This window comes from Amycolatopsis sp. cmx-11-12, assembly GCF_046269425.1.
GTDB lineage: Bacteria > Actinomycetota > Actinomycetes > Mycobacteriales > Pseudonocardiaceae > Amycolatopsis.
Window position 1 is genome coordinate 281,819 of the sequence record NZ_JADNQM010000004.1, and the last position, 56,580, is coordinate 338,398.

55 protein-coding genes, 1 tRNA gene and 1 riboswitch (2 of these 57 only partly in view) are annotated in these 56,580 nt (G+C 66.8%); of the genes, 27 read left to right on the forward strand and 29 right to left on the reverse strand.

Annotated elements, in window-relative coordinates; translation table 11 throughout:
- From ACLARN_RS07890 to rsmA, 5 genes are all read right to left on the reverse strand, one after another.
- On the reverse strand, positions 1 to 910 hold the 5' portion of the coding sequence (locus ACLARN_RS07890; protein WP_409490623.1) for a fatty acyl-AMP ligase. It extends 782 nt beyond the left edge of the window; 910 of the gene's 1,692 nt are visible here — the first part of the coding sequence; it begins with the start codon at positions 908 to 910; its stop codon lies off the left edge, out of view.
- 51 nt (positions 911 to 961) lie between these two features.
- Positions 962 to 2,734 (reverse strand): ATP-binding cassette domain-containing protein, encoded by a 1,773-nt coding sequence (locus ACLARN_RS07895; RefSeq protein WP_409490624.1) that lies wholly within the window; start codon positions 2,732 to 2,734, stop codon positions 962 to 964.
- A gap of 68 nt (positions 2,735 to 2,802) precedes the next feature.
- A complete protein-coding gene (locus tag ACLARN_RS07900) occupies positions 2,803 to 3,768 on the reverse strand; it encodes a 4-(cytidine 5'-diphospho)-2-C-methyl-D-erythritol kinase (protein ID WP_409490625.1) in 966 nt (321 codons plus the stop codon).
- 121 nt (positions 3,769 to 3,889) lie between these two features.
- Complete coding sequence (locus ACLARN_RS07905) at positions 3,890 to 4,900, reverse strand: methionine ABC transporter ATP-binding protein (RefSeq protein WP_409490626.1); 1,011 nt, start codon at positions 4,898 to 4,900, stop codon at positions 3,890 to 3,892.
- A 210-nt stretch (positions 4,901 to 5,110) separates the two neighbouring features.
- Positions 5,111 to 5,201, reverse strand: a riboswitch (SAM riboswitch).
- A gap of 243 nt (positions 5,202 to 5,444) precedes the next feature.
- Entirely contained in the window at positions 5,445 to 6,281 is an 837-nt protein-coding gene (rsmA, locus tag ACLARN_RS07910) for a 16S rRNA (adenine(1518)-N(6)/adenine(1519)-N(6))-dimethyltransferase RsmA (protein WP_409490627.1), read from the reverse strand.
- Positions 6,282 to 6,519: 238 nt separating this feature from the next.
- On the opposite strand from rsmA, the gene ACLARN_RS07915 reads away from it, so the two are divergent.
- Positions 6,520 to 7,539, forward strand: coding sequence for a DUF222 domain-containing protein (locus ACLARN_RS07915; protein WP_409490628.1), 1,020 nt, complete (start codon positions 6,520 to 6,522; stop codon positions 7,537 to 7,539).
- Between the two features lie 61 nt (positions 7,540 to 7,600).
- On the opposite strand, the gene ACLARN_RS07920 is transcribed toward ACLARN_RS07915, so the two are convergent.
- The 3 genes from ACLARN_RS07920 to metG form a co-directional block, all read right to left on the reverse strand.
- Positions 7,601 to 8,977: a transglycosylase family protein gene (locus ACLARN_RS07920; protein ID WP_409490734.1), complete on the reverse strand. Its 1,377-nt coding sequence runs from the start codon at positions 8,975 to 8,977 to the stop codon at positions 7,601 to 7,603.
- A 413-nt stretch (positions 8,978 to 9,390) separates the two neighbouring features.
- Complete coding sequence (locus ACLARN_RS07925) at positions 9,391 to 10,227, reverse strand: TatD family hydrolase (RefSeq protein WP_409490629.1); 837 nt, start codon at positions 10,225 to 10,227, stop codon at positions 9,391 to 9,393.
- Positions 10,228 to 10,234: 7 nt separating this feature from the next.
- Positions 10,235 to 12,028 (reverse strand): methionine--tRNA ligase, encoded by a 1,794-nt coding sequence (gene metG, locus ACLARN_RS07930; RefSeq protein ID WP_409490630.1) that lies wholly within the window; start codon positions 12,026 to 12,028, stop codon positions 10,235 to 10,237.
- 62 nt (positions 12,029 to 12,090) lie between these two features.
- Between metG and ACLARN_RS07935 the strand changes: the two genes are divergently transcribed.
- The 5 genes from ACLARN_RS07935 (at position 12,091) to ACLARN_RS07955 (ending at position 16,644) form a co-directional block, all read left to right on the forward strand.
- The gene (locus tag ACLARN_RS07935) at positions 12,091 to 12,684 is read left to right on the forward strand and encodes a PadR family transcriptional regulator (protein ID WP_409490631.1); all 594 of its coding nucleotides are present in this window, start codon (positions 12,091 to 12,093) and stop codon (positions 12,682 to 12,684) included.
- An 88-nt stretch (positions 12,685 to 12,772) separates the two neighbouring features.
- Entirely contained in the window at positions 12,773 to 13,783 is a 1,011-nt protein-coding gene (locus ACLARN_RS07940; protein WP_409490632.1) for an ATP-binding cassette domain-containing protein, read from the forward strand.
- Positions 13,773 to 14,537 carry an ABC transporter permease gene (locus ACLARN_RS07945; protein WP_409490633.1) on the forward strand — a complete coding sequence of 255 codons (765 nt, stop codon included), beginning with the start codon at positions 13,773 to 13,775 and terminating at the stop codon, positions 14,535 to 14,537. The genes ACLARN_RS07940 and ACLARN_RS07945 overlap by 11 nt, the downstream gene beginning before the upstream one ends.
- A gap of 94 nt (positions 14,538 to 14,631) precedes the next feature.
- On the forward strand, positions 14,632 to 15,246 hold the full coding sequence (locus ACLARN_RS07950) for a glycoside hydrolase family 25 protein (RefSeq protein ID WP_409490735.1): 615 nt from the start codon (positions 14,632 to 14,634) through the stop codon (positions 15,244 to 15,246).
- Positions 15,247 to 15,366: 120 nt separating this feature from the next.
- Positions 15,367 to 16,644, forward strand: a complete 1,278-nt coding sequence (locus ACLARN_RS07955; RefSeq protein WP_409490634.1) for an aminodeoxychorismate synthase component I — start codon at positions 15,367 to 15,369, stop codon at positions 16,642 to 16,644.
- Position 16,645: 1 nt separating this feature from the next.
- Here the strand turns inward: ACLARN_RS07955 and ACLARN_RS07960 are convergent, their stop codons facing one another.
- Positions 16,646 to 17,605, reverse strand: a complete 960-nt coding sequence (locus ACLARN_RS07960) for a zinc-binding alcohol dehydrogenase family protein (protein WP_409490635.1) — start codon at positions 17,603 to 17,605, stop codon at positions 16,646 to 16,648.
- A 99-nt stretch (positions 17,606 to 17,704) separates the two neighbouring features.
- On the opposite strand from ACLARN_RS07960, the gene ACLARN_RS07965 reads away from it, so the two are divergent.
- Complete coding sequence (locus ACLARN_RS07965) at positions 17,705 to 18,259, forward strand: QsdR family transcriptional regulator (RefSeq protein ID WP_409490636.1); 555 nt, start codon at positions 17,705 to 17,707, stop codon at positions 18,257 to 18,259.
- Here the strand turns inward: ACLARN_RS07965 and rsmI are convergent.
- A complete protein-coding gene (gene rsmI, locus ACLARN_RS07970; protein WP_409490637.1) occupies positions 18,256 to 19,095 on the reverse strand; it encodes a 16S rRNA (cytidine(1402)-2'-O)-methyltransferase in 840 nt (279 codons plus the stop codon). The two genes, ACLARN_RS07965 and rsmI, sit on opposite strands and share 4 nt — an antisense overlap.
- 68 nt (positions 19,096 to 19,163) lie before the next feature.
- Between rsmI and ACLARN_RS07975 the strand changes: the two genes are divergently transcribed.
- Positions 19,164 to 20,735: a dolichyl-phosphate-mannose--protein mannosyltransferase gene (locus tag ACLARN_RS07975; protein WP_409490638.1), complete on the forward strand. Its 1,572-nt coding sequence runs from the start codon at positions 19,164 to 19,166 to the stop codon at positions 20,733 to 20,735.
- A 27-nt stretch (positions 20,736 to 20,762) separates the two neighbouring features.
- Here ACLARN_RS07975 and ACLARN_RS07980 read toward each other — a convergent pair whose 3' ends face one another.
- Both ACLARN_RS07980 and ACLARN_RS07985 read right to left on the reverse strand, forming a co-directional pair.
- A complete protein-coding gene (locus tag ACLARN_RS07980) occupies positions 20,763 to 21,701 on the reverse strand; it encodes an EamA family transporter (RefSeq protein ID WP_409490639.1) in 939 nt (312 codons plus the stop codon).
- A 119-nt stretch (positions 21,702 to 21,820) separates the two neighbouring features.
- A complete protein-coding gene (locus tag ACLARN_RS07985; protein WP_409490640.1) occupies positions 21,821 to 22,078 on the reverse strand; it encodes a hypothetical protein in 258 nt (85 codons plus the stop codon).
- Between the two features lie 10 nt (positions 22,079 to 22,088).
- On the opposite strand from ACLARN_RS07985, the gene ACLARN_RS07990 reads away from it, so the two are divergent.
- On the forward strand, positions 22,089 to 22,430 hold the full coding sequence (locus ACLARN_RS07990; protein ID WP_409490641.1) for a hypothetical protein: 342 nt from the start codon (positions 22,089 to 22,091) through the stop codon (positions 22,428 to 22,430).
- 89 nt (positions 22,431 to 22,519) lie between these two features.
- On the opposite strand, the gene ACLARN_RS07995 is transcribed toward ACLARN_RS07990, so the two are convergent.
- Positions 22,520 to 24,298, reverse strand: coding sequence for a serine/threonine-protein kinase (locus ACLARN_RS07995; protein WP_409490642.1), 1,779 nt, complete (start codon positions 24,296 to 24,298; stop codon positions 22,520 to 22,522).
- 183 nt (positions 24,299 to 24,481) lie between these two features.
- On the opposite strand from ACLARN_RS07995, the gene ACLARN_RS08000 reads away from it, so the two are divergent.
- On the forward strand, positions 24,482 to 26,353 hold the full coding sequence (locus tag ACLARN_RS08000; protein ID WP_409490643.1) for a propionyl-CoA synthetase: 1,872 nt from the start codon (positions 24,482 to 24,484) through the stop codon (positions 26,351 to 26,353).
- Positions 26,354 to 26,461: 108 nt separating this feature from the next.
- A complete protein-coding gene (locus ACLARN_RS08005) occupies positions 26,462 to 28,042 on the forward strand; it encodes a family 20 glycosylhydrolase (RefSeq protein WP_409490644.1) in 1,581 nt (526 codons plus the stop codon).
- Positions 28,043 to 28,048: 6 nt separating this feature from the next.
- On the opposite strand, the gene ACLARN_RS08010 is transcribed toward ACLARN_RS08005, so the two are convergent.
- On the reverse strand, positions 28,049 to 28,657 hold the full coding sequence (locus ACLARN_RS08010; protein ID WP_409490645.1) for a TetR/AcrR family transcriptional regulator: 609 nt from the start codon (positions 28,655 to 28,657) through the stop codon (positions 28,049 to 28,051).
- Complete coding sequence (locus ACLARN_RS08015) at positions 28,647 to 29,342, reverse strand: MOSC domain-containing protein (protein WP_409490646.1); 696 nt, start codon at positions 29,340 to 29,342, stop codon at positions 28,647 to 28,649. The genes ACLARN_RS08010 and ACLARN_RS08015 overlap by 11 nt, the downstream gene beginning before the upstream one ends.
- Positions 29,343 to 29,445: 103 nt before the next feature.
- Here ACLARN_RS08015 and ACLARN_RS08020 point away from each other — a divergent pair, with 103 nt between their 5' ends.
- From ACLARN_RS08020 to ACLARN_RS08035, 4 genes are all read left to right on the forward strand, one after another.
- Positions 29,446 to 30,246, forward strand: coding sequence for an SGNH/GDSL hydrolase family protein (locus ACLARN_RS08020; protein WP_409490647.1), 801 nt, complete (start codon positions 29,446 to 29,448; stop codon positions 30,244 to 30,246).
- Positions 30,225 to 30,782, forward strand: a complete 558-nt coding sequence (locus ACLARN_RS08025; RefSeq protein ID WP_409490648.1) for a TetR/AcrR family transcriptional regulator — start codon at positions 30,225 to 30,227, stop codon at positions 30,780 to 30,782. The genes ACLARN_RS08020 and ACLARN_RS08025 overlap by 22 nt, the downstream gene beginning before the upstream one ends.
- A gap of 249 nt (positions 30,783 to 31,031) precedes the next feature.
- A complete protein-coding gene (locus tag ACLARN_RS08030) occupies positions 31,032 to 32,204 on the forward strand; it encodes a sensor histidine kinase (RefSeq protein WP_409490649.1) in 1,173 nt (390 codons plus the stop codon).
- Positions 32,201 to 32,866, forward strand: a complete 666-nt coding sequence (locus tag ACLARN_RS08035) for a response regulator (RefSeq protein ID WP_409490650.1) — start codon at positions 32,201 to 32,203, stop codon at positions 32,864 to 32,866. The genes ACLARN_RS08030 and ACLARN_RS08035 overlap by 4 nt, the downstream gene beginning before the upstream one ends.
- Here ACLARN_RS08035 and ACLARN_RS08040 read toward each other — a convergent pair.
- A complete protein-coding gene (locus ACLARN_RS08040; protein WP_409490651.1) occupies positions 32,830 to 34,293 on the reverse strand; it encodes a phytoene desaturase family protein in 1,464 nt (487 codons plus the stop codon). The two genes, ACLARN_RS08035 and ACLARN_RS08040, sit on opposite strands and share 37 nt — an antisense overlap.
- Positions 34,294 to 34,387: 94 nt before the next feature.
- Here ACLARN_RS08040 and ACLARN_RS08045 point away from each other — a divergent pair, with 94 nt between their 5' ends.
- From ACLARN_RS08045 to ACLARN_RS08070, 6 genes are all read left to right on the forward strand, one after another.
- A complete protein-coding gene (locus ACLARN_RS08045) occupies positions 34,388 to 35,122 on the forward strand; it encodes a DUF2786 domain-containing protein (protein ID WP_409490652.1) in 735 nt (244 codons plus the stop codon).
- 55 nt (positions 35,123 to 35,177) lie between these two features.
- A complete protein-coding gene (locus ACLARN_RS08050) occupies positions 35,178 to 35,663 on the forward strand; it encodes a GNAT family N-acetyltransferase (protein WP_409490653.1) in 486 nt (161 codons plus the stop codon).
- A 48-nt stretch (positions 35,664 to 35,711) separates the two neighbouring features.
- Positions 35,712 to 36,053 (forward strand): ArsR/SmtB family transcription factor, encoded by a 342-nt coding sequence (locus tag ACLARN_RS08055; RefSeq protein ID WP_409490654.1) that lies wholly within the window; start codon positions 35,712 to 35,714, stop codon positions 36,051 to 36,053.
- Positions 36,050 to 36,319 (forward strand): hypothetical protein, encoded by a 270-nt coding sequence (locus ACLARN_RS08060; protein ID WP_364021820.1) that lies wholly within the window; start codon positions 36,050 to 36,052, stop codon positions 36,317 to 36,319. The genes ACLARN_RS08055 and ACLARN_RS08060 overlap by 4 nt, the downstream gene beginning before the upstream one ends.
- Positions 36,320 to 36,432: 113 nt before the next feature.
- On the forward strand, positions 36,433 to 38,604 hold the full coding sequence (locus ACLARN_RS08065) for an MMPL family transporter (RefSeq protein ID WP_409490655.1): 2,172 nt from the start codon (positions 36,433 to 36,435) through the stop codon (positions 38,602 to 38,604).
- Positions 38,597 to 39,319, forward strand: coding sequence for a class I SAM-dependent methyltransferase (locus ACLARN_RS08070; RefSeq protein ID WP_409490656.1), 723 nt, complete (start codon positions 38,597 to 38,599; stop codon positions 39,317 to 39,319). The genes ACLARN_RS08065 and ACLARN_RS08070 overlap by 8 nt, the downstream gene beginning before the upstream one ends.
- Here ACLARN_RS08070 and ACLARN_RS08075 read toward each other — a convergent pair.
- Together ACLARN_RS08075 and ACLARN_RS08080 are read right to left on the reverse strand one after the other, a co-directional pair.
- Positions 39,316 to 40,698, reverse strand: coding sequence for a UTP--glucose-1-phosphate uridylyltransferase (locus ACLARN_RS08075; protein WP_409490657.1), 1,383 nt, complete (start codon positions 40,696 to 40,698; stop codon positions 39,316 to 39,318). The two genes, ACLARN_RS08070 and ACLARN_RS08075, sit on opposite strands and share 4 nt — an antisense overlap.
- 84 nt (positions 40,699 to 40,782) lie before the next feature.
- Positions 40,783 to 41,358 (reverse strand): 5-formyltetrahydrofolate cyclo-ligase, encoded by a 576-nt coding sequence (locus tag ACLARN_RS08080; protein ID WP_409490736.1) that lies wholly within the window; start codon positions 41,356 to 41,358, stop codon positions 40,783 to 40,785.
- A gap of 218 nt (positions 41,359 to 41,576) precedes the next feature.
- Here ACLARN_RS08080 and glp point away from each other — a divergent pair, with 218 nt between their 5' ends.
- From glp to ACLARN_RS08100, 4 genes are all read left to right on the forward strand, one after another.
- Complete coding sequence (gene glp, locus ACLARN_RS08085; RefSeq protein ID WP_101610663.1) at positions 41,577 to 42,848, forward strand: gephyrin-like molybdotransferase Glp; 1,272 nt, start codon at positions 41,577 to 41,579, stop codon at positions 42,846 to 42,848.
- The gene (locus tag ACLARN_RS08090; RefSeq protein ID WP_409490658.1) at positions 42,848 to 43,519 is read left to right on the forward strand and encodes a GNAT family N-acetyltransferase; all 672 of its coding nucleotides are present in this window, start codon (positions 42,848 to 42,850) and stop codon (positions 43,517 to 43,519) included. Before glp ends, ACLARN_RS08090 begins: the two co-directional genes overlap by 1 nt.
- 161 nt (positions 43,520 to 43,680) lie before the next feature.
- Complete coding sequence (gene glpR, locus ACLARN_RS08095; RefSeq protein WP_409490659.1) at positions 43,681 to 44,499, forward strand: gephyrin-like molybdotransferase receptor GlpR; 819 nt, start codon at positions 43,681 to 43,683, stop codon at positions 44,497 to 44,499.
- Positions 44,500 to 44,570: 71 nt separating this feature from the next.
- A tRNA-Ala gene (locus tag ACLARN_RS08100) sits at positions 44,571 to 44,643 on the forward strand.
- Between the two features lie 78 nt (positions 44,644 to 44,721).
- Here ACLARN_RS08100 and xerC read toward each other — a convergent pair.
- The 10 genes from xerC to ACLARN_RS08150 form a co-directional block, all read right to left on the reverse strand.
- Positions 44,722 to 45,936 (reverse strand): tyrosine recombinase XerC, encoded by a 1,215-nt coding sequence (gene xerC, locus ACLARN_RS08105; RefSeq protein ID WP_409490660.1) that lies wholly within the window; start codon positions 45,934 to 45,936, stop codon positions 44,722 to 44,724.
- Positions 45,936 to 46,118: an excisionase family DNA-binding protein gene (locus ACLARN_RS08110; RefSeq protein WP_409490661.1), complete on the reverse strand. Its 183-nt coding sequence runs from the start codon at positions 46,116 to 46,118 to the stop codon at positions 45,936 to 45,938. The genes xerC and ACLARN_RS08110 overlap by 1 nt, the downstream gene beginning before the upstream one ends.
- A 10-nt stretch (positions 46,119 to 46,128) precedes the next feature.
- Positions 46,129 to 47,799 carry a replication initiator gene (locus tag ACLARN_RS08115; RefSeq protein ID WP_409490662.1) on the reverse strand — a complete coding sequence of 557 codons (1,671 nt, stop codon included), beginning with the start codon at positions 47,797 to 47,799 and terminating at the stop codon, positions 46,129 to 46,131.
- A complete protein-coding gene (locus ACLARN_RS08120) occupies positions 47,799 to 48,182 on the reverse strand; it encodes a hypothetical protein (RefSeq protein WP_409490663.1) in 384 nt (127 codons plus the stop codon). The genes ACLARN_RS08115 and ACLARN_RS08120 overlap by 1 nt, the downstream gene beginning before the upstream one ends.
- Positions 48,179 to 49,762, reverse strand: a complete 1,584-nt coding sequence (locus ACLARN_RS08125) for an FtsK/SpoIIIE domain-containing protein (protein WP_409490664.1) — start codon at positions 49,760 to 49,762, stop codon at positions 48,179 to 48,181. Before ACLARN_RS08125 ends, ACLARN_RS08120 begins: the two co-directional genes overlap by 4 nt.
- A 333-nt stretch (positions 49,763 to 50,095) precedes the next feature.
- Positions 50,096 to 50,398 carry a helix-turn-helix domain-containing protein gene (locus tag ACLARN_RS08130; protein WP_409490665.1) on the reverse strand — a complete coding sequence of 101 codons (303 nt, stop codon included), beginning with the start codon at positions 50,396 to 50,398 and terminating at the stop codon, positions 50,096 to 50,098.
- Positions 50,395 to 50,691 (reverse strand): helix-turn-helix domain-containing protein, encoded by a 297-nt coding sequence (locus ACLARN_RS08135; RefSeq protein ID WP_409490737.1) that lies wholly within the window; start codon positions 50,689 to 50,691, stop codon positions 50,395 to 50,397. The genes ACLARN_RS08130 and ACLARN_RS08135 overlap by 4 nt, the downstream gene beginning before the upstream one ends.
- Before the next feature lie 25 nt (positions 50,692 to 50,716).
- On the reverse strand, positions 50,717 to 51,010 hold the full coding sequence (locus ACLARN_RS08140) for a helix-turn-helix domain-containing protein (protein WP_409490666.1): 294 nt from the start codon (positions 51,008 to 51,010) through the stop codon (positions 50,717 to 50,719).
- Positions 51,010 to 51,294: an AMED_5909 family protein gene (locus tag ACLARN_RS08145; RefSeq protein ID WP_409490667.1), complete on the reverse strand. Its 285-nt coding sequence runs from the start codon at positions 51,292 to 51,294 to the stop codon at positions 51,010 to 51,012. Before ACLARN_RS08145 ends, ACLARN_RS08140 begins: the two co-directional genes overlap by 1 nt.
- A 566-nt stretch (positions 51,295 to 51,860) precedes the next feature.
- Entirely contained in the window at positions 51,861 to 52,340 is a 480-nt protein-coding gene (locus tag ACLARN_RS08150) for a hypothetical protein (RefSeq protein ID WP_076159193.1), read from the reverse strand.
- A 160-nt stretch (positions 52,341 to 52,500) separates the two neighbouring features.
- On the opposite strand from ACLARN_RS08150, the gene ACLARN_RS08155 reads away from it, so the two are divergent.
- Positions 52,501 to 53,493, forward strand: a complete 993-nt coding sequence (locus ACLARN_RS08155; protein WP_409490668.1) for a hypothetical protein — start codon at positions 52,501 to 52,503, stop codon at positions 53,491 to 53,493.
- Positions 53,494 to 53,512: 19 nt separating this feature from the next.
- Entirely contained in the window at positions 53,513 to 54,442 is a 930-nt protein-coding gene (locus ACLARN_RS08160) for an inositol monophosphatase family protein (RefSeq protein WP_409490669.1), read from the forward strand.
- A 561-nt stretch (positions 54,443 to 55,003) separates the two neighbouring features.
- On the opposite strand, the gene ACLARN_RS08165 is transcribed toward ACLARN_RS08160, so the two are convergent.
- A protein-coding gene (locus ACLARN_RS08165; RefSeq protein ID WP_409490670.1) for a recombinase family protein crosses the window boundary here: on the reverse strand, positions 55,004 to 56,580 show its 3' portion. The gene runs 241 nt beyond the window's last position; the window shows 1,577 of its 1,818 coding nt (coding positions 242–1,818); the start codon falls outside the window, past its right edge; the stop codon is at positions 55,004 to 55,006.

Sequence of the window (56,580 nt, forward strand, 5' to 3'; positions counted from 1 at the left end):
CCCCGGCCTCGACGAACGTCTGCACTGCCGTTTCGTCGATCGGCTCAGCGCCGTTCAGCGCGATCCGAAGCTTCGAGAGGTCGTACGCGTTGTCGTCCTCTTCACGGGCCATCCGCCTGCCCACGATCGCGTAGGCGAAGTTCGGCGCGGCCGTGGTCGTGCCGTTGTACTTGCTGATCAGCCGCGGCCAGATCAACGGGCCCGACAGGAACTCGAGCGGCGTGATCTTGACGAGTTCGACGCCGAACGTCATCGGGACCGTCAGGAAACCGACCATCCCCATGTCGTGGAAGGTGGGCAGCCACGAAACCATCACGTCGACGTCGAAGTCGAACTCGGCGCGATCGACCATCGCCTTGACGTTCGAATACAGGTTTCCATAGGTGATCTGAACGGCCTTCGGATCGGCCGTCGACCCACTGGTCAGCTGCAGAAGCGCCGTGTCGGATTCGGCCGTCGGCACGGGCTCCGCCAGCGGTTCGGCCTCGAGCAGTTCGGTGATCACCTGGAAGGCGATGCCATGCTCGGTGAGCACCGGCCCCAGCTGGTCGAACGGCTCACCGAGCAGAACCAGATCGGACCCGATCATCCGCAGCACGCGAACGGTGTCCTCGGCCCACTCGGCGAGGTCGGTGCGCTGAGTGGGCTGGTGCAGCATCGTCACGCTGCCACCGGCGAGCCACACCGCCTGCACCGTCGGCGCGATCAGCGACGGCGCCGCCGCCAGGACCGCCACCGCCTTGCCGGGCTCAAGCCCGGCAGTGACCAGGCCTCCGGCGACTCGCTTTGCCTGCTCGTGAATCTCGGCCCAGGTACGCCGAACCGGCTCCTTGGGCTCCCCCGTGACCATTCCTCGCTGCTGACCTCGCCCCGCCGCAGTGGCGACGAGCGTGTCCACGAACCGACTCATGCGCGTCACAGTACTGTCCGCCCTGGAACACCCGCTCGCTGTCGAGTGAACTCACTCGATCGCTTCGGAGGTCTCGAGCCACTGGGCCTCGACCTCCTCCTTCTCCGTTTCGACGGCCTTCAGTTCAGTGTTGAGCTCGATGAGCTTCGTGGGGTCGGTCGCCGCCGCGAGCAGCGCCGCGTGCAGCTTCTCTTCCTTGGTGTGTAGCTGGTCGAGCTTGCGCTCCAGACGGGACAGTTCCTTCTGTGCCGCCCGCTGTTCCGCGGCGCTCTTCTTGGGCTCGGAGGGCTGCCCGCTGCCCGACTTCCGGTCGGCACCGGCCTTTTCCAGGCTCTTGACCCGCCGGTCGAGGTACTCCTCGATACCGCCAGGGAGGTGGGTCACGTGTCCGTCCCCGAACAAGGCGACGATCGTGTCGCAAACGCGTTCCACCAGGTACCGGTCGTGTGAAACGACGACGAGGCTGCCCGGCCACGAATCGAGCAGATCTTCCAGCTGCTGCAAAGTGTCGATATCGAGATCGTTCGTCGGTTCGTCGAGCAGCAGCACGTTGGGCTCTGCCATGAGAAGCCGGCACAGCTGGAGGCGGCGCCGTTCACCACCGGAAAGGTCTTCGACCGGGGTCCACTGCCGCGACGCGGGGAACCCCAGCTTTTCGGCCAGCTGCGACGCGGAGAGTTCCTGCTTGCCGAATACGACCCTGCCGGAGATCTCTTCGATCGCCTGCAGGACGCGGAGATCACCCGGCAGGTCGTCGAGTTCCTGCCGCAGGTGGGCGAGGCTGACCGTCTTTCCCTGGATACGGCGCCCTGTCTCGGGCTCCTTGTCGCCGCCGAGCAACTTGAGCAGCGTCGTCTTGCCGGACCCGTTGACCCCGACCAGGCCGATGCGCTCGCCGGGCCCGATCCGCCAGGTGACGTGATCAAGCAGGGTGCGGTCGCCGACGGTCAACGTGGCGTCCTCGACCTCCAGCACGGTCTTGCCCAGCCGCCGACGGGCGAACGCTTGCAGCTCGACCGAATCACGCGGCTCCGGCACATCGGAGATCAGCGCCTCTGCCGCCTCGACGCGATAACGCGGCTTCGAAGTCCTGGCCTGCGGACCGCGACGCAGCCACGCGAGTTCCTTGCGTGCCAGGTTCTGCCGCTTCTCCTCGGCCGTCGCCGCGAGCCTCGCCCGCTCCGCCCGCGCGAAGATCCAGTCCGCGTACCCGCCTTCGTACTGCTCGACGCGACCGTTGGCGACCTCCCAGGTCACGCTCGCGACCGTGTCGAGGAACCACCGGTCGTGAGTGACGACCACGACCGCGATCCTGCGGTTGAGCAGGTGATCCGCGAGCCAGCGCACACCTTCGACGTCGAGATGGTTGGTCGGTTCGTCGAGGACCACGAGGTCGAGTTCACCGGTGAGGGCCGCCGCCAGTGCGACACGGCGGCGTTCGCCACCGGATAGGTTCGTCGTCGACGTTTCGACGCCGAGAGCGGTGATCCCCAGACCATCCATAATAGACCTGACCCGCGCGTCAGCGGCCCACTCGTGCTCGGCGCCGTAGCGCTCCAGCACGACGTCGCCGACCGTGCTGCCGATCGGGAGCTCGGTCCGCTGGGTGACCACGGCCATCCGCAAGCCGCGGACTTGACTCACCCGTCCCGTATCCGGCTCACTGATCCCCGCGAGGACCTCCAGCAGCGTCGTCTTCCCGCCCCCGTTGAGACCGACGACGCCGATGCGCTGCCCCTCCGCGACACCGAGCGAAACACCGTCGAGCAGCGGGCGCACCCCGAAGGACTTGCTCACCGACTCCAGGTTGACCAAGTTGGCCATGCCTCAGCCGATCCTTTCCAAAAAGCTTGCACCACAATGAAATTAGTCGATGTCCATTTCGGACATCCTCAGGCGTGCACTCGAGGCGGCGCCGGCCGCGGCGCGTCATCCCCGCCGACCAGCCGGGCACCGGGAACCGGCCCGTGTGCGACACGCACCGTGCGACAGACCCCCGCACCGGACAGCTCCGCGGCGACCTCGACGGCCGACTGGGCATCCGCGCACAGAAAAGCGCAGGTCGGCCCAGACCCGGACACAGTGCCGGCGAGCGCACCCGCGTTGACTCCCGCCCGCAACGTGCGACGCAGCCCAGGACGCAGCGAGACGGCGGCCGCCTGCAGGTCGTTGCCGAGAAGCAGCGCCAGCTGCCGCGGATCACCGGACGCCAGCGCTTCGACCACCGGAGTGTGCGGACCGATCCGCGGCGGGCTGCCCTCGCCCCGCAATTTGTCCAGTTCGCCGAACACCCGCGGGGTCGAAAGACCACGCTGATCGAACGCCAGAACCCAATGGAACGTGTGCCTCGACAACACCGGCACCAGTTGCTCGCCTCGGCCGGTACCCAACGCGGTCCCGCCGTAGAGCGCGAAAGGAACATCGCTGCCGAGCTTGGCGGCGATACCCGCCAGTTCGTCTCGGGAGATGTCGAGCTTCCAAAGCGACGCGAGCCCCACCAGGGTCGCGGCCGCGTCAGCGCTGCCACCGGCCATCCCGCCGGCTACGGGAATGCCTTTGCGTAGCACCACCCGGACCTTGGACTCGCCGTCCGCCTTGCCGACGTGAGCCGCCAGCGCCTGCGCCGCCTTCCACGCGAGGTTGTTGGCCCCGGTCGGTACGGAACCTTCCCCTTCGCCGTAGACCTCGACGCCCGGGTCCTCGGTGACCGCGACGGTCACCTCGTCAGTGAGAGAAAGCGCCTGGAACACGGTCACCAGCTCGTGGTATCCGTCCGGGCGTACGTCACCGACCGACAGGTGCAGGTTGACCTTGGCGGGAACCCTGACGGTTACTGGGGGCGGTACGACGGCGAGCACGAGTCAAGCCTACGTGGCCGCTCCACTTGTGCTGCCACCAGGAGAAAAGAGAACAGGACGAGTCCGACACGAAAGGGCCGCCCTGGACGGATTTCGTCCCGGGCGGCCCGGTCGTGGAGGATCAGGCAGCGACGCCCTGCGGGCCGCGGACCGGGTGGGTCACGTGGCCGCCGCGTTCGGCGATCCAGGCGAGCGCGGCATCCGCACGCTCACCGCGCACACCGAGTCGGAACCTGCCGACCGGCGTGTCGCCGATCCGGGTCAGACCGCCTCCGATGGTGGCGAGTTCGACGTCGAAGCGACCTGCGGCCTCGGGCAGCAGCGCACCGACCGATGCGAAACCGACAAGCACGACGTCCACCGCGCGGTCGTACTTCGACGCCTGCGCCCGGCCGGTCTCGATCGAGGGCAGCAGCGCCTGCGCGGTCCGGCTGGTCGGGTCAGAGACCAAGTCGAGCACGGTGCCACGTTCGATGATCACCCCGGCCTCGAGAACCGCGACGTCATCGCAGACACGGCGAACCACACCGGCGTCAGGAGTGGTGAGCAGCACAGTGACTCCGAGCTCGGCGCGCGCACGGTCGAGCACGGTCAGGACCGCACCGGATTCCTCGGGCTGGACACCCGCGGTCGGATCGTCGGCCAAGAGCACGGACGGCCCGGCCGCCAGAGCCTTGGCGATGGCCACTCGGCGCAGCTGCCCCTCGGTCAGGTCACCCGGCCGCTGCCCCGCTCGCGGAGTGAGTCCGACCAGGTCGAGCAGGTTGCCGACCCGGTTACGGCGCTGCGGTCCGTCGAGGCCGAGCTGTTCGAGCGGCGACGCGATGTTGCCGGCGATGGTGCGTTCGGCGAGCAACTCCGGCTTGGTACTCACGACACCGACCTGCCGGCGGACTTCCCGCAGGCGGCGGCCGTCAAGGGTCCCGGTGTTGAGGCCGTCGAGGCGGACGACGCCCCGGTCCGGGCGCTCCTGAAGTCCGATGCAACGAGCGAGGGTCGACTTGCCGGAGCCGGCCGGACCGACGACTCCGAACAGCGAGCCGGCTTGGATGTCCACGCTGACATCGCGCAGGGCGACGACGGGATTTCCGTTGAGGGGAAAGGACTTGGACAGGTTTTCGACAGTGATCACGAAAGGCTCCATGCAAATGGGGCGCTGCTTCTTTCGAGCGCGCCAACCGTCACCGAGTGACCGTCCAGAACGGACGGGCTTCAGAGGTAAGGGAAAGACTCAGGCAGTAACGGTGGAGCGTCGACACGCACTTACCGTGCGGCGACCTTCGTCGACTACACGTCGCCTGGTCAGCAGGAGCGGGTGGGTGACCCTGTTCATTAGGCACAGCCTCCATCGGTCCTGGCGGTAGCACCTGCCCTGTTGAGGGTGGTTGCTGCGACTTCGGCGAGCCAGGTCTCTCAGTCGCTCGGGATGGCTCACTGAGTAAAACCGATCCCACTAGATGAAAGCAAGCGCGTAGGCGCAGATCACACGTCTGGTCGCGTCCACGATACAGGATCGGCTGCCCACATTATGAGAATGCAGCTGAGATCCTAGGCCTCATCAGTGCCACTGCCTGCTAATACAGGTTTGACCAGGTAGATCGAGAAGAGGTTTACGCTGTCGTGCTGACCTCGGCCGGCACTCGACCGCGCGGTGCCGATCACACCCGCGACGTCGGTCAGTCGGTTGCCGCCGCGATACGGGCGAACTGGTGGACATCCAACTGCTCACCGCGGGTCTTGGGGTCGACACCCGCCTTTTCGAGCAACTCTCCCGCGCGTTCGGCGGAACCGGCCCATGACGCCAACGCCGCCCGCAGCGTCTTTCGCCGCTGCGAGAAGGCCGCATCGACCACGGAGAACAGCCGCTCTCTGTTCACTGACGACACCACTTCGCCTCGCTCGAAAGCGACCAGGGCCGAATCCACGTTGGGAACAGGCCAGAACACCGAGCGAGGTACCGCGGCGACCTTGCGTGTCTTTCCGTACCACGCGAGCTTGACGCTGGGCACTCCGTAAGTCCGGCTACCCGGGCCGGCCGCCATCCGGTCGGCGACTTCAGTCTGGACCATTACAAGACCGCTGGTCAGCGACGGCAGCTCGGCGAGCAGATGAAGCACGACGGGAACGGCGACGTTGTACGGCAGATTCGCGACGAGTGCCGTCGGCCGTTGAGGCAGGTCGTCCACCGTGATCCGCAGAGCGTCCGCCCCGACGACCGTCAGCCTTTCGCCCCCACCGCGTTCGGCCACGGTGTTCGGGAGCCGCCCGGCCAGCACAGGATCGATTTCGACCGCGACGACCTCGGCACCGGTCGCGAGCAGTCCGAGTGTCAGCGAGCCAAGCCCCGGCCCGACTTCCAGTACGACGTCACCTTCGCCGACGCCCGAAAGGTCGACGATCCGGCGCACCGTGTTGGGATCGTGCACGAAATTCTGGCCGAGCTTCTTGGTCGGCCGTACATCCAGCTCGGCCGCCAGCGCCCTGATCTCCGCAGGCCCGAGCAATTCAGTCACTCGACGATCGTAACCAGCCTTCATAAGCCGCGATTGGCCGGTGGACGACCAGCCCGACCCCGAGGACCGAGCCGGGCTCCGATGGACCGCGACCCGCCCGCGCCATCCTTACGGATTCTCCGAGCTGACCCGTGTCATACGCCAGAGTGATCGGAGCAAGTTCGCACCGCCGGAGCGTGATCATGATCCACCCGATCGATACCGTGCATTAGTTCGAATCTGCCTCGACAATCGAGGGATGACCAGCACAAACATTCCCAAGGCCTTCCCGCTCAACCTGCCGGAAGGTGACGCCGAACTGCTTCTCGACGAGTTGCAGACACGGCTACACGAAGGGCGACGCCTTGTCGCCGAAGTCGGCCAGATCCTGGCCGAGATCGAGTCACGCGGTGTCCGAGAGCTCTTCGGGTACAACTCGATCGCCGTCTTCTACGAGCACGTGGCCCGGGTTCCCCGAGCCGAAGCGAAGAAGGTGGCTGCTCGAGCACTCGCACTGAACTCGAGACGGGCGCGCGACGGGACCTTGACTCCACCCGTCGCGCCTTTGACCGGAGCCGCGGCCGCCGCCGGCGTATTGGCCGAGGGCAGCATCGACCGAATCGTCACGGTCATGCGGAGGCTGCCAGAGCACATCGCCGCGAACGTCCGACTCGATGAAGAGAAGGACCTGGTCGATCTCGCCAGCGTCGCGAGACCGCGCGACGTCACGATGGCCGGAACAGACGTGCTCGCGCGTCTCAACCCCGACGGGAACGACACCGAGGACCCCGGCCCGAAGACTCGGCGAAGCGAATTCTGGTTGCGCCAGAAACGCACCGGCCGCTGGGACATGCGCGGCAACCTCGATCCCGAGACCGGCGCCCGCTTGAACGCGCTTCTGGTGCCGCTCGCGCATCCGGCCCCGAACGGAGAAGCCGATCCTCGGACTCCTGCGGAGAGACGCGGCGACGCTTTCGCAGAAATCGTCGACCTTGCGGAAAGCAGCCCGGATATCCCTTTGCCTCGACAGGGGCCGCAGCGGGTCGCTGAGCCGCCTCAGCCCTCGGAACCCGACGAGGTCCCGGCAGACCGTTCTGGGGTCGGCCAAGCCCGGAATGAGGGCCACCAAAGCCAGCACCGCGACGACAGCGGCGTCCCAGCGAACAAGGGCGCTGAACGATCTCGGGCAGTGACCCACCTAAGGCCTCAGCGTTGGTGGTCACGGCTGTCGAGACCGAGATCCGGTGCTACGGAACCACAGCTGCCCAAAACGGCCTGAAGGCCACCTTGCGGGCAGAAACCCACACGATGGCCTTCAGGAAAGGAGAATGATCTGGCGGTCAGGCCTTCTTGCCGCAGTGCGGCCAGGCGCCGTAGCCACCACGGTCGTCGCGAAGCTTCTCGGCGACAGCGATCTGCTGGGCCTTGCTGGCCTGGTGCGGGTAAGCGGCGTACTGCGAGCCACCGTAGGCGTCCCAGGTGCTCTTGTTGAACTGCAAGCCACCGTAGTAGCCGTTGCCGGTGTTGGCGGCCCAGTTACCGGTCGACTCGCACTGAGCGATGCGGTCCCAGGCGCCGGCATCACCGATGACCGGATCGGCGGGCTTCTTCGTACCGACCTTGACGATCTTGGGCTTGGCCTCGGTGATGACCTCTTCCGAGACCTTCTCGCGGCCGACCTCTTTGCCATTGCGCTTGGTGACCTTGTAGGTCACGGTCTTCTGGCCCGGAGTGCCAGGGTCTTCGACCTTGGTCTTGCCCTTTTCGAGCTCCGGGTCGTCGACCTTCTGCTCGGGCGGCGCGATTTCCTCGTTCTGCTTGACCATGGTGACGCCGGTCCGGCTGACGTGGACCTCGGCGCCGTCGACCAGCTTGACGTCGAGGCCACCGACGGCCTCGTCGTCCGGGCCGAGGGTCATCCGCAGCTCACCGAGGAATTCCTTGGTGGTGACGGAGTTGGTCTGGACCTTGCGGGGTTCGTTCGCGCCGTCGTAGACCGTGACGTTCTTGAGGGTCTTGACCTCGACGGTGGCGCCCTCGAGCGGGAGTTCACCGTTCTGCGGCATCGAAGTCCAGGTACCGGACTTCGCGAGATCGGAACGGCCGAGCTGGTTCAGGGCCTCGCTGAGGTTGGTCGCGCGAACCCAGGATTCCTGCGATACGCCATCGACGACCAGGTTGAGCTTGCGGCCACGCTCCAGCTTGATGACACCGCCGTCGCCCACCGCGGCCTGAGGCGAGGGAGAAAGGGAGTCGTGCGCGCCGACCGAAAGTCCGGCGTCTTCGAGGACTTCGCCGACCGTGTCGCCGAAGCTGTGAACGGTCTGCTGCTGACCGTCGATGTCGAGCGTGACGCTCTTGTTCATCGCCATCGCGGCCGCACCGCCACCGCCGAGGGTGAGCAGCACCGCCATGACGGTTCCCTTGAGGAACCGCTTCTTCCAGACGCGGGTCGCGCTCGAGATGACCTCGTCCTTGGTCGCGGCCTTCATCGGCGCGCCCGCGGTGCGGTCCTCGGCCAGCTCGTCCGGAATGACGATCGGCGGAAGCATGGTGGTCTCGGCGCTGATGAGGCGGATCAGCTCGTCGACGTCGACGTCGATCTCGGCCATCAGGGTCTCGGCGTCGGGACCGAGCGCGGCCAGGACGTCCTGGTGCGTGATGCGCGGGTCGTCGGAGTAGTCCAGCTCGCCGTACTGAGTGTCGCGGTCGAGCACGGCAACCGAACCGGCGGAAGCGAAGGTGTTCGTCTCTGCGCCGAGGCGCGAGCCATCCTGCCTACTGCTACCAGTCACTGGGTCGTTCCCTTTCCCAAGACGTTAAGAAGCTCGACTACCGCTCCACAACGTCCTTCGTCTCGATGCGCACTTCGGCACACCTCTAGAAGTCCGACACCCGCAGCCAGCGCCATCGTCACGGTTCCAGGCCGTACCGCTCCCGGTTCCGCTTCCCCGACGTGCACTGACGTGACTGTGGGCGTAACAGCCGGAAACCGCATGAGCGGGTACCGACCGGCACGATCACGGGACAGTAACGAACCTCGCCGGGTTGCGCAAACACCCCCCGGAGTGTCGTGACGTTGGTCACTCATCAGAGTGGACCATTGCTGATCACTAATGTCGCAGTCCGTTCAACTGGGGGTGACTGTCGGCAAGCGGAAAACCCGCTCAGCGGTCACTCGCACTGATTCGGCCACCTCGTGCACCGCCTCGCCCCTGAGTGAGGCGAGGTGACGAACGGTGTAGGCGGCGCAGTAGGGCTCGTTCGGTCGCCCACGGAATGGGTGGGGGGTCAGGAACGGGGCGTCCGTTTCGACGAGGTATTGGTCCGCCGGAACGATCCGCGCCGCCTCGTGGAGGCCGCGGGCGTTGCGGAAACTGACCGTGCCGGCGAACGAAAGCACGTAGCCGGCGTCGATGCAGCGGCGAGCGACCTTTTCGTCTCCTGAGAAACAGTGGAAGACGACCTGCTCGGGCGCTCCCTCTTCCTCGAGGATCCGGAGGACGTCGTCGTGAGCGTCTCGATCATGGATCATCAGCGGCTTACCGATCCGCTTGGCGAGATCGATGTGCCAGCGAAAGGCGTCCTGCTGAGCGTCGTGGGGCGAGTAGTCCCAGTAGTAGTCGAGGCCGGTCTCGCCGACCGCGACCACTCTGGACTCTTTCGCAAGACTCTCCACTTCGGATTTCTCGGCCTCACCGAAATCCTTGGTACGCGTGGGATGGATCGCGACGGCGGCCCAAACCCGAGGGTCCCAAGTGGACGCCTGCGTGGCCCAGCGGGCGGACGCGAGATCGTCCGCGACGGTGATCACCCGCGAAACACCGGCGCGATCGGCGCGATCGACCGTGGCTGTCACATCAGCCGCGGTGACCGCGCCGCACGCGTCGAGGTGGGTATGCGCGTCCACCACCGAGACCGGCAACCTGTCCGGGATCGGCGGCAGTTCCTTCTTCTCCGCACCCATCAGCTGATCACTTCGAGATCGGTGCCCATTCGGGACCGGTCTCGCCGAGCTCCGGGTCCAGTTTGGCGAACAACGGGGTCGGCTTCTCCAGCGGCTTGCCGACCTCGATCGGCATGGACTTCCAGCGCGCCTGCTCGGCCTTGTAGTCCCCGGTGATGATGGGGTTGATCCGGCCGGGGATGTCGAGGTCCTCGACTTCCTGCAGTTCGGGCTGGGCCGCCCAGACACCGGAGCCGCCGAGCGCCTCGTGCACCTTCTGAGCCGAGTGGGGCAGGAAAGGGGTCAGCAGCGTGTTGGCGTCCGAGACGACCTGCAGCGCGGTGTGCAGGACGCTGTCACGCCGAGCGGGGTCGTCCTTCAGCTTCCAGGGCTCCTGATCCGAGAGGTACCGGTTCGCGGCGGTCACGACGCGCATGGCCTCGCTCGCCGCCGCCTTGAACCGCGACCGCTGGAGGTGGGCACCGGCGGTGTCGAAGGCCTTGCGGGAGAGCTCCTTGAGTTCCTCGTCGGCCGCGGTGGGAGCGTCCGGGCGAGGAATGGCGCCGACGTTCTTGTAGGCCATGGAGATGGACCGGTTGACGAGGTTGCCCCACTCGTTGGCCAGCTCGAAGTTGGTCCGGCGGACGAATTCGTCCCAGGTGAAGTCGGTGTCCTGGGTCTCGGGTCCCGCGACCGAGATGAAGTACCGCAGGGTGTCCGGGCCGAAGTCACGCAGGAAGTCGTGGACGTAGATGACCGTGCCACGCGAGGTCGAGAACTTCGAGCCGCTCATCGTGAGGAACTCGCTGGAGACGATCTCGTCGGGCAGGTGCAGCTTGCCGTACTTGCCGGGCACGCCGCCTCGGTCGCCTTCGCCGTTGTGACCGAAGAGCAGGGCGGGCCAGATCTGGGCGTGGAAGGTGATGTTGTCCTTGCCCATGAAGTAGTAGGAGCGGGCCTCCGGGTTGCTCCACCACTCCTGCCAGGCATCCGGGTTGCCGGAACGGCGCGCCCATTCGACGCTCGCGGAGAAATAGCCGATGACAGCGTCGAACCAGACGTAGAAGCGCTTCATCGGCTGGTCGCGCCAGCCGTCGAGCGGGATCTTCACGCCCCAGTCGAGGTCGCGGGTGATCGGCCGCGGGCGCATGTCGTCGATCAGGTTCTTGGTGAAGTTGAGGACGTTCGGGCGCCAGTCGGTCTTGCTGGACAGCCATTTGCCCAGGGTTTCGACGAACGCGGACAGGTCGAGGAAGTAGTGCTCGGTCTCGACGAACTTCGGCGTTTCACCGTTGATCCGGGACTTCGGGTTGATCAGCTCCGCGGCGTCGAGCTGGTTGCCGCAGTTGTCGCACTGGTCACCGCGCGCACCGTCGTAACCGCAGATCGGGCAGGTGCCCTCGATGTAGCGGTCGGGCAGGGTGCGGCCGGTCGAAGGGCTGATCGCGCCCCGCGTGGTCTTGGGGACCACATAGCCGTTGCGGTGCAGCGCGAGGAAGATCTGCTGCGTGACGTCGGCGTGGTTGCCCGTGGTGGTGCGGGTGAAGAGGTCGTAGGTGAGGCCGAGTCCCTGCAGGTCCTGACCGATCTGACGGGTGTACTTGTCCGCTGTCTGCTGGGGGGTCAGGCCTTCGTTGTCCGCCTGGACGGTGATCGGGGTGCCGTGTTCGTCGGTCCCGGACACCATGAGCACCCGGTTGCCGGCCATTCGCTGGTAGCGGGAGAAGACGTCGGACGGGACGCCGAATCCGGACACGTGGCCGATGTGGCGGGGGCCGTTGGCGTAGGGCCAGGCCACCGCAGTCAACACTGGGGTGCTCATGCTTGTTTAGCCTACGGACGTCGTCTAAGGCATTGTTGTCCGGGAGAGGATCGGAGGCCTCGGTGTCCGCCACGCGTCTGCTGGTGCTGGGTGTCGTGCGCATGTACGGGAAGGCACACGGCTACCAGGTCCGGCGCGAGCTTCTCTCGTGGGCTGCCGACAAGTGGGGCAATGTCCAGCCGGGGTCGATCTATCACGCGTTGAAGAAGATGACCGCCGAAGGTCTCCTGGAACAAGTCGAGGACATCGAAGCGGGCGGCGGGCCTGATCGGATCGGGTACAAACTGACCGAAGACGGGGAGACCGAGTTCCTCGTGCACCTCGGCCGGGCGTTGTCGAGCGACGACGCGACCGGGTACACGCTGTCGGCGGCGGTCACGTTCATGCCGACGCTGCCTCGCGCGCAGGTGCTGGCCCTGCTGAAACAGCAGTTGGCGAATATGGAAGCGCACGCCCAGTCGACCCACTACGCCCGTGAGCACGCGATCGATTTGGGGAAACCACCGCACGTCAGCGAGCTGTATCGCCTCTGGAGCGTGCACGCGGAAGCGAACGTGACGTGGATGAGGGATCTGATCGGCCGTCTCGAAGCGGGCGAGTACGTGATGGCGGGCGAGGGTGACGACGACGCTGTGTTCGGCGCGCCACCCCAGTAATCAAATTTGACTACAGAACGACACCTGGGGCACAGTGCGTCCGTCAGCTAGTCAAATTTGACTAGCTGGGCGTCGGAAAGGAGTTCACATGATCAAGGCACGCGGCCTTGAGCGGCGTTTCCGCCGCAAGGGCCGCAATGGGGGCGAGGTCCACGCGGTCAAAGGCGTCGATCTCGATGTTTCGGCCGGAGAACTGGTCGGCTTCCTCGGACCGAACGGCGCGGGCAAGACCACGACCCTGCGCATGCTGACGACGCTCCTCAAGCCCACCGCCGGTGAGGCGACGGTCGGCGGCTGCGACCTGCTCGCCGACCCACTGGGGGTGCGCCGGCGAATCGGTTATGTCGCCCAGGGCGGTGGAACCGCGCAGGAAAGCAAGGTCATCGAGGAGATCGAGTTCCAAGGACGGCTGTACCGGATGAGCAAGGCGGACGCCCTCGAGCGCGGGGCCACCCTCGCCGAGCAGCTGGACCTCGCCGGACTCGACCAGCGGGCGACCAAGACACTGTCGGGCGGGCAGCGCCGTCGTCTCGACATCGCGCTCGGGCTGATCCACTCACCCGGTCTCGTCTTCCTCGACGAGCCGTCGACGGGGCTCGACCCGCAGAGCCGCGCGAACCTGTGGGACCACATCCGCAGGCTGCGCGACGAGCAGGGCGTCACGGTCTTCCTGACCACGCACTACCTCGATGAGGCCGACGCGCTCTCCGACCGGTTGATCGTCATCGACGACGGGAAGATCGTCGCCGAAGGCACGCCGGATTCGCTGAAGGCGAGGGTTTCCGGCGACGGCGTCGTCATCGGGGTCTCACCGGAATCGGCGGCGGAGACCGCGGAGATCGCGGGCAGGCTCGAAGGAGCGCACGAAATGACCGTCACCGACGGCACGGTGCGGTTCCGGGTGCCGCGCGGGGACACCGCGATGCCCGAGTTGCTGCGCGCGCTGGACGGACGGGGCATCACGATGACGTCGATGCAGGTACACCGGCCGACGCTCGACGACGTCTTCCTGACCCTGACCGGCCGAAGCCTGCGCGACGCCGAAGAAGACGCGCCGGTCGACGACGCTCCCGAAAAGGAGGTCACGCATGTTGCATGACACCTGGTTGATCTTCCGCCGGGACATGCTCGCGGCGTTGCGCAACCCGACTTGGCTCGCTATCGGCGTCATGCAGCCGTTGCTGTACTTGTTCTTTTTCGGGCCGCTGCTGGTGAAGGCACTCAACGCACAGGGCGTGTCCGATGTGGACGGCTGGATGATCTTCACCCCGGCGATCATCGCTCAGCTCGCGTTGTTCGGCAGTTCCTTCGTCGGGTTCGGCCTGCTCGCGGAATACCGCTCTGGCGTGGTCGAGAGGATGCGGGTCACGCCGGTCAGCCGGGTGGCGTTGTTGCTGGGCAAGGTGCTCGCGAACGCGTTGCAGACCGTGGTCCAGGCTTTGCTCATCATCGCGCTGGCGTATCTGGTCTTCGATCTGAACGCGCCGTTCGGCGGTGTCGTGCTGAGCCTGGTGATCGTCTTTCTCCTGTCGATCACGCTGGCGTCGTGCTCGTACGCACTGGCGCTGACTCTCAAGAGCGAAGACACCTTCCCGGCTTTGCTCAACGCGGTTCTCCTGCCGTTGCTGCTGCTTTCCGGAATCCTGATCCCGATCACCGCGGGCTCGGCGCCGGATTGGCTGTACACGATTTCCCGGATCAATCCGTTCCGGCACGTGGTGGATGTCGAGCGGAACAGTTTCCGCGGCGACTTCTCGATGGACGCGTTGTTCACCGGGAGCGTCGTGGTGCTGGTCATGGCGGTTCTGGCCATCTGGTGGGGCTCGCGAACGTTCCAACGCGAAAACGCCTGAGACACGCTGTACCGAAAGGCCACCTTGCGGCCGCTCCGCGGACGTAAGGTGACCTTTCGGTACGTACTGGGGCGAAATTCGAGGACAGGTGGCTTTGATCGATCCGGAAGGTGAGCACGGTGTCACCCTGTCCCACCGGGAGACGGTGACGGACTGGGCGGCGGTGCGCGGCGCCGATATCCGGTTCGCTTCGGTCACCGTCAGCGAGAACACCAACTGGCGGGACGTCGCCGCGGAACGCAATCTGACGGGCGCGCAGCACGCCGGTATCCACACCGGTGCACGGCATTACGCGCGCCCTGGCGCCGTCCACGATCAGGCGGACCATTTCGTGCGGACGGCGAGCGCGCTCGGCGCCTTCGCACCCGGTTCGCTCGCGCCGGCGCTCGAGGTGGAGGCGCCCAGCGTCGACGACCGGTTCATCAAGGCGTGGATCAAACACGTCAGGCACGCGGCACGCGTCGAACGCGTCCTGGTGTACGCGGGGCTCGACTGCTGGACGAACCGCCTGCACCCGGACAAGTGGGCGGACAGCGAAGTGGTGTTGTGGCTGGTCAGGCACAACGAGATCCCGGGACGGCCGGGCTGGTTCCACTCGCGACTGGGATTGCACCAGCACGGTTTCGGCACCGGGTTGCCCGGTGTGGACGGACCGATCGCACAGGACGCCGTCGTCTATCCCTTCACGCTCGGGGACGTACTCCTGTAGCGATCAACCGGTGACGGCGGGTGTGCATCACGTCACCCAGGTCGGCGCACGTGGTCGCGGATGTCACTTTCCGGTCGGCGCGGGTTGCCTTTTCGTCCACTCGGACAGCGACAATGTCGCGTGCGGTTGATGTGCCGGAAACTGCGGACGGACGTCACGCCCGAGCGGGCGCTGACGGCTCTTGGGGTACACGCCCGCTCGCTCGGGCTCGCACCCCCCGCGGCGCTTTGCGGAGACTGGTTCTCTTCCCGCGCGGTCATCGCCCTCAACGCTTCCCTGGCTCCTGTTCATGACGTGGCCGAGGCGTTCGCGATTCCCGCTCGGATGCCGCCGATTCGGGACGCGGTGCCCGGCGCGGTCGGGGGTGGCTGGTTCGGTTACCTGAGTTATGACCTGACCGATCCGTCTGGCCGTTCCGGCGGCCTTCCTCCGGCGGTCTGGGGCTGGGTCGATCGGGTACTGCGGCTGGACGCGGACGGTTCGTGGTGGTTCGAGGCCCTGGTTCCCGATGGCGACCTGGATCCGGTCGGCGAGGTGTCCGCGGTGGAATCCTTGCTCGCCGCGCTCCCCGAAACGACGACATGGAGTTCCGGTCCGCTGTCGCGTCCGCTTCCGTCGGAGCACTACGACGCGGTGAAGGCGTGTGTGCACGCGATCGAAGCCGGCGAGCTGTTCCAAGCGAACATCTGCGCCCGATTCAGTGGAGAATTCGACGGCGATCCGATCGCGTTGTTCGCGGAAGGTGTGCGCCACTTACAAGCCCGCCGCGCGGCGTACGTCGCCGGCGACTGGGGCTCGGTCGTGTCCTTCTCCCCTGAGCTTTTCCTTGCCAGGCATGGGCAGCGTGTCCGGTCGACGCCGATCAAGGGCACCCTGCCGCGCAGGAACGCCTCCGACGAACACCTCGCGCAGCGGCTGCGGGAATCCGCCAAGGACGTCGCCGAGAACGTGATGATCACCGATCTCGTCCGCAACGACCTCGGCCGGGTCTGCGCCACCGGCAGTGTGCGCGTCCCCGAACTGCTCAAGGTCCGGCCCGCCCCCGGGGTCTGGCATCTTGAGTCCACTGTGGAGGGACGGATCGCCGACGGGGTCGGCGACGCGGATCTGCTCGCGGCCACGTTCCCACCGGGTTCGGTGACGGGCGCGCCAAAGATCCGGGCACTGGACCTGATCGCCGAACTGGAGCCCACGGCGCGTGGCGTCTACACGGGCGCTGTCGGACTCGCTTCGCCGGTCGCCGGGCTGGAGCTGAACGTCGCGATCAGAACCTTCGAAATCCACGACGGCACGATCGCGCTGGGAGTCGGCGGCGGGATCACCGCGGACTCCGACAGCGAAGCGGAATGGCAGGAATGCCTGCACAAATCCGCTCCGCTGGAGGGCCTGCTCGGCTGAGCTACTTGGTGGGATCCAGCAGGAGCTTGCCCGCCGTTCCGCGCGAGCGCAGGGCCTCGTGGGCGGCGCGCGCGTCGGACAGCGCGTACTCGCCGCCGGCGACAGCGCGGATCTGACCGGCGAGCGCCAGTGAAAAGAGCTCGTCGAGCGTGCGGCCGAAGACGTTCCCGGGAAGTTTGAAGGCGTGCGGCAGCCACATTCCGGCCACGGTGGTGCTGTGTCCGAGAAGGTTGCGGGCTTCGATCGGTTTCGGCTGCTCGCGGCTGGCCATCCCGTAGAACGCGAGGCGGCCGAACGGTGCGAGCGCCGCGATGCTCTGGTCCGTGACGGTGCCGCCGGTCATGTCGAGAACGACGTCGACACGCTTGCCGCCGTTCGCCTCGCGAAGCGCGTCGGTCATGTTTTCGGCGCGCGAATCGATGGCGACGTCGGCGCCGAGTTCGAGGGCGAGGCCACGCTTCTCGTCGCTGCTGGCGGTGGCGATGACCCGGCTCGCTCCCCACGCCTTCGCGAGCTGGACGGCGATGGAACCGACCCCGCCCGCGGCCGCGTGCACGACGACGGATTCGCCGGGCTCGAGGTGGGCGCTCTTGCGCAGCAGGAGCGAGGCGGTGGTGCCCTGGACGATGAAGGAGAGCGCGGTCAGGTCGTCGATGCCGTCGGGCACGGCGAAGGCGGTGACCTCGTCCGCCACCGCGCGCTCGGCGTAACCGCCACCACCGTTGAGCAGTGCGACGACACGCTTGCCGTCGGCGGTGCGCCCGACGACTTCGCCGCCGGGCACGAGCGGGAGCTTGCTCGGCGCGAGGTACGAGTTCTCGGCCTGGTGCGTATCGGCGTAGTTGACGCCGATCCGGTCGACCTCGACGAGCAGCTGACCTGGGCCGGGAACGGGATCGGGCAGGTCGACGAGGTTGAGCACCTCGGGTCCGCCGAATTCGGTCACCTGTACTGCGCGCATCCGCATCCTCCTCATCGAGATGAGACATTCTTGCATATGTCTCATCCCTGAGACATAGCGTGATATGTTTCACTCATCGAAACCGCACTCGAACGCCAGTTGACTTCGCCGCGCCCGGACGCCCTGCGCGCGTTCACGATCGCGCGTGCCTGGTTCCTGGCGGGCCGCCGGGTGGACATGCGGGATCTCGCGGGTGAGCTGGGAATCAGCCGGGCCACCCTGCACCGCTGGGTCGGTGGCCGGGACCAGCTGCTTGGCGAGATCCTGTGGTCGATGACCGTTGAGGTCTTCGAAGCACGGGCTTCCGGCAAACTCGGGCGCGGCGCGGAAGGGATCGCGGAGCTCATCGGCACCTTCGTCCGGACCGTGAACGACTCGAAACCGTTCCGGGAGTTCCTGCGCGCCGAACCGGAGCGGGCACTGCGGATCCTGACGACGAAGGCCAGCGTGGTCCAGAGTCGCGCGATCGCGAAGATGCGCGAGTTCCTGGACGAAGAGGTCGTGGCCGGACGGCTCACCCCACCGCTGCCGGTAGAGGATCTGGCCTACCTGCTGGTGCGGATCGGGGAGTCCTTCATCTACACCGACGTCATCACCGGTGCCGAGCCTGACGCCGCAAAGGCGTATGCGGCCGCGGCCGCCTTGCTGTCCTAGCCCTTGGTACGGGACGCGAGAACGGCGTCGTAGAGCTCCTTCTTGGACACCCCGGTGGCCTCGGCAACCTCAGCGGCGGCGGACTTGAGGCGTTCGCCCGCCGCGACCCGCGACGAAACTTCCGGAACCAGGTCCGCGACACTCACCGAACGCGGAGGCGCACCCGCGAGAACGACCGTGATCTCCCCCTTGACCCCCTCGTTTGCCCAAGCGGCCAAATCAGGCAAATTACCGCGTTTGACCTCTTCATACGTTTTGGTCAACTCACGGCAGACGGCGGCGCGACGGTCGAGGCCCAAGACATCGGCGGCATCGGAAAGCGTGCTCGCGAGGCGGTGCGGAGACTCGAAGAACACGACCGTGCGGGGTTCGTTCTTCAGCGAACCGAGCCATTTGGCGCGTTCACCGGGTTTGCGCGGGGCGAATCCTTCGAAACAGAAACGGTCGCAAGGCAGACCGGACAGCGCGAGCGCCGTGGTCACCGCGGACGGGCCGGGAAGGCAGGTCACCGGCACCTCCGCCTCGACGCAGGCCGCCACCAGGCGGAAGCCGGGGTCCGAAACGCTCGGCATCCCGGCGTCGGTCACCAAGACCACCGTCTCGCCCGACTGAAGCGATTCGAGCAGTTTCGGCAGACGGGCGGTCTCGACGTCCTCGTAGAAGCTGACCACACGTCCGACCGGCGAAACGGCGAGTGCGGCGGTGAGCGAGCGCAGGCGCCTGGTGTCCTCGGCCGCGATCACGTCGGCCGTCGCGAGGGCTTCGGACAGGCGCGGCGAAGCGTCGCGGACGTCTCCGAGCGGGGTGGCTGCCAGCACGAGGCGTCCTTCGGTCATTCCCGAAGGTTAACCGGTTCGCAGATCCGGACACCGAGTTCACTCTTCCGCCCGTAGGATCATGCCCCGTGACCGCGCTGCTGACCCGTGACAACGAGAGCGTGCGGCCGGATCCGGTCGACGCGCTCCGGCCACCGAGCGACCGGGAGGCCACCCTCCTCGGCCGCGGCATGCCGACAGACCGCCTCCGCGGCTGGATCGTCACGCTGGTGCTGACGGTCATCGGCGGCATCGTCCGGATCCAGAACCTGGCGACGCCCACGGACAAGGGCACGCCCGTCTTCGACGAGAAGCACTACGTCCCGCAGGCGTGGCAGATGCTGCGCAACGGCGGTTATGAAGACAACTACGGCTACGAACTGATCGTGCACCCGCCCTTGGCGAAGCACCTCATCGCGATCGGCGAGTGGCTGTTCGGCTACAACGCCTGGGGCTGGCGGATCATGCCCGCGCTGGCGGGCACGCTGATCGTCTTCCTCACCATCCGGGTCGCCCGGCGGCTCACGCGTTCGACACTGCTCGGCGCGGTCGCCGGGATCCTGGTGATCAGCGACGGCGTGCTGCACCTGCAGTCGCGGATGGGCATGCTCGACATCTTCATCGCGGTGTTCGTGCTCGCCGCGTTCGCCTGTGTGCTGTGCGACCGCGACCAGGTGCGGCGGCGGCTGGCCGTGGCCGTCCGCGAAGGCTGGATCGGCGAGTCCCGGTTCGGCCCGAAGCTGGGTTTCCGGTGGTGGCGGTTCGCCGGCGGCCTGATGATCGGGCTGACCTTCGGCGTCAAGTGGTCGGCGCTGTACTACATCGCCGCGTTCGGGCTGCTCACCGTCTTCTTCGACGTCGCCGCGCGCCGCGCCGCCGGGGTGCAGCGGCCGTGGGTCGGCACGCTGCGCCGCGACGTACTGCCCGCGCTGTGGGCGATCGTCGTCATCCCGATCCTGGTGTACCTCGCCTGCTACTGGGCCTGGTTCGCGAGCGAGACCGCGACCGACCGCAACTATGTGGCGATCAAAGACCTCGACCCCGGCTTCTGGGCCTGGATGCCACCCGCGCTGCGGTCGCTCGGCGATTACTCGATGAACGTCCTCGACTTCCACGCGAACCTGGTGACCCCTAAGGACAAGCCGCATCCTTGGGAGTCGAAGCCGTGGACCTGGCCGATGGGGTTGCGGCCGATGCTCTACGCGTACGCGGGCGGCACCGACGCGACCGGCTGTGGCGAATCGACCTGTATCCGGGCGACGATGCTGATCGGGACGCCTGCGATGTGGTGGCTGGCGCTGCCGATGCTGGGCTGGAGCCTGTGGCGGTCGGTCTTCCGCGCGGACTGGCGCTACGCCGCCGTGCTCGTCGGCTACTTCGCCGGTTTCCTGCCGTGGTTCACCAACCTCGACCGCCAGATGTACTACTTCTACGCGACGCCGCTGGCGCCGTTCCTGGTACTCGGGTTGACGCTGGTACTCGGCCAGATCCTCGGCGCCGCGAAACGCGGGTTCGAACGGCGGGGCACCGGCATGCTCGTCGTCGCCCTTTACGTGGGTCTCGTCGTGGCCAATTTCGCCTGGTTGTGGCCGATCCTCAACGGCAACGCGATCACCAACGAGCACTGGAACGCCGAGTTGTGGCTTCCGTCCTGGAAGTGAACGGGCAGGTCGTACCGGTCGGCTTGATCAGCAGGAAGAAGGCAGCGGCGAGGCGGACCTGAGGCGGGCACGGGCGAAGACCCCGGCCGCGACCAGACCGGTGATCGCGACGATGCACACGAGCGACACCACCGACGGCCGCAGCCGGGGATCCGGCAGCTGAAGGAGCAGCGCGAACACCGGTGACAGCGTCGTGATCAGCGCCGCGGTGATCGGTTCGGTGTGCCGTACGCCGACCTGGAACAGGTACATCGGCAAGGCCACCCCGATCACGGCGAGCACGGCAGACGGCACGAACGCCTCACCGAGCCGGGGCGTTTCGTCGAAGGCGGTGAAGGTCCAGCCGATCGCGATGATCAGCCAGAACCGGGTGGCGAGCACCGAACGAGGACTGGCCCCGGCGTCGCTGAGCCGCTTCGAGAACATCACATTGCCGGTGGAGGCGAGCCCGCACACGAGGGTGAGGGCGATACCGAGGACGATTTCGGCGCCAGGGCGGTCGCCGACGCCGCTGTGCCCGGCGAGGGATGCCCAGACGAGCACGACGAGCAGCCCGCAGATGCCGATCGCCGTGAGGACTTCCGCGCGGAGGACCGACGCGCCGCGGCGCAGGAACCTCCCCAGCAAAACCGTCAGAGCCGGGCCGATCGCCAGGCTGATCACGTTGACGATGGCCGGCTCGAGGAACTTGAGCGCGTACAGCATGCTCAGCCAGGTGACCGCGGTGGTGACGTTGATGGCGATGACGTCGGCGCGCTGCTCGCGGAACGGGCTCAGGGCCGACGGCAGCCCCCGCCTCAAGACTTCGGCGCCGAAGAAGAAGGCGGCCGCGAGGCTGAGCGAAATCGCCGAAACGCTGAGCGGGCTGAAAGTCTGGACCTGGTTGCCGGCGTAAACGTCGAGCGCCGCGGTGAACACCGCGAACGCGACCAAAGGCACCAGACCGGTGCGTGCGTCCGTCGCCATCTTTCCCCCAGTTTGCATGTACGCACATCAAATGTAGATACATGCAGATGTTTTCAGCGGCTCGGTCGCCCGTCAAGGTCGAGTTTCCCCATTTATCTGTGACACTTTGAGGCAGGTTGTTACTCTCCCCTGGTCAGTAGCAGTTCGACAGGGGGCACCATGACGATCCGACCGCTCGGAGCGGCCTGTGCGGCCGCGGCGTTGTTCTTGATCGCGGGCTGCGAAGAGCAGACACCGGGAACCGCGTCGCCGCAGACTTCGGCCGTTCCGAGCACTTCGAAGGCACCGAGCACGAGCGTGAGCGCGACCGCGCCGCCCAGCGCTTCAAGGCCTTCGGCGACCGCCGCGACCGTCTCCGAGCCCACCAAGCCCGCCACCGGGGGCGCGGTGGCGCACACCCCGGACGGGGCCGCGAGCACGATGGAGGACTACCACCACGCGCTGGGCGCCAAGGATCTCGAAACGGTCTGCCGGATCACGGCGCCGGCCTTCGACGGCGGGATGAAGGAGTGCCGCACCCTCACCCCGATGCAGTTCGGGATGTTCTCGGAGGACGACCTCAAGAAACTGAAGCTCACCCGAGTCGACCGGGCGAAGGTGCAGAGCAAGGGCCCGGACAAGGTCGTCGTCCCGCCAGGGGCGATCTCGCCGCAGGCGGCGATGATGGCGGCCGACCCCAAAACGTTCACCATGGCGTGGCGCGACGGGGCCTGGGTCATCATCGCCTGAATCGACCAAGGGGGAGCAAGGGACCTTTGCTAGCTTTCGTTAGCACACTAACTAACGCTAGCAAAGGTCCCTTGCTCTCTTTTCGCAGGTCAGCGCGGGTGGCGCTGGGGCTGCGGCTGCTGGTGGCGCGTCTGCTGCGGCTGTTGCTGCTGCGGAGGGCGACGCGGCACGATCTGGGTCACCGGGCCGTCCGGCGACTTGCCCGCACGGGCGAGCCAGCCTTCGACGTCGCGCCGCACGGCGGCGAGCGTCGGGCGGCGGCGGGGCTCCTGGTCGAGCGACGCGATGAGGATCCGGGCGTGCGCGCTGCGGTTCGGCAGCTTCGAGACCGGTTCGGCGCGGGCGGCGGCCATCAGCGCGGCCATCGGGGTCTCCCTGGTGCCGCGCGGAGGCTGGCCCGACAGCGCGTAGCTGACCGTCGCGGCGAGCTGCCACGCGTCCGACGCCGGGCTCGCCGGGGAGCCCATCGCCTGCTCGGGGGCGACGAAGTCCGGAGTGCCGATCATCATCCCGGTCGCGGTCATCTTCGAGTCGCCCTGACTGCGGGCGATGCCGAAGTCGATGAGGTGGGCGAGCCCGTTGCGGTCGAGGATGATGTTCGACGGCTTGAGGTCGCGGTGCAGCACACCCTTTTCGTGCGCCGCGGCGAGCGCGCCAGCCATGGTCGACCAGAGCCGTCCGGCGGCGACGTCGTCGAGCGGGCCCTGCGAGTCGACGATCTCGGACAGCGACTTGCCTTCGAGGTACTCCATGACCAGCGCGAGCCCGTCCGGCTCCTCGGCGAGGTCGTACACACGGACACAGTTGGGATGGTTCACGACGGCCAGTGCCCTGGCCTCGCGCTGCATCCGCTCCTCCGTGTCACGGTCCGGCGCGTGCGCGATCTTCAGCGCGACAGTGCGGTTGAGCTGGGTGTCGACCGCTTCCCAGACGGTGCCGAAGCCGCCGTGGCCGAGCCGCCGGACGCGTTTGTAGCGGCCGCCGCCGGAGTTGCGGGAACCCGGGGGCGCCGGGACCGGGCCCGGCACCGCGGCCAGCGCGGGCGGCGGTTCGGGGGCCTGCGCCAGCGCCGTCGCCGGGTACTGCTTCGGCGGTGGGGGCGGCAACTGCGGCTGCGGAGCGGGTGGCTCCGGGCGGTACGGCTCGACCTTCTGCCGTGGCTGCGGGTCCGGCCGGTTGATCACCGACCACGGCGGCGGGCCGACCAGTGCGACCGGGATCAGGCCCAAGACACTGAACGGCAGGAAGCCGAGCCAGAAGTGCACGGCGGTGTTCGCGCCCATGCCGATGCTCGCCAGCACCATCAACACGAACGGGATCCAGAAGAACCGCGAAGGCCACTTCGGTCCGCGACGGAACGCGGTCCGCGCCTGCAGCATCACGAAGAGCAGCGACAGCGCGGGCAACCCGACCAGCAGGATCAGGTAGAAGATGTAGCTCAGCTGCATCCCGCTCGGATAGAACAGGACCTCGTACACGTTCTGGCCGCGGCCGAGGTACTCGCTCTGCGCGCCGATCAGCGGGCTGTAGTCGGAGTTGAAGGTCGACAGGTCGCTGCTGGAAAAGCCGGACTTACCGCCCGACTTCGTTGAGGCGGCTTCCTGGTAGACCTGCGAAACACCGGTGGCCAGCAGCCACGGCAGCAGGAAGACGGCGATGACGCCGATCCCGCCGAAGATGGACAGGGTCACCACGTCGTAGCGATTGCCGGTGCCTTTGCGGATGATCGCGACGATCATCGCTCCCAGTGCGGGCAGCAGCGCGACCAGCGCTCCCGCGGTGCTCGTCGCCCACACCCAGTCCCCTGGCCAGATTCCTGGCCCGAACAGGCTGTGCGCGAACGAAAGCAGCGCGCTCGCTAGTCCCATGGACCCTGCTCCCCTCGCTAGTTGAGACCGTTTCCGGCGGTTTTCCCCCGGTTCAGCTTAGGACGCCATGGGCCCTCACGGGGTTGCCGGGTTGTCGCGGGCGTCTCCCTGCCGTTACCACCAGGCGTTCACCCGGCGGTAAGTCCATGATGGGGTCCGTACCCGAGCGCGAAGGAGCATTCGATGTACTCCGAGTCCTACCGGCGGAGCCTCGAAGACCCGGAGGGTTTCTGGCTCGACGCCGCGCAGGCGATCGAGTGGACCCACCCGCCGACGCGGGCACTCGCCGCGTCGAAAGCGCCCTTCTACCGCTGGTTCCCGGACGGGGAGCTGAACACGGCGTTCAACGCGCTCGACCGGCACGTGCGGGACGGCCGCGGCGACCAGGCCGCGCTGATCTGGGATTCGCCGGTGACCGATTCGGTTCGCCGGTTCACCTACGCGGAATTGCTGGACGAGGTCGCCCGGTTCGCCGGCGCGCTCGCCTCTCTCGGCGTCGCGAAGGGCGACCGCGTCATCGTGTACCTGCCGATGGTCCCCGAGGCCGCGATCGCGATGCTCGCGTGCGCCCGGCTCGGCGCGGTGCATTCGGTGGTGTTCGGCGGGTTCGCGCCGAAGGAGCTGGCGGCGCGGATCGAAGACGCGAAACCCAAGGTCGTCGTAGCCGCGTCGTGCGGGATCGAACCGGCACGGGTCGTGGAGTACAAGCCGATCATCGACGAGGCGCTCGCGGGCACGGCGCACCAGCCGGACAAGGTCGTGGTGCTACAGCGAGAACGAGCCCGCGCCGAATTGGGTGAGCGCGACGTCGACTGGGCCGAATTGGTCACGAAAGCCGCTCCCGCCGATCCGGTGCCGGTCGCGGCGACCGATCCGCTGTACATCCTGTACACCTCCGGCACCACGGGGAAACCGAAGGGCGTCGTGCGCGACACCGGCGGGCACGCGGTCGCGCTGGCCTGGTCGATGGGCGCGATCTACGACATCCATCCCGGTGACGTGTGGTGGACGGCGTCGGACGTCGGCTGGGTCGTCGGCCATTCCTACATCGTGTACGCGCCGCTGCTCATCGGGGCGACGTCGGTGATGTACGAGGGCAAGCCGGTCGGGACTCCCGACGCGGGCGCGTTCTGGCGGGTCATCGCCGACCACGGGGTGAAGGCGCTGTTCACCGCGCCGACGGCGTTGCGGGCGATCAAGAAGGTCGACCCGGACGCGAACGAAATGAAGAAATACCAGCTCGGCGGGTTCGAGACCTTGTTCATGGCCGGTGAACGGCTCGATCCGGAGACGTATCACTGGGCGCACGGGAAGCTCGGCGTGCCGGTGATCGACCACTGGTGGCAGACCGAGACCGGCTGGCCCATCGCGGCGAACCCGCGCGGCCTGGAGCCGATGCCGGTCAAACCCGGTTCCGCGACGAAACCGATTCCGGGCTGGGACGTGCGGATCCTGGACCAGTCGGGCGACCCGCTCCTCGCGGGGCGGGAAGGCGCCATCGCCATCAAGCTGCCGCTCCCGCCGGGTTCGCTGCCGACCCTGTGGCAGGACGACGAGCGGTATCGCGAGGCGTACCTTTCGCGGTACGACGGCTACTACCTGACGGGTGACTCCGGATACGTCGACGAAGACGGCTACCTGTTCGTCATGGGCCGCACCGACGACGTCATCAACGTCGCGGGTCACCGGCTTTCGACCGGTTCGATGGAGGCCGTGCTGGCATCCCACCCCGCCGTCGCCGAATGCGCGGTGATCGGGGTCCGAGACCAGCTCAAGGGCCAGCTTCCGCGCGGTTTCGTGGTGCTGAAGTCGGGGGTCGACGCCGACGCCGAAACGCTCAAGGCCGAATTGGTCGCGCTGGTGCGACGCGACATCGGCCCGGTCGCCGCGTTCCGCGACGTGTCCATTGTGGACGCGCTGCCGAAGACACGGTCCGGCAAGATCCTGCGGAAGACCATGCGCGGCATCGCCGACGGCCGCGACGAAGCGGTGCCCTCGACGATCGAGGACGCGAGCGTTCTCGATGCCCTGAAAGCGGTCTTGCGCGGCGAATGACCGGTGATCGGCACGGCGTACTGGTCCGATCGGGTGTTGTCGTGTTTGCCCTATTGGTCTATACCTCTAGAAGCAGAGAGTCTCCAGGTACCCGACCGGAGGTGCTCCATGAGTAAACGCCTGTCCAGAACCGTTCTCGGTCTGGCCGTCCTGAGTCTCGTGACGTTCGGCCTGCCCGCGACGGCGAGCGCGGCGCAACACGCGAAGGCCGAACGGAGCGTGACCGACGTCGTCCCCGTGCCGGTCGACGCGAAGGCCGATCCCCGCGCGAACTTCCGGCTCAGCCCCGCGACCGTGATCCGCACCGACCGCGACGGCAAGCAGGTCGCCGACTACCTGGCCGGACTGCTCCGGCCCGCCACCGGCTACCGGCTGCCCGTCGTCAGCGGCCACCGCGGCGGCGGCCCGGCCATCTCCCTCGAAACCGGGCACGCGGGCGGCCGCGTCGGCACCGAGGGTTACCAACTCAAGGTGTCGCCCTCCGGCGTGACGCTGAAGGCGAACACCGACGAGGGCCTGTTCCTCGGCGTGCAGACGCTGCGTCAGCTGTTCCCGTCGGCGATCGAAGCGAAGGCCGTCCAGCGCCGCTCGTGGGTGGTCTCGGGTGGCACCGTTCTCGACTACCCGCGCTTCGGCTACCGCGGCGCGATGCTCGACGTCGCTCGGCATTTCTTCACGCCGGCGCAGGTCAAGCTCTACATCGACCAGATCGCGCAGTACAAGATCAACACCCTCCACCTGCACCTGAGCGACGACCAGGGCTGGCGGATCGAGATCAAGAGCTGGCCGAAGCTGGCGACCGTGGGCGGGCAGACCGCCGTCGGCGGCGCTCCCGGTGGGTACTACACGCAGGAGCAGTACAAGGACCTGGTGCGCTACGCGGCTTCGCGGCACATCACGATCGTTCCCGAGATCGACATGCCGGGGCACACCAACGCGGCCCAGCACTCCTACGCCGAGCTGAACTGCAACGGCGTCGCGGTGCCGCCGCGCACGGACATCGAGGTCGGCTACAGCTCGCTGTGCATCGACAAGGACATCACCTACAAGTTCGTCGACGACGTCATTCGCGAACTTTCCGCGATCACCCCGGGGAAGTACATCAACATCGGTGGCGACGAGGCCCACTCGACCACTCCGGAGGACTACCAGACCTTCGCCAAGAAGGTGCAGCCGATCGTCGCGAAGCACGGCAAGCTGATCACCGGCTGGCATGACATCGCGAAGACGACCCCGCCGGTTTCGGCCGTCCCGCAGTTCTGGGGAACGACCGGCACCGACGCGAACGTCGCCGCGGCGGCGGCGCGCGGCAACAAGATCCTGATGTCGCCCGCGAACAAGGCGTACCTCGACATGAAGTACAACCCTCAGACCCCGCTCGGCCTGGACTGGGCCGCGTTGATCGAGGTCAAGGACGGTTACGACTGGGATCCGGCCACGTACCTGCAGGGCGTGACGGAGAAGAACGTCATCGGTGTCGAAGCGCCGCTGTGGTCGGAAACGCTGATCACGAGTGACAACATCGAATTCATGGCGTTCCCGCGGCTTCCTGGACACGCCGAGATCGGCTGGTCGCCCAAGGCGTCCCGTACCTGGGACGCGTACCGGCTCCGGCTGGCGAAGCAGAGCCCGCGGTGGGTTCAGCAGGGAATCGACTTCTACCGGTCCACGCAGGTCGACTGGAAGTAGACGGTTTCAGCTCGTCGCGTCGTCGAGGCGGGCGGTGATGGCGGCACGGGCCAGCGCGTAGGGCTCCGTGCCGCCGAACATCACCGAATCCGCGTTCGCGGCCCTGCCGAGGGCGTGCAGTTCGAAGGCCAGCCGGTTCACCTCGACGGACTCGCGGAGGTGACCGGCTTTCTTCGCCTCCACGACGGCCGTCCGGATGAACTCGGCGAAAGCCCGGCTCGCGTTCGCCAGCGCGTCGTGGACCCGGCCGGTCCGCGCGTCGAATTCGGCACCGGTGTTGTAGAAGAAACAGCCGCCGGGGAACACCCGGCGTTCCGAGTAATCCAGCCAGTTCGCGCACAGCGCGCGCAGCCGCGCGATCCCCGGCTCGACCTCCTTGGTCGGCCCGACGACGTTCTCCGCGAAGATCGCGCTCGCCGTCTCGATCGCCGCGAGCTGGAGTTCCTCCTTGGAACCGAACAACGCGAACACGCCGGATTTGCTCAGTTCCAATTCGGTGGCGAGCCTGCCGAGCGACAACCCTTCGAGCCCTTCGACGGAGGCGATGTCGACGGCGCGCCGCAGCACGATCCGCCTCGTCGCGTCGCCGCGGGCCACCCGGCCGTCAACCGGCATTCCGTTCCTCCCGCCGCCGTTTCGCCGATTCCAGGCCGTCACGGTACTGCCGGGAGAGCGACGGCGCCGCGAGCACCCGGTCCAGCAGCGCCCAGTACGCGGCCTGGCGATCGTCGTCCAGCTGGGCGACGTTGGTGAACGACGCGACGTACACCTCGGCGATCGTCGGATTCACCGGATCGCGTTCTTCGAGCGTCATTTGCCCCGAAGTCGGGACCTCACCCGTCCGGAGCACCCGTAGGTACCAGCCGCTGCGGCCGGAATCGATCATCGCCGGGATGACGTCCTTGCGCCCGGTCTTCATCGCGAGTTTGAAACACGGCGTACGCGGCTGCGAGACCTGGACCAGCGCGTCTCCCCAGGCCCAGACGTCGCCGATCCGCACGTCGTGTTCGTCGGCGCCCGCCACCGACAGGTTCTCCCCGAAATCGCCCGCGACCAGCGGGAAGCCCTGCTCCGACCAGGCCGCGTAGTGCGTCGCCGGGTAGACGTAGACCGCCTTGTCGACGCCGCCGTGGACGGCGCGATCCGCCTGGTCGTCACCGGCCAGATTGATCTCGTCCAATTCCAGCGACGGCGCCTCCACCCGCGATTTCGAGATCGCGCTGTACACCGGGACCTCGCGCTTCACCCCGAGTACGGACGGCCGCCCGACGAAGACCTCGTTCACTTCGAGTGTGCTCACACTTCCGAAGATAGCACGATCGTTCGTTTATCTGAGTAGACAGCGTCTACATCAGTTTGATAGACAGTGTCTACAAAGTGAACTCGTGGTTACGGAGATCTGGATGGGCTACCAACGTTTCGTCGCGCTCGGCGACAGCTGCGCCGAAGGGCTGGCCGATCCGCATCCGTCGGGTGGCTTCTACCGAGGCTGGGCGGACTTCGTCGCGGGGCGCCTCGCCGAGGACGAGCCCGGATTCCTCTACGCCAACCTCGCGGTCCGCGGCCGCAGGCTCGACCAGATCCACGCCGAGCAGACCGAGGCGGCCAGCAGGCTCCAGCCGGATCTGATCGCGTTGTTCGGCGGCGGCAACGACGTGATGAGCCGCGGCTGGGACGCGCGCACGGTCGCCCGCCGCGTCGACACGGCCATCCGCGCCTGCACCGAGATCGCGCCGCACGTCGTCACCTTCACCCTCAGCGACATCTCCCACCGCATGCCGATGGGTCACCGCATGCGCCCGCGCATCACCGCGCTGAACGACGCCGTCCGCGAGGCGTCCGTCAGCTACGGCGCGATCCTCGTCGACCTCTGGCCGGACCACGCGGCGCACGATTCCCGATATTTCGGCCCGGACCGGCTGCATCTGTCCGAGCAGGGCCATCGGCGCCTCGCCGGGCACGTGCTCGGCAAACTCGGCGTCGCCCACGACCCGGCCTGGCTCGAACCGCTCGCCGGTTCGGCCGGACGGCCCGGCCTGCGGGACGACCTGCGCTGGGTGACCCGCGAGGTCCTCCCGGTCGCGTTCAGCCGGTTCCGCAACCGGCTCGTCGGCCGCCAGCCGGGCGACGGCTTCCTGCCCAAGCGCCCGGATCTCCTGCCCGTCATCGAGGAGACCCGGTCGTGGGCGCCCGAACCCGCCTGATCGACACCGCCGCGAATCTGCTGGCCGAAGAAGGCGTCGGCGCGGTGACGCTGCGAGGGATCGCGAAAGCGGCCGGTGTCTCGCACGGAGCGCCGTTGCGGCATTTCTCCGGCCGCGCGGCCTTGCTCTCGGCCGTCGCCACCCGCGGTCACACCGAACTGCTCGACCGCGGCGGCGTCCTGCCGGACGGGACACCCCGGCAGCGGCTCATCGCCGCCTGCCACGGCTATCTCGACTTCGCGCTGGCCAATCCGGCGATGTTCGAGCTGATGTTCCGCCGGGATCTCATCGATCCGGACGATCCCGAACTCACGCGGATGAGCAGCGCCGTCTTCGACTTCTTCGCCGCACTGGTCGCCGAAGTCCAGAACGGCAACTGGCATCCGGCCACCGATCCGCGGCTGCTCGCGTCCTCACTGTGGGCGTCGCTGCACGGCCTCGCCCAACTGTGGCTCTGGGGCGGGCTGGCGGGCGCCAGCTTCGCGCCGTCACCGGAAAGCGCGCTGGCCGTCACGCTCGACGCCTACCTTGGCTGAAGCTCGGCGAAGAGGCGGTCCGTTCCGGGTATCCCCTCCCAGAAGGCCCTCTTACCCGGAGCGGGTCATCCTCTTCGCCGAGTTAGGGAATGGAAATGTCCATCCTGCTTCGACGTTAACCGGACTGATCACCACGCGGAATCCCCCCGAGTCGGAAGCCGGGGTAAACTTTGGCGGTATATCACCGGGTGAATACCGCGAAAGTTGCAGAAATTGGGCGCCTTAACGCTCCGACGGTAACTTTCGGAAGTGCCGTCCCTCGCCCAGCCCTTTCAGCTCCTCCGCGCACGGCCGCTCCTTACCGACTGCCTGATCACGACGGCCGCGGCCGCCCTCCTCGCGATGGGCGCGGCACCCCGCGGCGGTTCGTTCGGCGACCCGGTCGCGCCAGGGGTCGTCGTCCTCGCGGTCCTGATCGCCCTCCCGCTGATCGTCCGCCGACGTCATCCGATCGCGGTCCTGCTCACCTCGGTTTCGATCATGACCGTCTACACCGCGCTGGGCTATCGGGCCACCCTGGGCGAACCGGCGGCTTTCATCGCCGCGTACACGGTGTGGGCGCGGTATCCGCCCGCGAAAGCCGTGGCACCGACCATCGTCTGGGTCGTCCTTTTCGAGCTGGGCCTCGTGCTCGGCGAGGTACCGTCCTTCGTGGTCGACACCACCCGCCTGATCGCGCAGTGCGCGGGCACGATCATCGTCGGGCGGCTCGGCTACCTGCGCGCGGACAGGATGGTGGAACGCGCCGTCCGCGCGGAACGGGAAATCCGGCTCGAGGCGGAACAGGCCGTTGTCGAGGAACGCATCCGCATCGCCCACGAGCTGCACGACGTCGTGTCGCACCACATTTCGGTGATCTCGGTGCAGGCGAACCTCGCGCGCTACGTCTTCGAATCGTCCCCGGACACGGCGCGCTCCGCGCTGGACACCATCACCGGGACCACGACCGAAGCGCTCGACGAACTGCGGCGGCTGCTCGGGGTGCTGCGCCCACCACAGCGTGAACCCCGCGAATACCGGCCACAGCCCGGTCTCGCCGACCTTCCCGCGCTGGTCGCCCGCGTGCGTGAAGCGGGCCTCACGGTGAAGTCGCGGACCGTCGGCGAACCACGGCGGCTCCCTCCCGGCCAGCAACTGTGCGCCTATCGCATCGCGCAGGAAGCGCTTACCAACGTGCTGAAACACGCGGCGAAGGCGACCGCGGAACTCACCCTCGAATACGGCGAGGAAGCGCTCGTGCTGGGTATCCGCAATTCCGCTTCCGTGGAGACGCCGCCACCCAATCCGGCGGGGCAAGGCCTCATCGGAATGCGCGAACGGGCGAGAATGTACGGTGGTTCGATCGAAATGGGGCCCGCCGGATCCGGCGGTTTCGCGATCGAACTGACCCTTCCCTATCTGCCGCAGGAGCGAGCCCGGTGACCAGTGTGCTGGTGGTCGACGACCAGGATCTCGTCCGTGCGGGCTTCGTGGCCCTGCTCGACGCCGTTCCCGACGTGCGCGTCGCGGGTGAAGCACGAAACGGGCTCGAAGCCGTCGAGAAAGCACGCGCGCTGCGTCCCGACGTGATCCTGATGGACATCCGGCTGCCCGAACTCGACGGTGTCACGGCGACCGAGCGGATCCTCGCGCAGGCCGGGCCGGAGAAACCGAACGTGCTCATGCTGACGGTGTTCGATCTCGACGAGTACGTCTACACCGCGTTGCGCGCGGGCGCGGCGGGCTTCCTGCTCAAGGACAGCCCGCCGGAGACGCTGATCGCCGGGATCCACGCCGTCGCGCGCGGTGACATGCTGTTCGGCCCGACCATCACCCGGCGGCTGGTCGAGGCCTTCACCCAGGGGCCGCCGGAACGGCCGGCGCCCCCGCCCGCGCTGGCCAGGCTGACCGAACGGGAACTCGAAGTGCTGCGGTTCGTCGGCACCGGCATGCCGAACGCCGACATCGCGCGGACCCTGCTGGTCAGCGAGGCCACGGTGAAGACGCATCTGAACCGCGTGATGACGAAACTCAGGATCTCCAGCCGGGCCCAAGCCGTGGTGGTGGCCTACGAAACGGGTCTCGTGCGGCCTCGCGGTTCCTGAACGAGCTTCTCGAAGTCCTTGCCCAGTACGGCTTTCGCGGCGTACCAGCCGCCCATCCCGTGCACGCCGGGCCCCGGCGCCGTCGCGGCCGAGCACAGGAAGACACCGCCGAGCGGGGTCCGGTGCGGGTTCCACCGCGCGACGGGCCGTCCGAGCACCTGACGCAGGTTCACCGCGCCGGCGGCGACGTCACCGCCCGGGTAGTTCGCGTTGTACGCCTCGAGTTCCGGCGCGGTGAGGCAGCGGCTCGCCAGGATCGTGTCGGAGAACCCGGGCGCGAACCGCTCGATCCGCCGTCGGACGATTCCGGTGGCGTCACGGGGATCTCCGTGCGGCACATGGCAATACGCCCACACTGGCCGTTTGCCCGGCAACCCGCGGGACGGGTCGATCGCCATCGGATCGGACACGAGCACGAAGCGGTCGTCCGGATCTTCCCCCCGCACGATGGCGTTTTCGGCGGCGTACACCGCGTCGCGGGTGCCGCCGAGGTGGACGGTGCCCGCCTTGCCGACCTCCGGCACCGCCCACGGAACCGGTTCGGACACCAGGAAATCGACCTTCGCCGCGCCGGGACCGTAGCGGTAGGACTCCAGCGCTTTCCGGTAGCGCGGCGGCATCAGGTCGCGGGCGATGTCGAGGAAGCCGCGCGGGGCGATGTCGAGGATCACCGTCCGCGATTTCGCCAGTTGCCGCAGGTCGGTGATCCGGCTGCCGGTGTGGATCCGCCCGCCGTGCGCGCGGACGTCGGCGGCGAGTGCCTCGCTGATGGTCTGGCTTCCGCCACGGGCGATCGGCCAGCCGGTCGAGTGCGCGAGGTGGCCGAGCAGGAGCGTCGCGCCCGCCGCGGCGAGTGAGGGCTGGCGGCTCATCACGTGCGCGGAGACACCGGAGAGCAGCGCGGGCGCTTCGGGACCGGTGAAAAAGCGGCGCTCCAGCCCGGAAGCGAGCAGCGCCATCCGAGCGGGGAGGAGGGCGGCGATCCGGGGGTCGCGGGGTGGCCGGCGAAGGTCTCCGAGCAGGAGATCGGCCAGTTCGCGGCTGCGTTCGGCCAGCGGGCCCAGCAAACGGCGCCACCGGGGGCCGTCCGCTCCGAGGGCGTCACAGGTCCGGTCGAGGTCTTCGTAGGCGAGTCCGGCGCGGCCACCGTCGAGCGGGTGCGCGTACGCGATCTCCGGCCTCAGGAGGTCGACCCCGTGCCCGGCGAGATCGAACCAGCGGAAGAAGGGGGACGCCGCGGCCATCGGATGCCCGGTGGCGCAGATGTCGTGGCGGACGTCGTCGTCGAACAGCGAAGCCGTCCGCGTTCCCCCGCCGATCTCGTCCGCCGCTTCGTGGATCTCGACCGACAGCCCCGCCCTGACCAGCAAGACCGCCGCCGCGAGCCCGTTCGGGCCGGAACCGACCACCGACACGTCGATCGACATACCACCCCCTTGCCGGGATCCGAACATCTCACCCGAATATTGTCGGACCCCTCTCCTAGGTTGATCCGCTTCAACCCAATCAGGAAGGGGGGCCATGCCCGATCACGACACGCTGCTCGCGCGCGTCCGGAAACTTCTCGCGAAAGCGGAGGATCCGGCGGTCACCGAGGCCGAAGCCGAGTCCTACAACACCAAGGCCGCCGAGCTGATCGCCAGGTACGGCATCGATCAAGCGCTGCTGGCCGCCTCCGGGGCGACAGCCGACGAGATCACCCAGATCATGATCCCGCTCGACAACCCGTACAGCCGTGACAAGGCGGGACTGCTCACCAACATCGCGCATCCGCTGCGCTGCCGGGCCCTGCTGCACCGGCTCGGCCAGTCCGTCACCGCGGTGACGGTGTTCGGTTTCCGCACCGATCTGGAGCGGACCGAACTGCTGTACACGAGCCTGCTGTTGCAGGCGACCACCCAGCTGACCAGGGTCCGCCCGGAGAGCCGCGTGTTCGCGGGCGAATCGCTGGCCGCGTACCGGCGCACCTGGCTGCACGGATTCTCCGGCGCGGTCTACGAACGGCTCCGCAACAGTGAAGACACCGCGGCCCGCACCCACACCGCCACCGCGGGCCGTCGCTCCGCCGAACTGGTGATCCAGGACCGGACGGCGATGGTCAAACAGGCATACGACGAACAGTACGGCGATCTGCGCTCGGCGCCGCCGAGGCGGCTGTCCGGCAGCGGCTACCTCGACGGGCATTCCGCCGGCGAGCGCGCCAACCTCAACACCACCGGCCTCACCGGACGGCGCCGCGCGCTGCCGGTGCGTTAGGCCCACCCCGAAAGCCACCTCGTGAGAGCAAGTGTCCTCGGGTTCTACTGAGGACATGATCGTGATCGAAGACCTGGCCACCCGCTGGCCGGAGTATTTCCTCGTGCTGCTGGAAGACGGTGTCCCGGTGGCGAGAGCGGCCGCCGTCCCGGTCGGGTTCCCGACGGCCGAACGCCCGGAACTGCCGGACCACGGCTGGGACGCCGCCCTGATCTGGGCCGCGGAAGACCTGCTGAGCACCCGTGAGACGAATACGCTGATCGCACTCGAAGTGATGGTCGCGCCAGGCCGCCGTGGTGGCGGCCTGGCCACGAAAGCGTTGGAAGCACTGAAGAAGCGCGCCTCGGAGACAGGTATGCGCAACCTCGTCGTGCCGGTCCGCCCGGCCGGGAAGGAGACGAACCCGGACTGTCCTTTGAGGACTACGTCGCTCGCCGTCGCCCAGATGGACTGCCGGGTGGGATCGCGCCGGTTCTCGCCTCCTCGGCGCTGGACGTCGGCGTGTACGTGGAACCGAACGTCTGGCTGGAACACCTGGTAGATCGAGCCAGCACCTGCTAGGTTTCTTTGGCATGTGCAGGAGTTCGCCATGACCGCCACCGGACCCTCCGGCGACGAGCTGTTGCGGCTGCTGGGGGCACTGGCGAATCCGCACCGGCTGCGGATCGTCGCGGCGCTCCGCGCGGAGCGCGCGTACGTGAGCCAGCTGGCGCGAGAGCTCGGCATCAGCCGGGCGCTGTTGCAGCTCCACCTGCGCAAACTGGAGGCGGTCGGGCTCGTTTCGGCCTCACTGGAGCTGTCGGAGGACGGGAAGGCGATGAAATTCTACGAGGTGAAACCGTTCCTGGTCGAGCTGAGCCCCGGCACCATCGCCGCCGCGGCGCCGACGCTCACCTCACCGGACACCGTCGATCAGGGGGAACGACCGTGAAGTGGCATCAATGGCAGGAGGTCGCCGGGCTGATCGGCATCTTCGTGTTCCTCACCGTGGTGATCACGGTGGTCGTGTGGCAGTTCGGCGCGACCATCCGGGCCAGGGGTGCGCTCGCGCGCGAACAGGAATACCGCAGGCTCGCCGAAAAGGCCGTCCAGGCGCAGGAAGAGACCGAACGCAAACTCACCGAACTCGACGGGCGCCTCGCGGATCTCCAGAAGAGCGTGGGCTCGGTCGAACGGATCCTCAAGGAGGTCGACTGACCACCGGCCCGGAAAGACCCTGGGCCGCCGAGCGGCAACTCGACGGCCCAGGAAAGAAGAAGCAAAAACCTCGCCCGAGGCATCTCACTCCTTCACGCAAAGGACTGTAGTTCATGCTGCCCGAAAGAATCGCCGCCTGGTCCGTGCGGCACCGCGCGCTCACCCTCGTCGGCTGGGTCGCCCTCGTCGTCATCGCCCTGTTGTCGGGAACGCTGCTGGACGGTGAAAGCCGCAGGAGCACCGATCCCGGCGAATCCGGCCGCGCGCAGACCGCCTTGAACGCCCAGAGCACCTTCGCCCCCTTACGAGAGAACGTCCTCATCGAGGCGAAGAACCCCGGCTCACCGCCGTTCGCCGCCAACGAAGAACTCCGGCGGGCGACCGAAGACCTGGTCACCACGCTCACCACATCCGGCTCCGTCACCGACGTCCGCTCGCCACTGGCCTCCGACGGCGCCGAACGGGTCTCGACCGACGGCGCGTCCGGTCTCGTCGGCTTTGCGATCGCAGGCGGGGAGAAGGACATCCGCCCGAACTTCGAGGCCGCGGCCGCGCAGGTCGACGTCGTCGCCGCCCGGCATCCGTCGGTCCGGTTGGGCCTGTCCGGAGATCTCAGCCTGTCGACCGTGGTCGACAAGGGCATCCGGGAGGACGTCAAGCGTTCGGAGTTCCTGTCCCTGCCGATGACGCTGGTGATCCTGCTGATCGTCTTCGGAGCGCTGGTCGCGGCGTCGGTCCCGTTGCTGCTGGCGGGCACGAGTGTCGCGGCGACGTTCGGGTTCCTCTCCGTCGTCGACGACTTCACCCCGATCAACAGCGCGACGACGGTGATCACTCTGCTCATCGGGATGGCCGTCGGCGTCGACTATTCGCTGTTCTTCCTCCGGCGGCAACGAGAAGAACGCGCGCGAGGCCACTCCGTCGACGACGCCATCCGAATCTCTGCGAAGACGTCCGGGCACGTCGTGGTCGTCTCCGGGATCACGGTCGTCCTGTGCGTGAGCGGGCTGGTGTTCACCGGACTCGACAACTTCACCGGCCTCGCGATCAGCACGGCGTTCGTGGTCGGCCTGGCCGTGCTCGGCTCGGTCACCGTGCTGCCCGCGCTGCTCTCCCTGCTGGGAGACAAGGTCGATCGCGGCAGGATCCCCTGGCTGGGCAAGCGGCGCACCGCCGCGGAGAACTCGCGGTTCTGGTCCGCGACCGCCCGCGCGGTCACCCGGCGGCCCGCACTGTGGGGCGGGCTCGCGACCGCGCTGCTGGTCCTGCTCACGCTGCCCGCGCTCGGCATGCGCCTGCAGGATCCGACACCGGCGGAGAGCCTGCCGCGCTCGATGGCGACGATCGACGCCGCGGTCCGCACCCAGGAAGCCTTCCCCGGGGTCGTCTACCCGGCGACGGTGGTGCTGACGGCCGAGAACGGCGGCCCGGTGGACAGCCCGGCGCTGCGGTCCGCGATCACGGACCTCGAACGCCGGATCGGCGAGACCGGTGGGGTGCTCAACAAACCGATCGCCGTCTCCGACGTCGGCGACGCGGTGGTCGTCCGAGTCCCGCTGTCCGGGGCGGGTCGCGACCCGGAAGCCGACGCCGCGCTGGCGAAACTGCGCACCGAGGTGCTTCCCGCGACGATCGGCGAGGTCGACGGCGTCGAGTTCGCGGTGTCGGGCCGCACGGCGAGCGCCCGCGACTTCGCCGACCGGGTGATCGAGCGAATGCCGCTGGTCTTCGGTTTCGTGCTGCTGGCGGCGTTCTTGTTGCTGCTGCTGGCGTTCCGGTCCGTGGCGGTGTCACTCGTGTCGATCGTGCTCAACCTGCTGTCGATCGGCGCGGCCTACGGCGTGCTCACCTGGATCTTCCAGGACGGCCATTTCGCCTCCCTGCTGGGATTCACCCCGTACGGCGGGGTGGTCGGCTGGCTGCCGATGTTCATGTTCGTCCTGCTGCTCGGGCTGAGCATGGACTACCACATCTTCATCCTCAGCCGGATCCGCGAACGCCGGGGCGACGGCGCCGTCACCGCGATCGTCCGCGGCACCGGCACGAGCGCGGGGGTGGTCAGCAGCGCGGCGGTGATCATGGTCGGCGTGTTCAGTGTCTTCATCACGCTGAGCGCGATCGAGTACAAGATGATGGGCGTCGGGATGGCGGTCGCCGTGCTGATCGACGCCACGCTGGTCCGCGGGGTGTTGCTGCCCGCTTTCCTGGCGCTGCTGGGAGAACGGGCCTGGCGTAAATCCGTGGCACCCGAACGCGTCCCGGAACTATCGTCGCCGAATGCCTGACGCGCTCTTCGCCCACGCACGGCTCGCACCGATCTACGACGCCTTCGACGGCGCTCGCGACGACCTGGACCATTACCTCGCCATCATCGGCGAACTCGGGGCGAAGAGAGTGCTCGACGTCGGCTGCGGCACCGGCTGCCTCGCCGTTCTCCTCGCCGGACGCGGGATCGAGGTCGTGGGCGTCGATCCGGCCGAAGCGTCGTTGGAGATCGCGAAGGCCAAGGACCCGGACGGGAAGATCACCTGGATCCACGGTGACGCGAAGGCGGCGGGTGAGGCGGGCGCCGATCTCGCGGTGATGACCGGGAACGTGGCCCAGGTCTTCCTGACCGACGACGAGTGGAGCCGGACTCTCGAAGGCGTCCACACCGCGTTGGCGCCGGGCGGGCACCTGGTGTTCGAGATCCGGCGTCCGGGCCGCCGTGTCTGGGAGGACTGGGCCGCCGACACCGCGCACGACACCATCGACGTCCCGGGCGTCGGCGAGGTCGAGCAGTGGCGCGAGGTCACCGAGGTGGACCTCCCGTTCGTCTCGTTCCGGTACAGCTACCGGTTCGAAGACGGCGAGGTCGTCACCTCGGATTCGAAACTCTGGTTCCGCGAGCGCGAAGACCTGGAAGCACTGTTGAGCGAACACGGCTTCCGCGTCCTGGACGTCCGGGACGCCCCCGACCGTCCAGGACGCGAGTACGTGTTCATCGCCCAGCGAACCTAAAGGGTTTCGCCGTCCGGAACGGTTTTCGGACCGGTGATCTTCACGTCGCCCCGGACGACGACGTTCTTCCCGAAGGTGACGTCGCCGTCCACTTCGAGGCTCGTGCACTCCCTGAGCGAGGGAGCGTCGGGGATGCGTGCGTCGAAGTCCGGCAGGAGCTTGTAGAACTCCTTGCTCAGCGACACGACCGGCGGGGTGGTGGTGGTGGTGGTGAACTCGGGGATCATCTCCCCGCCGTCGTCGAGCACATACGCGTCGGAGCGGACGACGAGCAGGTCGTCGGTGGTTTTGACCGGGGCGAACCGGGACCGCGGGATCTCGATGGCCCGCGCGCCCTCGAGCGAACCGATCGCCGCACCCATCGCCGTTTCGAGCTGGATCACCGGCGTGCTGGCCGCGTCGGCCGGGTCGACGGTCTTCCGGTTCACGATCAGCGGCAGCGCCGGCGCGGCCGGGTCGGCGTCCTGCAAGGCCTTCAGGCGTTCGAGGTCGAACCAGATGTTGTTGGTGTTGAAGAAGCGCCATTTGGCGACATCGCCGAACGAGTCGTCACCGTCGGGCACCTGCGCGGACTCGCGCAGGACGATCCGGCCGTCGCGCAGCGCGAGGTGCCCGCCCTTGCGGTCGGCCGCGGTGCCGAGCACGGTCTCCATCGCGAACGGGATGTCCTCGTTTGCGAGCCACGCGGCGATCCGGGCGTCCGGGAGCGCGCCGAGGTTGTCGGCGTTGGACACGAAACACCAGCGGATGCCTTGCGCCAGCAGCAGATCGAGCATTCCGCTCACCGCGAGCGCGATGTAGATGTCGCCGTGCCCCGGCGGGCACCATTCGAGTTCCGGGTTCGCGGGCCAGTCGGCGGGCTTCCCGTCGGCGGTGATCTTCGGTTCGCGTCCCTGGAGGAAGTCGGCCGGGATGACCTCGTCGGCGAGATCGGGATACTTCTTCAGCAACTCCAGCGAAGGCTCGCGGGTACCCGCCGAATTCATCAGGATGAGCGGCAGGCGCGCACCGTACTTCTCGCGGGTCGAGAGCACCTGCATTGCGATGACGTCGAGGAACGTCTTCCCCGGTTTGATTTCCAGCAACGATTTCGGCCCGGTGAGCCCCATGCTCGTACCGAGACCGCCGTTGAGCTTGAGAACGGCCGTGCGGTCCAGTACCCGGCGCGCTTCTTCGGCGTCCGGCTCGGGTAGCTCCACGAGCCTGCTGATGTCACCGAGAGGTTCGAGTTCGTTTCCCGGCAATTCACCGGCGCCGGGTTCGGACAGCTGCTCGAGCCGTCGTCGCAGGGCGGCCAGTTCCATGGCGTGTGCCCCCGCGGAACGCATTTTCGACAGCGTTTCGGCGAAACGATCGGACAGGTGCGCGTCAGAGCTCATTGTGCCCTTTCTGAACCACTGCGTCGGGGCGTCAGTGTATTACCGGCCGCGGAGCAGCACTTTGGTCCGGGGTCAGCACTCCGGCTATCCAGGCATTACCGGCCGCGGGGCCACCCCCTGGTCCGGGGTCAGCACCCCGGTCATCCGGACATCGTGCGGTTCCGCGGGCAGGGCGCGGACGAGTTCGGCGTCCCGGACGACGGCGATCAGCGCGGCACCCGGCGCGGCGAAGGAGAGTGACCGGTCGTAATACCCGGCGCCCCTGCCGAGCCGGACGCCTTCGTCGTCGACGGCGAGCGCGGGGATCAGCACCAGATCGGCCGTCCCCAGCGTGTCGGGACCGAGCCGACTGCCCGTCGGTTCGAGCAGTCCGCGCAACCGCCCCGGCCCGAGTGTCGACGGGCCTTCGTAGGCGGCCCAGCCGAGCGGCCCCGGCTCGTCGGGCACGATCGGCAGCAGGACACGTTTGCCCTGGTCGAGAAGTTGATCAAGGAGCAGTGTCGAGCCCGGTTCGGTCCCGAACGGCACATACGCGCAGACGACCGCGCCCGGCAGCCGCGCGGCCGCGGCGGCCAGCGACACCGCCTCTCGCTCTCGGTCCTCCGACACCTGTGAACGCCGTTCGGCGGTTATCCGAGAACGCCACTCCGCTTTGCTCAGGTGTTCATTGCCGGGCTTGCCCACGTGGTCAGGTTAGGCTTCACGCCTATGACAGGCGCAGCGACCACCCCGGCGGCACGGACGACGAGGAGCTTGCCCGATCGGGCGATTTCCATGACTTCGGACCGCATCACTCCTGGTAACGGTGGTGAACTTCAGTTCACCGACGGGCCTTTATCGCGTGCCTGGTCGAACGAACGGATCGAGATCCCCCAGTCATGACGGAGCCCATCGCCGAAGCGGCCGAGACCGAAGACGCGGGACAGTTCCGTTCCGTCGAGGATCAGATCGCGCTGACCCTGGACGCCGCGGTACGCCCGCGCCCGGTCCGGGTCGCCATCTCCGAGGCCCAAGGCCTCCTGTGTGCCGAAGAGGTCGTCGCCGAACACGCGCTGCCCGGTTTCGACCAGGCCGCCATCGACGGTTACGCGGTACGAAGCGTCGACGTCCGCACCGCGGGCCAGGAGCCGGTGCAGTTGCCGGTGGTCGGCGAGATCGCCGCCGGTTCACGCCAGCCGCGGCGGTTGCAGCCGGGCCAGGCCGTGCGGGTCGACACCGGCGCGCCGCTGCCCACGCTCGCCGACGCCGTCGTCCCGACCGCGTACACCGACGGCCACCAGGCCAAGGTCACCGTGCACAAGTCGGTGCCGTCCGCCGGCTACGTGCGCCGGACCGGCGAGGACGTGCAGATCGGCGACGTCGCCGTCCGCAAGGGCGACACCATCGGCTCGGCGCAGGTCGGCCTGCTCGCCGCGGTCGGCAGGGCGAAGGTACTGGTGTACCCGCGGCCACGGGTTTCGATCGTGTCCGTCGGCGACGAACTGGTCGACATCGACCGCACCCCGTCGGTCGGGCAGGTCTACGACGTCAACTCCTACGCGCTGTCCGCGGCCGCGCGGGACGCGGGCGCCGAGGTGAGCCGTGTCGGCATCGTCCCCGGCGATCCGAAACGGTTGCGCGAGATCGTCGAAGGCCGCCTGCTGATGTCGGAGATCGTCGTCGTCGCGGGCGGTGCCGGCGGAAGCGCGGGCGACGAGGTGCACGCGGCGCTGTCCGACCTCGGCCACATCGACATGACCCGCGTCGGCATGCACCCCGGTTCGGTGCAGGGCTTCGGCAGGCTCGGCCCCGATTCGGTGCCGACGTTCCTGATCCCCGGCAACCCGATGAGCGCGCTCGTCGTGTTCGAGGTGCTGGTCCGCCCGCTGATCCGCGCCGCGCGCGGCACCCGCAACCCGCACCGCCGGATCGTCGGCGCGCGGCTGCTCTCCCCGATCACCTCGACCAAGGGACGCAAAGGCTTCCTGCGCGGGCAACTGCTGCGCGACGAGGGCAACGGCGAGTACCTGGTGCAGCCGCTCGGCACCTCCGGCGCGCATCTGCTCGCGTCGCTGGCCGAGGCGAACTGCCTGATCAACATCGACGAAGACCTCACCGAGGTCGCCGCGGGCGAGCAGGTCAAGGTGACCTTCCTGGCCCAGCGGGCGTAATGGGCGCACCGATCTCCGGCGGCGCGTATCCGATCGAGAGCAGGCACCCGGGCTGGCCCGCGAAACTCGGGCCGCTCCGGGTGCCAGCCGGTGTCCTCACCGTCCGCCCGGTCCGGCTGCGGGACGCCGCCGAGTGGAGCCGCGTCCGGCTGCGGGACCGCGAGCACCTCGAGATGTGGGAACCGACCGGCATCGGACCGTGGCCGGATCGCAACGCGTTCTGGTCGTGGCCGTCGCAATGGCTGGCCCTGCGCGGCCTGGCCCGGCGCGGACAGTGCCTTCCGTTCACTATCACGGTGGATGGACGCTTCGCCGGGCAGATCACTGTGGGTAACGTCATCCGGGCGTCGCTCCGGTCGGCCTGGATCGGTTACTGGGTGTCATCGGACACCGTCCGCGGCGGTGTCGCGACCGGCGCCGTCGCCCTCGTCACCGACCACGTCTTCGATTTCGGCGGTTTGCACCGGCTCGAGGCGACCGTCCGCCCCGAAAACACCCCCAGCCTGCGGGTTCTCAACAAAGTCGGGTACCGGCAAGAGGGCCTTTTCGAGCGCTATCTCGATGTCGCGGGCGGCTGGCGGGACCACTTCTGCTACGCCGTCACCAAGGAGGAGACCGGTGACGGACTGGTCTCCCGGCTCGTCGCGAAGGGCCTCGCCGAGCGCGTTTGACCCCATCACCGGGTCGTTCCAGTGACCGCGTTACCACAAACTGTGAGATTCACCTAATTTGGTGATGCATTTTCCGTGATCGAAACCGGCGAGTCTGCGCGGCGTGTGTGACTGTTGTGGCTAGCGTGACTACAGCAGTGGATCGGGGGAGGTGACGGGAGATGCCCAGTTCGGTGATCATCGTCGCGCTCGCAGCGGCATGGCTCGTCGTTCTCGTGCCCATGGTCGCCCGCAAGCGCCAGCAGGTCGCTCGGACGACGGACTCGGCCCTGGCGGCGCGAGTCGTGCGGAGCGGGAGCACACGCCAAGAGGGACCGGAGGAGTTCGCCATGGCGGAGAACACGGAACCGTCGGTAGAAGACGACCTGGCCGAGCTCGAGGCCGAACTCGACGCCGACCTCGAAGACGAGGAGCCGGAAGCCGAACCGCTTCCCCAGCCCTCGCGCGGGTCGCACACCGAAAGAGAACGCCAAAGCGCGGGCTACCGGCCCGGCCGAGGCGGATTCGACCCCGAGGCGGCCGACATCGCCGCACGCGCCAAGTACGCGTTCCGGCAGCGGATCGTCATCGCGCTCCTGGTGCTGGTGGTCACGACCGCGGTCGTCGCCGGTTTCCTGACCCCGATGGTCTGGTGGGCCAACGGTGTCGTCGACGCCGTCCTCATCGGCTACCTCGCGTACCTGCGCCGCCAGGTCCGCATCGAGAACGACATCCGGCAGCGCCGCCTCGCCCGCTACAACAACACCCGCACCCCACGCCGCCCGCCGAACGCCGACGACGAAACGCACGAGTCCCGCGAGTCCCACGAGGACATCGAGGTCGTCGCCGCCGAACGTCCGGCTGTCGTGGAGCGCAAGCCGTCCCCGATGTCCCGCCTCCGGCGCCAAGCCGTCGTCGTCGACCTCGACGACGAGGACCCGGCCTTCCACGAGCTCGACGAGCCCGGGACCAGGCCTTTCCGCCGGGCCTCCGGAGAGTGACCCCCGAGTTTTGGAGCTCCATGAACCACTGATAGGCTCATGGAGCTCCAAACGAGGGGCAAGTTTCATCAGGGGCTGTAGCGCAGTTGGTAGCGCGTCTCGTTCGCATCGAGAAGGTCAGGGGTTCGATTCCCCTCAGCTCCACCGCAGGTCAAAGGCCCTTCCCAGGGATATGGGAAGGGCCTTTTTGCTACCCGTACAGCAGCGAAGTACAGCAGCAGGTCATTGCAGGCTGTCGCCGAGCTTCTTGAGCGCCGCCCGCGTCTGGTCCGACGAAATCTCGGTGTAGATCTCCATCGTGACCGCGAACTGAGCGTGCCGGAGAATCCGCATCGCGACCCGAGGGTGCACGTCGAGATCCGCCAGCAACGACCCGCAGGAGCGACGACCGTCGTGCACGGTGATGTACCGGACACCCGCCTTCCTGCACCGCGTCGCCCACGACCGGAGGAAGTTACGCGGCTCGATCGGCGTGCCGTGCTCTGTCGTGAACACGAGTCCGCTGTCCAGCCAGGCGTCTGCCTTCTCCTTGTCCCTCCCCCGACGCTCCAGCCGCAGCTTCAACGCGGCTGTGACAATGTCGATCAGGGGCATGGTGTCGTCAGACGTCGGTGTCTTCGTCTGACGATGCAGGAGCTTCTTCTGGACCCTTTGCAACTGCCAGGAGATATCCAGCTCCGACGTCTCGAAGTTGATCGCCTCATCAGGAATGCCGAGCACTTCACCCTCACGCATGCCCATGATCAGGACGAGGGCATACGCCGCGTACAGCGGATCGTTCTCGGACTTGGCCGACTCCAGGAACTTCCGAGCCTCATCACTGGACCACCGTTGCCGCTTCGGCTTCCGGAGAGTCGGCAGGGTCACGAGCGCCACCACGTTGCGACTGATCAACTCTTCGCGACACGCGTAGTTCAACGCGCTACGCAGGCAGTCCCGAATGTCTTTGATCGTGCGACCCGACGGTGCTTGCTCGCAGCATCGCCCGAGCGCGCAACACCGCTGTTTGGCCCGAGACCTACGAGCATCCTTCCCCTGTGCACAGCACTGGCACACCAAAGGCAACTTGTTGACCCACTTCTGTGCCTCACGAAGTTGCAGACGGTCGAGACGCTTGTCTCCCAAGAACGGAGCGATGTACCGCCGAACGAAAAGCTCGTAGTTCACGTACGTCTTGGGTGCCCGGTTCGGTCGGATGACCTCCTCAAGCCAGTAGTGCAAGTACGGCCCCAAGTTCGGAACCCGAGTCGCTACCGGCCCTTTCTTGGCTTCCTGGTGCAGCGTCAACCACTTCTCGTGGACTTCCTCGCGCGTCTTCCCGTAGACGTACTTGCGCTTCCTCTCCCCGCTGGGAGTCGTGACCCACACGTAGGCAGCGAAGCCGTTGCGATGGGGGTAAATCGAGCCTTCCCCGTCAGCACGTGCCTTCCCAGTCATCAGGCAGCCTCCGCCACTCGATCGTTGATGTACTGATCAACCCATTCAGGGAGAATCCGCCGGTTGTGACCGTCCTTAACGGACTGAATACGCCCGGTAGCCACCAGCATCTTTGTCTTCGACAGTCCGTAGCCCAGCATCTCCGCCACCTCGGCAACGGTGTGCCATTTACGCGTGATCATCAGTTCCCCCTTACGCCGCCTGCCGAGTTGCCGAAGTTTCTGGACCGTCGCCGGGCGGCCCCTGTGCAGCCAGTAGCGCCCGGTCGTACTCGGCTCTCCAGGTGATTCGTTCGGCGATGGCGCGCATCACCAGGTGGTCACGTGGCGGACAGTGGGTGTCGCCGGGTTCGACCTTGCGCCATACGAACCGATCCGCCGCCGGTTCCTCCTTGACCACACCGATATCCGCCAGCGCGGACACCACGAATGCCTTCCGGTCCGCCTTGTGATCGGCCACGGTCTTGCCCGACCACTTCCGCGACACCAGCACCCGCCGCCCCGGCAGCCCCAACGTGGTCCGACGGTGTGCGCGGCCCTTGCAGTGCCCGGGGACGGTCTTTCCGTTGGCCCCCTTGGGGTTGATGCCGTACAGCAGCCACACCGCGCACCGAGGCGAACACGGGGTCACCGCCAGCTCCGCGTGCAACCGGTCGTGGTGATCCCGCTGTGCGGCAGTGTCAGCGTCGACTACCTCACCGGTGGACTTGGTCAGGTACTTGGTCAGGTAGCCGATGTGACGGCCGGATTCCTCCGTGCCGCCGAGGATTCCCTTCGAGTGCACCTGGCGGCCGAACGTGACCACATGGGCCGGTTCCTCGACCACCTCTTTCGCCTCATCGAACGACGGCAGAGGCTCCCGGGTGTCCGGGTCCACGAAGACACGAGAATTCATGTCCCACAACGGTTCCCGATCCGTGTAGACGATCTCGTCATGATTGGGCCACCACACCTGATGGTAGGTCGCCTCCGTGACCATCCGAATGACTTCGTGGGAAATGGAGCCGCGTAGGGCGGTGTGCAGGTGCGGAGCCGCCCGCCGTTGAGGTTCCACGGTGGCGAAGTACTGCACGTCCCAGCCGACCACGCGCCGCAGGTTCTGCCACCACCGATCCACCAGCGCCGAGAAGTGCACCGCATCCCGAGCAGCCCGCCGGTAGTCATACGAAGTCGGGTTCACCGGCGAACCGTCCGACCGCACCGGGCCGTAGGTGTCGCAAGTGAGCGTGACGAACATCGACGGCCGGAACCGCCCCGCGTACTCCCGTCCCACCGTCGACGCCGACACCTTCCGACGAGGAAGGTTCGGCGCGTCCTGTCTCCGTTTCGTGGACCGCTTCACCGCCTTCCGCTCCGGGGCGTCGAGGACGGGCAGGCGACCCGTCATGCCCGACGCCCGCAGCTCCTCATCCACCGAGGCGACCTCCGCGCGGATCTCTTCCAGCTCGACCTCATCACCAGCCGCCACCGCCTCCCGGTAGGCCGTCGCCAGGTCAGCACGGAACGCCACCAGCTCCGTTTGGCTCTCTGACGGGGTTTCCCGCGTGATCACGGGTTCTTCGGTCATGTGCCAGCCCTCACGGCATTGCGCCTGCCGCAGCGCCTTTGCCTTGCGAGCACAGGGAAGACACACCGATTCCACCGTCGACCCGCACGGCACGAGGACGTAGCGGATCTCCCCGGTGTCGGTGTCGCCGACCTCCATCGTGAACGGCCGGACACACACGCCGTGTTTCTCCGCAGTGGCCTTCACGACCTCTGCGGAGAGTGCCCCGCGGCTTGCTCCGGTCACTACTCCATTCGGGGGTGCCGGCGAGCTGGCCACAGTGCCCCCGACCTGCGAATCTGTCGTCCTCGCGTCCATCAGGCAGCCACCCCCTCAGACGTGGCCCAGCCGTGCAGGGCAGCCATCGGCAGGTCTTGCCGGGTGGATACCGGCAGGTCCGGGAACGCGTCCAAGGTGTACGCGACGACCCCGTAGACCTTGACCGGAACACCGCACGGAGTCCGGCCTGTCACCGACAGCACGACACTGTCAGCGGGTGTGCGCACGAGCGATCCGGCCACGGTGTCCAAGGTGGACACCCACCGCAGCAGCCCAGCCGCGACCTTGCCCAATTCGTTCACGTCGAGCTGGATCGAAATCGGGTCGAGGTGCGAGGACACCGACACCAGCGCCGCCGGAGGCAGCACGTGTTCGTCCAGGTGGTCGCGGATCGCGTCCAGGAACACCATCAGCCGGTTCATGCCGTCCCCCTCTCGCCGCGACGATCGGACAGGTGCACGACCGAAGCGCCACCGTTGGTGACGTAGTGCTCCAACGCCTTCACCGTCTCGTCCGACACCCAGCCCGCCCGGACACGCAGCGGTTCGCGGATCCCTTCGCCCCAGACGTAGCCGACACCGGCCGCGCCCTCCGGGATCCGGTTCGCCCACGCACCGCGCTCATAGGCGCCGTCACCGAGCACCATCGGAACCTGTGTCTTCGACGTCACCCGCAGCGCCACCCGCCGAGGCAGTAACTCCCGCACCGGAACCGTCTCCTTCGTCGGCTCCTGGACGTACCCGCGCACTGTGAACAGCAGCGCACGGCCTTGCGTGGCCAGGACCGCCACCCGTTCCACAATGGCCTCACGGGTCTTGCGGTCGGTGTAGCGGGTCAGGGCGCCGATCTCATCGAACTCCAGCAACTCCAACGGATACTCCGTCGAGAGCGGCACCTCACGGGTGTGTCCGGCGAAGACGCGCTTACGGTTCTCCAGCTCATCGATCAGCGCGTCCAGGATCTCCAGGGCTTCCTTACCCGACTGCCCGTAGCGGGCGAAGATCCCGCGCCCGTAGGACAACTCCATCCCCTTCGGGTCGATCCCCGACGGACGCACCAAACCGGCGCGGATCGCGGGAGCAGCCGACACCAGCGGCGACCACATCACCGACCCCTTGCCCGCACCCGTCGCACCAGCCACCAGCGTGTGCGCGCCACGGCCCATCAACGGAACCGTCCACGGCGTCCCGTACTCCGTCGACCCCGCGTACACGGCCCGCAGATCCACCCCCGTGCCATCGGTAGGCATCAGTTCCGGAACAGGCAGGCACATCACCGCCGAGTCGAGCAGATCGCGGCGCATGAAGTCGATGGACACCACGTTCGGTTCCAGCTCCCGCACCTGGCACCGGGAGACCTTGCGCGCCACCGCCAGCTCCCGCGCGACCTCATCGAAGTCTTCCGGCTTCTGGCCCGGAACCAGCCGCACGCGGACCTCATCCCACGACGGACCGGAGCGCACCGACAGCAGCTTGGGCACCGCCACCCCGGACGCCTGACGCGCTTTCGCGACCGCCTCACGCTTGCGCCGACGAGACACCAGGTTCACCGTCACGTCGACCGGGATCGCGTCATCCCGCACCGTCAACCCGCAGGCATGCAACCAACCCGCCAACTTGCGACCGTAGAGCGCCCAGCGCAGCCACCACGCCCGCAGCCACCGACCGCACCACTGGTCATACCCGACCGCATCCCAGCGCCACCACACGAGCTGTGCGACCGCCAGGACGCCGATCGTGACGACGAGGGACACCCAGCCCAGCATCGTGCACCAGGCCCACGAGGCCACCAGGGCGAGGCAGGTCCGCCAGTGCCCGACGAGTTGCCGAACAATCCAGCCGACCGCCCGCAGCAGACCCCACAGCGCCACACCCAGCACCGCCAACGCGGCCAGCGCCTCGAACACAGCCGCCAGCACACGACCGACCTTCGCCAGCACCCACAACACCACCGCCAGCCCACCACCCACGGCGAGAGTGGTCATGATCTCCTGCGTGTTCATCGCTGACCACCCCGCCCACCAGCAGCGGGAACCACGATCGGCAACGGCAGCATCCCCAGACACGGGGAGCATTTCTCCTCACCCGGCAACAGCCGAGCGAACCTCTTGCATTCAGGGCAGCGCGTTCGGGTGACCCCCGTTGACGCACACCACTTGCCATCATTTATCTTCGTCATTGTTCACTGCTCCAGTGGACAGGCGCAGAACCGGTTTCAGTTTGCCGACCGGCCGGTTCTGCGTTTTATAGGGACACTTTTAGCCACGCGAGGACGCGTTTATCTAACACGCGTCCCCACGTGTAAAAATTGTGATATTCAATTCTCGACTACGTGATCATTTCTCTGAGTGGGCACGCTCCTTGCGCTCGAACTCCCGCAGCGCGACGAGCCACACCTGCTCCCGCGCAATCTTCAGGCCATCCGCCAGTCGGACCACCGTGTCCACCGTGGACAACGCCCGTTCGCCCCGCTCCAACAGGCTGACATGGTTCTTGCTGACGCCGGATCGCTTGGCCAGCTGCACTTGCGTCAGACGCCGATACTTTCGAGCCCGCCGCAACCACTGCGCCGCCGTCATCCCGTCCAGCGCCGAACCGTCATGCAGGAGAGGAACCATCTCCGAGTCGCGACCGTTCACACCCGCTCACCGATTTCCGGAACATAGATCTCCTGGTCCTCCAGAATGTCGACCAGTATCCGCAGCATGAACCGCAGTGGGTCCTGGTTCAACGCGTCCGCGAGGCGCAGAGCCTTCTCTGTCGAGTTCAGCCGCTTCTTGCCGCGTTCCAGCTCATAGATGAACTGAGTCGAGATATCCGCGCGGTCCGCGACCTCAACGGCACTCAAACCCCGAGTGACACGCAGCCACCGAATCCAGCCACCGGCACGGGACGTGTCCGGACACGGACGATCCGACCACATGCGCCACATTCGCTGTTCGAACTCCTGAACCGTTTCACGTCCGGTCACGCCAGCCTCCCGCCTTCATCCGGTAATCGCCGATTACCAGCGACAGCAGATCATCGAAACCAATCGCAAGCTCCTGAGCCAAACGCATCAACGTCTCCAACGACGTAATCGGCCTCTGACCGGTCTCGATCCGGGAAATAGTCGCGTCGCTGACCCCCACCCGCGCGGCCAGCTCTGCTTGACTCCAGTTCATCCGCTCCCGCTGGCTCCGCAGATACCCTGCCGCGCCGAACTCCGATTGCCCCGACGGCTTACGCCAGGCGTTCGGCCGCGCCGCCATCACAACACCACCTCCGACGGCCCATCATCTACTTGCCGCCATTCCGGCCGGTTCGTGAACTCCTCGACCCGACGCCGTTCGATATCGGCCCACGCCAGGCATTCCCATTTGTGGTCGGGATCAGAAACCGCGACCGCTTTGAACATCTTCACGTTATGACGGTGATACTTCACCCAATCTGCCGATTCGTCCTCACCCGAGGGAGTACGCATCACCATATTCCCCCGAGCCTCAAGAAGAGTGCGTGGCAAATCGGGGCCGCGGGACACTTTTTCCTTACTCATCACGGCCTCCGATTTCTTTTACTCGACCGCCCGTTTCGTTAATAATGCCGCTAGTTCGTCCGCTCCGTCGCGGAGTTGGTGAAGGAACGAAACGCGGGTTATCCACGTGCTTGGCGTGCTTGGGGGACGAATCGTCAAGAGACCCGACGTGCCGGAGATCATCATCACTGGCGGGAAAGCCGGGTCCGGCCCCGTTTCCTCGACTGTCACTTCGTCCCACGGGCCGATCACCCAGGTCAGGCCCGGCTTGTCCCACATTGTCACTCCCTTCCGCGCGTCGCTCCCATACCGCCGCCTGCTCCTCGAACACCCGGACCGCCGACACCACGGCCGCATACGTCCACCACGGAACATCCGGCCCGTCCGCCAGATCCCGCCACAACCGAGCCACCGCCCGCGACGCCGAGGCCGCCTGAACCAACTCCCGCGTATTCGAGCCCCGCACTCTCGCTAAGGCATTCGACGCGTCGTTATACGCGTAGTACGCCGTCCTCCACATTTCCTCACGCGGCACGCGCTTCTTCTTCGGCACAACGACACCACTTCCCGACTTGAAGTAATGCCGCCTACGCGGCCTTGGCCGCCGACTCGCCAGCAGCCGCCGAGGCCGGACGCGATCCCTTCCCGCCCGAGGACGAACCGCTGCCGCTGCCCGCCGCCTTGAACCCCGTCGCACGGAATACATACGACAGGTACTTGTACTCGCCCTGCCCCGCGACCTTCGGTTCCGCCGTCAGCCCTTCCAGCTCCACCGGGCGCATACCGGGCATCACCTCACCCACCGTCGGTACCGGCTGAACATCCGCCAACAACGTCACCTCGAACGAAGCCCGCTTTGCCTTCTCCTCGCTCGGATCCGTCGCCGTGAACTTCCACTGCCGCTTACCCGACACTTCATCAACCCGCTGCCGCACCGGCCGACCCGCCGCCCGATCCTCACGCGACTGATACTCGTTGTCCGCCGACACCTCACCCACCATCACCAAACCCAGAGGAAACGCCTCATCGTGCGAGATGCCGAACCGGATACCTTTGTTGATAGCCATGCTGTGTGAAACCTTCCCGCTTGTCCGACACGCCTTTACCGGCGTACCTACAACAATCGGCCAAACGTGTGTCTCGTCACGACACCATGGAGTACTCACCTGAACGCATCTCGTACACATCTAGTCTCGCGGAGTCTCTTCTTGGTGGTAGAGTGGCCTCGTGAGCAACGAGACAGCCACCCAGGACGAGCGCCCCAACGTCCTCAAAGTCCTGCTCCGAGGACGCCACCTCCAGACCTACCGCGCCTTCTGCCGCGAATACGACGCCATCGCCGAAAAACTCGACAGAAAGCTACGCGGAACACACCCCAGCAAAGCCCAGTTCTACCGATGGCTATCCGGCGACCTCATCGGCCTGCCCTACCCCGACCACTGCCGCATCCTCGAAACCATGCTCCCCGGATGGCAAGTCGAACAACTCTTTCAACCGCACGACGGCGGAATCGAGTTCGTGCCCGAGCCGCCTCAGGACAAAGCTGATGAGCGCACACAAACGCGTGACATTAAAATGGTTGACAGTGTCGAACCGCGAACCGAACAAGGGAATCAAATTGGCGAGGAATACGCCCTTGAGGTCCCACGGGCAGAATTCGGCGACGCGAAACTCGACGTACTGTCGCTACCGAATCCCCAGCCGGGCCGTTTGCTGGATCTAAATTGGGGCACATTCGGTCTGGGTATCGAACAACTTGGTAGTCAGATCAAGAATCTCGGCAGCCGACTCGATGTCGATATCTGCTTTGGAATTAACGAAGCCGGTTTGGTAATGGCGACCTTTCTTTCTTCTTCGCGATTCTCACGATGCCCAATTGGGTATCTACGATGCAATAAGGTTCGCGGCGGGGGGATCGAACTTGACGACGCCTCCGTATTCCCTGAATCAAGAGAGCATCCCACGATTGTGCTATGCGACTTTGAAGTCAAGCATTCTGACGCCATTGGATACCTTGCAAAACAGGTCCGGACGCGCTATCCGACGGCAGACCTGTACTTCGCAGTGTTCGGGGCAATGACCCAAGGAGATGACCCCCGCGCAGACACCTTCGACAGTCTTGCCGGTGCGCAAAACCTGCGCAAGGTGGACTTCTCAGCTATCTTCATTGCTGCAACCATGAGCCCTCCAGGGATTGAACCTCCACTGGAACTGCGATAGCCACAAAGGCGGGCACCGAATGAACAATGAAACATTAATTCCCGATTTGGCCGCACGAATTGCTGACCTAGTTCGAGAAATCATGCTCGAAATACGCCCCCGGCTTGTTCATGCCGCTCTTTCGGGAAAGCGTGGCGAACAGAAAAACACTCGCCATAGCGACAACTTTCTTTCAGAATTCGACCTGTGGATGCATCAGCGCTACAAGGAAGCCCTGAGTGAACACATCCCCTCCTTCGTCTATGCCTCAGAGGAGGCAGACCCCGAGGTGATTGGATCAGATCCCGAGCCTGATCTGTGCATCCTTGTGGATCCATTGGATACCAGCGAACTCGCAGTGCGAGGACTCTACGGCTACACGCACATCATGATCTACTCTCGCACTCTTGCGAGGCCGGTAGTTTCGGTGATCGGAGACATCTTCCATCACATTCAGCTCTATGTCGGCGCACGGGACGACGAAGGCATTGACCGCGCGTACATGGTCACGGCTGACCAGACGGAATACGTTCTTGACCGACCTTCGAATGCCAGCCTCTCGGAAGCCTTGGTAACTAACTACCTCATGCGGCCTGACGCCCGATTCGTGCCTCTTGCCCAGCAAAGCGACTTCCTTACCGCGCTCAGCGCACCATCCACCGGAGACAAGAAGAAGGGGCGCATTGGCGTCGACTTCGGCTCGGTAAGCCTGTGCCATGTGGCCGCTGGACTGACCGATGCCACCATCGAGTTCGCGAAGGGGTTCGCCATTTGGGACCTCGCACCAGGTCACTACGTGCTTCACGCAGCAGGAGGAAGCGTGATCGACCTACACGGCCAGCCGCTCTCGCTTGACTACGGCTTCGATTCGCTCGCTGACATCGCAGCCGCGATGAACCCGCGCCAGAAGTTCATCGCCGCCGGTAACGCCAGCCTCGCCGACGAGATCTTGAAGACCCTGCGCGCGTAGCACCCTGGCATCTCGTACGCGCGGGGCTACTTGGGATTCCTGCCGAATTTGGCTCTATGGGATCAAGGCGCCGCCGTTGGCGGCGCGCGGGTCACCACCCGTCCGGCGGGCTACGCCCAAGAGGCGACGCCGGCCTACCGCTCCGCTCTCGGCAGGCGCCGCCGGGCGAGCCCGCCGCAGGGCAGCACCCGCAGCGCGCCGCCAACGACGACGGAGACCCAGGAGCAACACGGCCACATCACCCCGGCCCACCCAACCCACGTGCAGTGGTCACCACGGGCTCCCTCGCTTCTCAGCGTCTTACGCCGAGCCGCCCGCATCAAGGCGGGAAAGCGTGCCTTGACACGACCGACTCAGCGCAAGGCGTGGCAGTGACGAGGGGAACGGGGACGAGCAGGCACCAGGGCACTCAGACAGCCACGAGGGGCCGGAGTGCGATAGATTCAGGGCGAGACGCAGCGCACTGACCAGCGGCGATGAGACTGCTGTACAGCAGCAAAGTACAGCAACGCCAGCGACCATGAACGACCGTCAGCAGCGTCTATGGCCTTGGACATGACCTCAGTGACCTGGGGAAACGCCGATGCCGACAGTTCGCATCGAGAAGGTCAGGGGTTCGATTCCCCTCAGCTCCACCCTAGAGGTCTTACTAGAACAAGTGCCTGAATGAAGGCCACGAAGTAGGACCGAGACGCCTGATGGCGAGCAAGGGCCACCCGCACTGCGGGTGGCCTTCTTGTTTGTGGGCAGTGGGCTGGTTGCGGTGGCCCGGTCGCGCTGGATGGCGTGGAGCAGCCCGAAGGGTTCCTGGAGTTCACCGTCTGTGATCTCCTCATCCTCGATGTAGAGGGCTTGGAAGATCGCTTGGTTGAGCAGACGCCGCTGCTGGTCGTTGCAGCGGCGGTACAACTTGTCGGGCTGTTCAAGCAGAGCAAGACTCGCGTTAACAAGCTGGGCGCTGTCGGTGAGGTCGGCGTTCGCGGTTTCGAGGCGCCCCTCCAGACGGCGGCGCTCGCTCGCGATATCGCGGAGCCTCTCCTTGACCTTGGTCCGCGGAAGGGTGCTGTCCGCTGCGAGGTCGATCAAGTTCTCCTCCTTGGTGTCGAGTTCCTTGAGCTGCGCGGTGATCTGCTTGCGCAACAGCCGTGCGGACTTTTCCTGATCGCCGATCACGGCATCGACTTGGTCGCGCATTTCAGTAATGAAGGGCTGACTGAAGCGAATCGCCGCGTAATGCCGCTCCACGGCGTCCTCAATGAGCGCGACGTTGACGTACGGTGCTTGGCACGCCCCCTTCTGCCGGCCTCGGCAGAAGAAGTACGTGTACTCGGCGCCCTTCGAGTTGGTGGTCTGCTGGATGATCATCCGCCGCTTGACGCCCTCGCGTCGGCAGCGCCCGCAGAAGAGCGACCCCTTGAGGTAGTGGTGGTGCACGCGACGGCGTTCTTGTGCCGTCATTCGCGAGTCGAGGATCTCCTGGACTGTGTCGAAGAGGTCCTCATCGATGAGAGGTTCGTGTCGTCCTTGGATTTCTTCACCGTCGTACTCGACGTATCCGAGGTAATAGCGATCGTGAAGCATTTGCGAGATCTTGTTCTCGGACACCTTCTTGGCTGGGTGTCGCCGGGTGGCCCTGGTGCGTAGGCCGCGGTCGTAGAGTTCGTCGGACAACTCTTCTTGCGTGTAGTCGCCTGTGGCGAAGAGGTCGAAACCCAGTTGGACAAAGTGCGCGCGTTCGGGGTCGACGATGATCGTGCGGATGACGCGGCCATCGGAGTGGTCGATGTGGTTGAGGTAGCCGAGCTTGGCGCGGCCGAGTGTGCCGCCGCTGCGGGCTTTCTGGCCCATCTTGTACGCGATGTCGGCACCGGACTGGCGTGACTGGTACTCGTTGAACGTGGCCAGGATGCCGTGCATCAGCTGGCCGACCGGGGTGTCGTCGATAGCCTCGGTGGCCGAAACGAGGGTGACACCGCGCTTGCGCAGGTCCGCCATGACAATCGCGTCGTCGTAGCGGTTACGAGCCATGCGCGAGAGCTGGTAGATGATGATCACGTCAACGTCGCGCTGGCCGTGGACTCGCGCGAGCATGCGCTGAAACGCCTCTCGCTTGGTCATCTCCGTTCCCGAGCGTCCGG

Coding starts and splice junctions, on each gene's coding strand:
- ACLARN_RS07895 (WP_409490624.1), bottom strand. CDS start 2,734: ATGGCCAACTTGGTCAACCTGGAGTCGGTGAGCAAGTCCTTCGGGGTG.
- ACLARN_RS07915 (WP_409490628.1), top strand. CDS start 6,520: ATGACCAGCACAAACATTCCCAAGGCCTTCCCGCTCAACCTGCCGGAA.
- ACLARN_RS07925 (WP_409490629.1), bottom strand. CDS start 10,227: ATGGGTGCGGAGAAGAAGGAACTGCCGCCGATCCCGGACAGGTTGCCG.
- metG (WP_409490630.1), bottom strand. CDS start 12,028: ATGAGCACCCCAGTGTTGACTGCGGTGGCCTGGCCCTACGCCAACGGC.
- ACLARN_RS07940 (WP_409490632.1), top strand. CDS start 12,773: ATGATCAAGGCACGCGGCCTTGAGCGGCGTTTCCGCCGCAAGGGCCGC.
- ACLARN_RS07945 (WP_409490633.1), top strand. CDS start 13,773: ATGTTGCATGACACCTGGTTGATCTTCCGCCGGGACATGCTCGCGGCG.
- ACLARN_RS07960 (WP_409490635.1), bottom strand. CDS start 17,605: ATGCGCGCAGTACAGGTGACCGAATTCGGCGGACCCGAGGTGCTCAAC.
- rsmI (WP_409490637.1), bottom strand. CDS start 19,095: ATGACCGAAGGACGCCTCGTGCTGGCAGCCACCCCGCTCGGAGACGTC.
- ACLARN_RS07980 (WP_409490639.1), bottom strand. CDS start 21,701: ATGGCGACGGACGCACGCACCGGTCTGGTGCCTTTGGTCGCGTTCGCG.
- ACLARN_RS07995 (WP_409490642.1), bottom strand. CDS start 24,298: ATGGGACTAGCGAGCGCGCTGCTTTCGTTCGCGCACAGCCTGTTCGGG.
- ACLARN_RS08000 (WP_409490643.1), top strand. CDS start 24,482: ATGTACTCCGAGTCCTACCGGCGGAGCCTCGAAGACCCGGAGGGTTTC.
- ACLARN_RS08005 (WP_409490644.1), top strand. CDS start 26,462: ATGAGTAAACGCCTGTCCAGAACCGTTCTCGGTCTGGCCGTCCTGAGT.
- ACLARN_RS08010 (WP_409490645.1), bottom strand. CDS start 28,657: ATGCCGGTTGACGGCCGGGTGGCCCGCGGCGACGCGACGAGGCGGATC.
- ACLARN_RS08020 (WP_409490647.1), top strand. CDS start 29,446: ATGGGCTACCAACGTTTCGTCGCGCTCGGCGACAGCTGCGCCGAAGGG.
- ACLARN_RS08040 (WP_409490651.1), bottom strand. CDS start 34,293: ATGTCGATCGACGTGTCGGTGGTCGGTTCCGGCCCGAACGGGCTCGCG.
- ACLARN_RS08045 (WP_409490652.1), top strand. CDS start 34,388: ATGCCCGATCACGACACGCTGCTCGCGCGCGTCCGGAAACTTCTCGCG.
- ACLARN_RS08050 (WP_409490653.1), top strand. CDS start 35,178: ATGATCGTGATCGAAGACCTGGCCACCCGCTGGCCGGAGTATTTCCTC.
- ACLARN_RS08055 (WP_409490654.1), top strand. CDS start 35,712: ATGACCGCCACCGGACCCTCCGGCGACGAGCTGTTGCGGCTGCTGGGG.
- ACLARN_RS08065 (WP_409490655.1), top strand. CDS start 36,433: ATGCTGCCCGAAAGAATCGCCGCCTGGTCCGTGCGGCACCGCGCGCTC.
- ACLARN_RS08070 (WP_409490656.1), top strand. CDS start 38,597: ATGCCTGACGCGCTCTTCGCCCACGCACGGCTCGCACCGATCTACGAC.
- ACLARN_RS08075 (WP_409490657.1), bottom strand. CDS start 40,698: ATGAGCTCTGACGCGCACCTGTCCGATCGTTTCGCCGAAACGCTGTCG.
- glp (WP_101610663.1), top strand. CDS start 41,577: ATGACGGAGCCCATCGCCGAAGCGGCCGAGACCGAAGACGCGGGACAG.
- ACLARN_RS08090 (WP_409490658.1), top strand. CDS start 42,848: ATGGGCGCACCGATCTCCGGCGGCGCGTATCCGATCGAGAGCAGGCAC.
- glpR (WP_409490659.1), top strand. CDS start 43,681: ATGCCCAGTTCGGTGATCATCGTCGCGCTCGCAGCGGCATGGCTCGTC.
- xerC (WP_409490660.1), bottom strand. CDS start 45,936: ATGACTGGGAAGGCACGTGCTGACGGGGAAGGCTCGATTTACCCCCAT.
- ACLARN_RS08110 (WP_409490661.1), bottom strand. CDS start 46,118: ATGATCACGCGTAAATGGCACACCGTTGCCGAGGTGGCGGAGATGCTG.
- ACLARN_RS08115 (WP_409490662.1), bottom strand. CDS start 47,799: ATGGACGCGAGGACGACAGATTCGCAGGTCGGGGGCACTGTGGCCAGC.
- ACLARN_RS08120 (WP_409490663.1), bottom strand. CDS start 48,182: ATGAACCGGCTGATGGTGTTCCTGGACGCGATCCGCGACCACCTGGAC.
- ACLARN_RS08125 (WP_409490664.1), bottom strand. CDS start 49,762: ATGAACACGCAGGAGATCATGACCACTCTCGCCGTGGGTGGTGGGCTG.
- ACLARN_RS08135 (WP_409490737.1), bottom strand. CDS start 50,691: ATGTGGCGCATGTGGTCGGATCGTCCGTGTCCGGACACGTCCCGTGCC.
- ACLARN_RS08140 (WP_409490666.1), bottom strand. CDS start 51,010: ATGGCGGCGCGGCCGAACGCCTGGCGTAAGCCGTCGGGGCAATCGGAG.
- ACLARN_RS08145 (WP_409490667.1), bottom strand. CDS start 51,294: ATGAGTAAGGAAAAAGTGTCCCGCGGCCCCGATTTGCCACGCACTCTT.
- ACLARN_RS08150 (WP_076159193.1), bottom strand. CDS start 52,340: ATGGCTATCAACAAAGGTATCCGGTTCGGCATCTCGCACGATGAGGCG.
- ACLARN_RS08160 (WP_409490669.1), top strand. CDS start 53,513: ATGAACAATGAAACATTAATTCCCGATTTGGCCGCACGAATTGCTGAC.